Genomic DNA, 57190 nt, shown 5'->3' on the forward strand with positions numbered 1-57190 from the left:
TTTTCCAGCAGCGAGAAGCGGTTATTCTCGATATGGCTGATGATGCGCTTAGTAATGGTGCGATAGTTCAGGGCATCATTGATGTCTTCGCTGTCGCGAGCCTTATCGGCCGGATAGTGAATCACCACATTCACCAATACATCCTGACGGTTGGCGATCTCTTCCTCTTTGATTCCAATAAAAGTACGCAGGCGCAGGTTCTTAATACGAATAATGGCGTCTGGCTGAGACATTGCAGGCTTCCTCCGTGTAGTAATTTCCGCAATCATACATGAAAGCACGCCCTGCGAGCAGGGGATTAATACTGTTGTGTTTTGAGTAGCGCTTGTTGCGTTGCCGGGCGCTGGCGGATGCGTTCAAACCAGTTATGTACCGCCGGGAACTGGCTAAGATCGATGCGTTGGCGTGGGTGGGCATTAATCCATGGCCAGCAGGCGATATCGGCGATACTGTAGTGCTCGCCGCCCAACCATGGACTGGCTTCAAGACGCCGGTTCATTACGCCATAGAGCCGCTGGCTTTCGACCTGATAGCGTTCAATGGCGTAGGGGACAGCCTGAGGCGCGTGATGGTTGAAGTGATGGTTTTGCCCAAGCATTGGCCCCAGACCGCCAACCTGCCAGAACAGCCATTGCAGGGTGGTATGCCGTTCGCGCAGCTCGCCGCTTAGTAATTTTCCCGATTTCTCCGCCAGATAGAGCAGGATCTCTCCGGACTCAAACAGGCTTAACGGCGCGCCGCCGTCGACCGGAACGTGGTCAACGATCGCCGGGATCTTATTATTTGGCGAGATAGCCAGAAACTGCGGGCGAAACTGTTCACCTTTGCCGATATCGACGCGTATCAGGCGATAGGCCAGTTGCGCCTCTTCCAGAAAAAGAGTGATTTTGTGGCCGTTGGGGGTAGGTGCGTAGTAAAGATCGATCATGAGGTCTCCCGCCATCGAAGGTCGCAAACGTTTCGAGTATAGGCGACCTGCGTAATCGCGGGGCAAAGAATATAATTGCGAAATCCTCATACGGCTGCCAGTGACATCTTATAGCAGACCAGCTATGTTGATTTATCTCCCCCTGGCTTCATTGAGGATGTCATGAATCAGCCTGTTATTACCCTGTGGTCCGATGCCGATTTTTTCTCCCCCTATGTGATGTCCGTGTACGTGGCGCTGCAGGAAAAAAGCCTGCCGTTCACCCTTAAGACCGTCAATCTCGACAGCGGCGAGCATCTGCAGCCAGGCTGGAAGGGCTACTCCGCGACACGGCGCGTGCCGCTGCTGGAAGTGGATAATTTTTCGCTGAGCGAATCCTCTGCCATCACCGAATACCTTGACGAGCGCTTTGCGCCGCCGGAATGGGAGCGCTTGTATCCGCATGACCTGCAAAAACGCGCGCGGGCGCGGCAGGTGCAGGCCTGGCTGCGAAGCGATCTGATGCCCATACGCGAAGAACGTTCTACCGACGTGGTGTTTGGCGGCGCGAAGAAGCCTGCGCTTAGCGCTGCGGGGCAAACCAGCGCGGCTAAACTCTTCGCTACCGCCGGCGCGCTTTTGGCGCATGGCGGACAGAATCTGTTTGGCGAATGGTGTATCGCCGATGCCGATCTTGCGCTGATGCTAAACCGTCTGGTGCTGAACGGCGATGAGGTGCCGGAAGCGCTGGCGGACTATGCGACCTTCCAGTGGCAGCGGGCATCTGTTCAGCGTTATGCCGCACTGTCGGCTAAACGTAGCGGCTGATAAGCGCAGGCAGTTCCGTTATCATAGACAGACCGTATTGTCTGGTAAGGGGTTGATATGAAACTGATGTTCGCATCCGATATTCACGGCTCGCTGCCTGCGACCGAACGCGTTCTGGAACGCTTCGAGCAGAGCGGGGCGCAGTGGCTGGTTATCCTCGGCGATGTGCTCAATCACGGGCCGCGCAACGCGCTGCCGGAAGGGTATGCGCCGGCGCAGGTCGCCGAGCGGCTGAACAGCGTCGCGCAGCGGATTATCGCCGTCCGCGGTAACTGTGATAGCGAAGTCGATCAAATGCTGCTGCATTTCCCCATTACTGCCCCCTGGCAGCAGGTGCTTAGCGAACGCTACCGCCTGTTTTTGACCCACGGTCATCTCTATAGTCCGGATAATTTGCCGCCGCTCGCCGCTGGCGATGTACTGGCTTATGGTCATACTCATATTCCGGTTGCCGAGAAACGCGGCGATGTATTCCTCTTCAATCCTGGCTCTGTGAGCATCCCGAAAGGCGGCTTTGCCGCCAGCTATGGCATGCTGGAAGATGATCGGCTGCAGGTTTTCGCACTCAATGATAATCAGGTTATTGCAGAGGCCGCGATTTACCCGTAATTTACCCCTCAATCGTAAAAACGCGCCGCGAGAGCGCTTAAAAGTAAGGTTTCCTGATGGCGGAACAGAAGCATTTGGCAAGCACAGAATGGGTCGATATTGTTAATGAAAACAATGAAGTGATAGCACAGTCCAGCCGCGAGCAAATGCGCGCGCAGTGTCTGCGCCACCGTGCGACCTATATTGTGGTTCATGATGGGATGGGCAAGATTCTGGTACAGCGCCGTACCGAGAGCAAAGATTTCATGCCGGGCATGCTGGATGCGACAGCTGGCGGCGTGGTGCAGGCGGATGAACAGCTGCTGGACTCCGCGCGCCGCGAAGCGGAAGAAGAGCTGGGGATTGCGGGCGTGCCTTTTGCCGATCACGGCCAATTCTACTACGAAGATAAACACTGCCGCGTCTGGGGAAGCCTGTTTAGCTGTGTTTCTCATGGCCCGTTCGCTCTGCAGGAAGAAGAAGTCAGCGAGGTATGCTGGTTGACGCCGGAAGAGATCACCGCGCGCTGCGATGAGTTTACCGCCGATTCACTGAAAGCGCTGGCGCTGTGGATGACCCGTAACGCGGGCAATACCGGCCACGATCGCGACGAGCCGGAAGAAGACGAAGCGTAATTTCCTTTACGCGTTAGCGTCAAAAAAAAGGCAGCCATTTGGCTGCCTTTTTTGTCTCAGCGGGAGATTATTTCTGCTGCTGAGAAGACTGAATCGCCGTCAGTGCGATGGTGTAGACGATATCGTCTACCAGCGCGCCGCGGGACAGGTCGTTTACCGGCTTACGCATACCCTGCAGCATCGGCCCGATGGAGATCAGGTCAGCGGAACGCTGTACGGCTTTGTAAGTGGTGTTACCGGTGTTCAGATCCGGGAAGATGAACACGGTCGCGCGGCCAGCTACCGGAGAGTTTGGCGCTTTGGACTTCGCAACATCGGCCATTACCGCGGCATCATACTGCAGCGGACCGTCGATCATCAGGTCAGGACGTTTTTCCTGCGCCAGACGAGTCGCTTCGCGTACTTTTTCTACATCGCTACCTGCGCCGGAGGTGCCGGTGGAGTAGGAGAGCATCGCCACGCGCGGTTCGATACCGAAGGCAATCGCGGAATCAGCGGACTGAATCGCGATTTCCGCCAGCTGTTCTGCGGTCGGATCCGGGTTGATCGCGCAGTCGCCGTAAACGTAAACCTGTTCCGGCAGCAGCATGAAGAATACGGAAGAGACCAGCGAGCTGCCCGGCGCCGTTTTGATAAGCTGCAGCGGCGGACGGATGGTATTGGCGGTGGTGTGAACCGCGCCGGATACCAGGCCGTCGACTTCGTCTTGTTCCAGCATCAGGGTGCCGAGAACCACGTTATCTTCCAGCTGTTCGCGCGCAACCGCTTCGGTCATACCTTTGTTCTTACGCAGTTCGACCAGACGCGCCACGTAGCTTTCGCGAACCACTTCCGGATCGACGATTTCAATACCAGCGCCCAGCTCTACGCCCTGAGAGGCCGCAACGCGGTTGATCTCATCCGGGTTGCCCAGCAGCACGCAGGTTGCAATACCGCGCTCGGCACAGATGGCCGCCGCTTTAACGGTACGCGGTTCGTCGCCTTCCGGCAGAACGACGCGTTTGCCCGCTTTACGCGCCAGCTCGGTCAGCTGGTAGCGGAAGGCTGGCGGAGACAGACGACGGCTGCGCTCGGAGGTCGCGGTCAGCGATTCGATCCAGTCGGCGTTGATATAGTTGGCAACGTATTCCTGAACTTTCTCGATGCGCTCGTGATCGTCAACCGGTACTTCCAGGTTGAAGCTCTGCAGGCTCAGAGAGGTCTGCCAGGTGTTGGTGTTAACCATGAATACCGGCAGGCCGGTGGCGAAAGCGCGTTCGCACAGCTTGCTGATGCGCGCGTCCATTTCATAGCCGCCGGTCAGCAGGATAGCCCCGATTTCTACGCCGTTCATCGCCGCCAGGCAGGCAGCAACCAGTACGTCTGGACGGTCTGCGGAAGTCACCAGCAGAGAACCCGGACGGAAGTGTTCCAGCATGTGCGGAATGCTGCGCGCGCAGAAGGTTACAGACTTCACGCGGCGAGTATTGATGTCGCCTTCGTTGATCACGGTCGCATTCAGGTGATGCGCCATGTCGATAGCGCGTGTGGCGATCAGATCGAAGCTCCATGGCACCGCGCCCAGCACCGGCAGCGGGCTGCCATTCTGCAGTTGAGCCGGGTCGATCTTCACGACTTTCGCTTTAGACGAGTCGTCAAAGATTTCGGACAGGTCAGGGCGTGTACGGCCTTGTTCATCAACCGGAGCATTCAGTTTGTTAACGATAACGCCAGTGATGCTGGTGTTTTTCGCGCCGCCGAAGCTGTTGCGAGTCAGTTCAATACGCTCGTTCAGCTGTTCCGGGGTATCGGTGCCCTGAGACATCACGAAGACGATTTCCGCGTTAAGCGTTTTTGCGATTTCGTAGTTCAGAGACTGAGCGAACTGGTGTTTACGAGTCGGGACCAGGCCTTCAACCAGCACCACTTCAGCATCCTGAGTGTTGGCATGGTAGTTGGCGATGATCTCTTCCATCAGCACGTCTTTCTGGTTGCTGGACAGCAGCGACTCAACGTGGCTCATGTTCATCGGTTCAGCGGCAGTCGTCGTTGAAGAGCTGGCGCGAACGATGGTGGTAGTCTGGTCTGGAGTATCGCCACCGGAACGCGGCTGGGCGATAGGTTTAAAGACGCTCAGGCGAACGCCTTTGCGTTCCATAGCGCGGATAACACCGAGGCTGACGCTGGTCAGGCCTACGCTGGTTCCGGTAGGGATCAGCATGATAGTACGGGACACGATATATCCTCTTTCGTTACCGCCAGTTTTAGGCGGGATACAAAACAGCACCGCCAGCTTACCGTTCATACTTCAAGTGGCAACTCGAAGCAGTCAGGATTATCGCTGGCGGTGTGGAATTAAGCGGTCAGACGGTGTGCGTCTTGAGCGATCACCAGCTCTTCGTTGGTCGGGATAACCACGGCAGGGCGGGTGCCTTCTTTGTTGATGAAGCCAGACTTGCCGAAACGGGCAGCCAGGTTACGCTCGTGATCAACTTCGAAGCCCAGAACGCCCAGTTTACCCAGGGACAGTTCACGAACCATCGCGGCGTTTTCACCGATACCACCGGTGAAGACAACGGCGTCCAGACGGCCATCCATCAGCGCGGTGTAAGAACCGATGTATTTCGCCAGACGGTGGCAGTAAACGTCCATTGCGCGTTTAGCGTCAGCTTTATCCGCGTAGTTGTCTTCAACATAGCGGCAGTCGCTGGTGACTTCGGTCAGACCCAGCAGGCCGGACTCTTTGGTCAGCATTTTGTTGATAGCATCTACGCTCATACCCAGCGCGTCGTGCAGGTGGAAAATGATTGCCGGGTCGATATCGCCAGAGCGAGTACCCATCACCAGACCTTCCAGCGGGGTCAGACCCATGGAGGTATCAACGCATTTACCGTTACGGATAGCGGAAACGGAACCGCCGTTGCCGAGGTGGCAGGTGATGATGTTCAGTTCTTCAACCGGCTTGTTCAGAACCTTAGCGGCTTCCTGAGTCACATAGTAGTGGCTGGTGCCGTGCGCGCCGTAACGACGTACGCCGTGCTCTTTGTACAGGCTGTACGGCAGGGCGTACAGGTAGGACTCTTCCGGCATGGTCTGATGGAACGCGGTGTCGAACACGGCAACGTTCTTGTCTTTCAGGTGCGGGAAGGATTTCAGCGCTTCAGCGATACCGATCAGGTGCGCCGGGTTGTGCAGCGGTGCGAAGGAAGCGGAGTCTTTGATGCCCTGAATAACGGAATCGTCGATGACAACGGAACTGGTGTATTTTTCACCGCCGTGAACGATACGATGGCCAATTGCGGTCAGCTGTGCTGACAGTTCTGGTTTTTGTGCCAGAATAGTGTTAACGATAAAGTTCAGCGCTTCACTGTGAGCGGCGCCTGCGCCTAACTCAGCTTCGTGTTTGCCGCCGTCCATTTTCCATTTGATACGGGCTTCAGGAAGATGGAAACATTCGGCTAAACCGGAGAGATATTCGTCACCGTTAACGGCATCCAGGATAGCAAATTTCAGGGAAGAGCTACCGCAGTTCAGAACCAGTACTAACTTACTCGACATGGAAGTACCTTTTATGATACGTGGCTAAAAAAACATCAGTGTGTCACAAAGCGTAGCGCAGGATGACATCGACATTTATGATTAACATCATGCCTTGTTCTGTTTTCTGGCACGATGAGGGAAGTACATATGATTTTATGTCATTTTGCATAATTTTCCGCCAGCAGCAGAATATGCGATAATTTGACTAACCTGGTAAAAGGGTCTAACCGCCCTCTCAGGTGGGCACAGGATACCTGATTGCCGCACCCATTGCCAAAATCTTTTGAACGTTGTCATGCACAGTTGGTGTTTTGCACGAAAATTTTAAGTTTTATATGTAAAGTTGAGGTATAGCCATGTCGACCCCTGAGAATCGCCCCGTTAGCTTTTTTAGCTTGTTTCGTCGCGGGCAGCACTATGCGAAGACCTGGCCCCTCGATAAGCGGCTGGCGCCGGTGTTTATCGAAAACCGCATTATTCGCGCCACCCGCTACGCGATTCGCATCATGCCGCCGGTTGCGGTCTTCACCCTGTGCTGGCAGATAGCGCTCGGCGGCCAGCTCGGCCCGGCCGTCGCCACCGCGCTATTTGCCTTAAGCCTGCCGATGCAGGGGCTGTGGTGGTTGGGTAAGCGTTCCGTCACGCCATTACCGCCATCAATACTGAACTGGTTTTATGAAGTGCGCGGCAAATTACAAGAGGCCGGGCAGGCGTTAGCGCCGGTTGACGGCAAGCCGGATTACCAGGCGCTGGCTGACACGCTTAAGCGCGCCTTCAAACAACTGGATAAAACTTTCCTTGATGATTTGTAATTCCATACGGAAAACGCATATAAAAGAAGGCGCATGATTTATGCGCCTTCTTTATTTCACGCCGTAAGTGCTACAGGAGTCAAAAATGGAAATGACCAATGCGCAGCGTCTGATTTTGTCCAATCAGTACAAGATGATGACTATGCTCGACCCGGACAACGCTGAACGTTACCGCCGTCTACAGACCATCATCGAGCGTGGATATGGGCTGCAAATGCGCGAGCTGGACCGCGAATTTGGCCAACTGACGGAAGAAACCTGCCGGACGATTATCGATATCATGGAGATGTACCACGCGCTGCACGTCTCGTGGACCAACCTCAAAGATGCGTCCGGTATTGATGAACGCCGGGTCACCTTCCTTGGCTTTGATGTCGCCACCGAGGCCCGTTATCTCGGCTATGTGCGCTTTATGGTCAATGTAGAAGGGCGCTATAGCCACTTCGACGCAGGAACTCACGGCTTTAACTCGCAGACGCCGATGTGGGAAAAATACCAGCGTATGCTAGCCGCCTGGCACTCCTGTCCGCGCCAGTATCATTTGAGTAGTAACGAAATTAACCAAATTATTAATGCCTGATGGAGGTGCCCGTGCAGTGTAAAGGTTTCCTGTTCGATCTCGACGGGACGCTGGTGGATTCTTTACCGGTTGTTGAGCGTTCATGGTGTAAATGGGGCGATCGTTTCGGCATTCCGCATGATGAAATTCTCGGTTTCATTCACGGTAAACAGGCCATCACTTCGATTCGCCATTTTATGCCGGGGCGCAGCGAAGAGGATATTCAGGCCGAGTTCCGCTTCCTTGAGCAGATTGAAGCCACCGATATCGACGGCATTGTCGCACTGCCGGGCGCGTTAAACTTGTTGAATACGCTCAATGAAGCCGGTATCCCCTGGGCTATTGTGACCTCGGGGTCGATTCCGGTCGCTCACGCCCGCCACCGCGCGGCAGGCCTGCCGATGCCGAAAGTGTTTGTCACCGCCGAACAGGTGAAGAAGGGGAAACCGGCGCCGGATGCTTATCTGCTCGGCGCTGAACTGCTGGGGATACCGGCGCAACAGTGCGCGGTGGTTGAAGATGCGCCGGCGGGGCTGCTTTCCGGGCTGGCTGCCGGATGCCGCACCATCGCCGTCAACGTTCCGGCGGATGCGCCGCGTCTTGATGAAGCCGATCTGGTGCTGACGACTCTCGAAAGTTTGCGCATTGAACGGCAGGCGGACGGCAATGTTCAGGTGAATCTTAAAGCATAATCTCATGACTTAGCCCCGCGTCGCCGGGGCTTTTTTGTGCCACAATTTCGGCTCCCTCTTCAGACAAGGATAAGTTGTGAACGGTGAATTGATTTGGGTGTTATCGCTACTGGCCATCGCGGTTGTCTTGTTTGCAACCGGCAAGGTGCGCATGGATGCCATCGCGCTGATGATCATTGTGGCGTTTGTGCTTAGCGGTACGTTAACCCTCAGCGAAGCCTTCTCCGGCTTTAGCGATCCGAACGTCATTCTCATTGCTGCGTTATTTATCATTGGCGATGGCCTGGTGCGCACCGGCGTGGCGACTAAAATGGGCTCCTGGTTGGTCAAGGTTGCCGGTAATAGCGAAACCAAAATGCTGGTCTACCTGATGCTCACCGTTGCCGGGCTGGGCGCGTTTATGAGCTCAACCGGCGTCGTGGCGATATTTATTCCGGTGGTGCTCAGCGTTTCGCTGCGTATGAATACCTCGCCATCGCGGCTGATGATGCCGCTGAGCTTCGCCGGGCTGATTAGCGGCATGATGACCCTGGTGGCGACGCCGCCGAACCTGGTGGTCAACAGTGAACTGCTGCGCGAAGGGTTGCATGGATTCAGCTTCTTCAGCGTGACCCCGATTGGCCTGGTGGTGCTGGTGCTGGGTATCGTCTATATGCTGGTGATGCGCTTTATGCTGAAGAGCGAAGATGACAGCGCCGCTCGCGATGTGCGCAAGAAAAGCACCTTTCGTGATTTAATCAAAGAGTACCGCCTTACCGGCAGGGCGCGCCGGCTGGCGATTCGTCCGGGCTCGCCGATGATCGGCCAGCGGCTTGATGATTTAAAGCTGCGTGAACGCTACTGCGCCAACGTTATCGGCGTCGAACGCTGGCGGCGTTTTCGCCGGGTGATTGTCAACGTTAACGGGGTATCGGAGTTTCGCGCCCGTGACGTGTTGCTGATCGATATGTCAGCCTCCGACGTCGATTTGCGACAGTTTTGTGGCGAGCAGATGCTCGAACCGATGGTGCTGCGCGGTGAATACTTTGCCGATCAGGCGCTTGACGTCGGCATGGCTGAAGTCTCGTTAATCCCTGATTCAGAGCTTATTGGTAAAACGGTGCGCGAGATGGCCTTTCGTACCCGTTTTGGTCTGAATATCGTTGGTTTGAAGCGCGATGGTAAAGCGCTCGACGGCGCGGTAGTCGATGAACCTCTCCAGTTAGGCGATATTATGCTGGTGGTCGGCAACTGGCGGCAGATAGCCATGCTGGCGAAACGTGGCCGCGATTTTGTGGTGCTGAATATGCCGGTAGAGGTCAACGATGCTTCGCCAGCGCACAGTCAGGCGCCGCACGCCATATTCTGCCTGGTGTTGATGGTAGCGCTGATGCTTACCGATGAAATCCCCAACCCTATCGCTGCCATCATCGCCTGCCTGTTGATGGGCAAATTTCGCTGCATCAACGCCGAGAGCGCCTATAAGGCGATTCACTGGCCGAGCATCATTTTGATTGTGGGGATGATGCCGTTCGCCCTGGCATTGCAGAAAACCGGCGGCGTGGATTTGGTGGTGCAGGGGTTAATGGACGTCGCCGGGAGTAAAGGCCCCTATTTGATGCTGGGTTGCCTGTTTGTGATGTGCGCGGCGATTGGTCTGTTTATCTCTAACACCGCGACGGCGGTGCTGATGGCGCCGATTGCTCTGGCGGCGGCGAAATCGATGGGAGTCTCGCCATATCCTTTTGCCATGGTAGTGGCGATGGCGGCTTCGGCGGCTTTCATGACCCCGGTCTCTTCACCGGTTAACACGCTGGTGCTCGGACCCGGTAAATATTCGTTTAGTGATTTTGTCAAAATCGGTGTGCCCTTCACCGTACTGGTGATGGTGGTCTGCGTGCTGCTGATCCCGGTACTCTTTCCGTTTTAATTCATTCAGGCCGGGCAGGGGATGCCCGGCCTGAAAATTAAAGCGGTGAATCCTGGCTGATTTCATCGAGCGACAGCTGGAAGCTCGGGACAAATACCTGCATAAAGTAATCCATCTCCGGGCTACGGCGCGACTCCAGCGTTTTTTCCAGCCGACCTTTAGCCAGCAGGAATTCGTTATTGCCGGCGGAAAGCTCTTCAAGACATTTCAGATAGGCGCAAAGAGCGTCGGCCTGCTTCACAATCGACTGCTCTTCTTCACTGTAATGGTGCTCATCAATCAGGGGCTCAAAGATATCGCGCAGCTCATCGGGAACCATATCGACCAGTTTTTGCTGAGCGATTTTCTCAATCGCCTTATATTCCTGGGCAATCTGCGAATTGAAGTATTTCACCGGCGTGGGCAGATCGCCGGTGAGGACCTCGGAGGCATCGTGATACATCGCCAGCAGGGCAATACGTTCGGCGTTGACCTGGCCGCCAAACTTGCGGTTCTTAATTGCCGCCAGCGCATGGGCGACCATCGCCACCTGCAAACTGTGCTCGGAGACGTTTTCGGTACGCACGTTGCGCATCAAAGGCCAGCGGTTAATTAGTTTCAGGCGGGAGAGGTGGGCAAAGAAATGACTCTGACTCATAGGAACCCTTAAGCGGTGACAACATCAGGTTCCATTGTGCGCAGGGATCGCCGCCGGATGCAAATACCGGCGGCGGCGCGATTAAAGCTGATGATAGCCGGAGAGGAAACGGCCAAAGCGAGAAATCGCCATTTCCAGGTCATCTTCACGCGGCAGGGTGACGATACGCACATGATCCGGCCACGGCCAGTTAAAGGCGGTACCCTGAACCAACAGCACTTTCTCCTGCAGCAGGAAATCGAGCACCATTTTCTGGTCATCGTGGATATTAAAGCGTTTGGCGTCGATTTTCGGGAACATATACAGCGCGCCTTTCGGCTTGACGCAGGAAACGCCCGGGATCTCGTTGATTAACTCCCAGGCGCGGTTGCGCTGCTCATACAAACGCCCGCCCGGAATGATAAATTCGCTAATGCTCTGATAGCCGCCCAGCGCGGTTTGGATTGCGTGTTGCGCCGGGACGTTGGCGCACAGGCGCATCGAGGCCAGCATTTCCAGCCCTTCGATATAGCCTTTGGCGTGCTTTTTCGGCCCGTTAAGCACCATCCAGCCCTGGCGGAAACCGGCGACACGATAGGTCTTCGACAGTCCGTTAAAGGTGACGGTCAGCATATCCGGCGCCAGCGCGGCGATCGAATGGTGTTCGGCATCGTCGTACAGGATCTTGTCGTAGATTTCGTCGGCGAAAATAATCAGGTTGTGCTGACGGGCGATCTCGACGATCTCCTGCAACAGTTCTTTGGAATAAACGGCGCCCGTCGGGTTATTCGGGTTAATGATGACGATCCCGCGGGTGCGTGGCGTAATTTTGGCGCGGATATCGTCGAGATCCGGGAACCAGTCTGAGGATTCGTCGCACAGATAGTGCACCGCTTTGCCGCTGGAAAGGGAGACCGCAGCGGTCCACAGCGGGTAGTCCGGAGCCGGAACCAGCATTTCGTCGCCGCTGTTGAGCAGCGCCTGCATGGCCTGGACGATCAGCTCGGACACGCCGTTACCGATATAGATATCTTCCACGGTAACATCGCGCATCCCGCGCGCCTGGTAGTGCTGCATAATCGCTTTACGGGCGGAATAGAGACCTTTTGAGTCGCTGTAGCCCTGGGCGGTCGGCAGATTGCGGATAACGTCGACGAGGATTTCGTCAGGCGCATCGAAGCCGAACGGCGCCGGGTTGCCGATATTCAGCTTGAGTACTTTGTTGCCTTCTTCTTCAAGGCGTTTTGCTTCTTTGAGAACCGGACCGCGGATGTCGTAACAGACATTCTCTAACTTGCTGGATTTTTCGATAGGGGACATGAACCTTTGACCTTTTAGCTGTTATCGCCACTCCCTGCCGTGGAAGTCAGCACGGAACAATGTACTCCGCATCCCCGCTGTTTTGAAGGGTTAACAGGAGAAGATTTTGCTAATAGTAGTTTTTTAGAGTAATGAATTTATCTGTGTAATGGCGTTATTCTTTATATAATGTGCCTGGTATGGGTTTTTGAATGGTTTTATGTTGCGCGTATTAGGTGATTACATGGATGTTTATCCGGTTTGTTGCTGAAGGAAAAAGCGATTTGCCGGAATTTTAACCGCTAAAAGACACTATGCTAATAAAAAAGAGGGCGATGGCGACTGTAGCAACTATGTTAATTTTTTTTAATAAAACATGCCAATGAATGAATCAGGTATATTTGGTTGCATGGATTATTTCGGCTTTTGTTAATTTAATTATAGTGCTGCAAAAAAGTTTAAAATTACCTTAGATAATACTGATTAGCGCTTATAAATATTGTGGTTTTCGGTTAGGATAAGACAGTTAATATCGACGTGTAAACCTCTGTTTAACGGCGTGATTTTATTAATATATTGTTATTGCAGGCTTTTTTGTTTGTGTTCAGCAGGCGTTGTTATGCGTGTCGGGCTTCCTGGCGTAACGACATCTGTTATTGCAGACTTTGTTTGAGATTCATCACATAACCGAAGTCTCAGTAATTAAAAATGCGTAGAGCTACGAACAAAATATTACTCAAATTTTTCGCACATTTGTCGCGAACGAGTGCTTTCACATGCAATGACGTTCTTCCAGTTGTCCTCCGCGGAATTTGTCCGCTCGGCACGAGGCTCATGGAATAGCCGGAAACCTGGATACAGCATCAACAAGGCAGGCCAGCATTACGCCTGTAAGTGAAGAAATATGATAAATGCAAATCGTCCGATACTGAATCTCGATCTCGATCTGCTGCGGACCTTCGTCGCCGTCGCCGATCTGAGCACCTTCGCGGCGGCCGCTGCCGCGGTATGTCGTACCCAGTCCGCCGTCAGTCAGCAGATGCAGCGCCTGGAGCAACTGGTAGGCAAAGAGCTTTTCGCCCGTCATGGGCGCAATAAATTACTGACCGAGCAGGGGATCCAACTGCTCAGCTACGCGCGCAAAATACTGCGCTTTAATGATGAGGCCTGCATGTCGCTGATGTTTGGCAGCCTGCAGGGGACGCTGACTATCGGCGCTTCCGATGAAACGGCGGATACCATCCTGCCTTACCTGCTCAACCGAATCGGCAGCTTCTATCCCAAACTGACGCTGGAAATAAAGGTCCTGAGCTACGCCGATATCGTCGCGAAGTTGGGCAGCGGCGAGATCGACCTGGCATTAACGACGCATCAAACCGGCGAATTTGACGTCCTGACGCTGCGTACCTCGCCGACGCTGTGGTACTGCGCCGCGGATTACGTACTGGCGCAGGGTGAATCCGTTCCGCTGGTGCTGCTCGAAGAGTCCGGGCCGTTTCGCGAAGATATCATCTCCGCGCTGAATGCCGCGCAGGTTCCCTGGCATTTGGCGCATGCCGCCAGTTCTTTAGCCGGGGTGAAAGCGGCGGTGAAAGCGGGCCTTGGCGTCACCGCACGTCCGGTAGAAATGATGAGTCCGGAGTTACGGGTACCGGGTAAAAGCGATGGCCTACCGGGCTTGCCTGATACCCACTATGTGCTGAGCTGCAATCCGCAGCGGGAAAACGAACTGGCGCAGGCGATTTTTCAGTCGCTGAGCCAGGACCATAATCCGTGGAACACGGAAACGCTGTATACCCCGGAAGGGGGAGACAGTTCTCTGGTTTCATAAAGCCGAATTATCATATATCGATCACAATAATCCGGTAACAAAATGTAAGTGTAAAAAAGAGCCGCCGATCGACAAAATGAGGTCAGAGGCTCTTTTTTTTTATATTTTACAAGGATTTTAAGCAGTTTAATAATTTATTGATCTATGAATCAATCAGTTAGCTTGAAAGCGGCTATTGTTTCCCCGTTTTTAGCTGCAGTTTCAATACTTCCTGCTAATGTTAAAAAACCGGACGGATTGTTGCCGTTTTCCAGATGTAATTAACAAAAGCGTGTCACAGATCAAGAAAATACCCCTACTTGGGGGGAGGAATCGCGGCCAAATCCTGTCAAAATAGATTGGCGAAATTGATTTACATCTAAAACGGACACGATTCAACAACACTAAATCCGAATGATATGCAAGGTTATTACGCAACAAAGGGCATTTAATGTTAATGAAAATATTCCAATGTAAATTAATGTAGTTAAAACTTTTGTTAAAGTTGACAAAAGGTTAAAGAAAGGGGTAAAAAGCCACGGCATTTGGGCTTCCTCATCAACCAGGGACGCTTTTTTTGCAAGGTCATTTTTTTATTCCTCCCGTGAAACGCTGTGGCGTTCATCTGCCATCAAGAGCAGAGGGTTTTGGCGCTACACTTTTTTGGTTAAGCAATGCGTATGTCAACATCCACTGAAGTCATCGCTCATCATTGGGCATTCGCTATATTTCTCATCATCGCTATCGGTCTGTGCTGCCTGATGCTCGTCGGCGGCTGGTACCTCGGCGGTCGCGCGCGCGCGCGTAGCAAAAACACGCCGTTTGAATCGGGGATCGACTCCGTTGGTTCGGCCCGCTTACGTCTTTCTGCGAAGTTTTATCTGGTCGCCATGTTCTTCGTTATCTTCGACGTGGAAGCCCTGTATCTCTACGCATGGTCAACATCCATTCGCGAAAGCGGCTGGGTTGGCTTTGTGGAAGCCGCAATTTTCATTTTAGTGCTACTGGCTGGTCTGGTTTACCTCGTTCGCATCGGCGCACTGGACTGGACGCCTGCGCGTTCCCGTCGCACGCTGGTTAACCCGGAAACAGACAGTCCCACTAACCGTCATATGCAGTAAAAGCGAGGCAATAAGATGGATTATACGCTCACCCGCATAGATCCTAACGGTGAGAACGACCGTTACCCCCTGCAAAAACAGGAGATCGTAACTGACCCCCTGGAGCAAGAAGTCAATAAAAGCGTGTATATGGGGAAACTCGAACACGCGCTGCATGACATGGTGAACTGGGGCCGTAAGAACTCGATTTGGCCGTACAACTTCGGCCTGTCTTGCTGCTATGTAGAAATGGTGACGTCATTCACTGCGGTGCATGACGTTGCGCGTTTTGGCGCGGAAGTACTGCGTGCCTCTCCGCGTCAGGCCGACCTGATGGTGGTCGCCGGTACCTGCTTCACCAAAATGGCCCCGGTTATTCAGCGCCTGTACGATCAGATGCTGGAGCCGAAGTGGGTTATCTCTATGGGCGCATGCGCTAACTCCGGCGGGATGTACGATATCTACTCCGTCGTTCAGGGCGTGGACAAGTTTATTCCGGTGGATGTTTACATCCCGGGCTGTCCGCCGCGTCCGGAAGCTTATATGCAGGCGCTGATGCTGCTGCAGGAATCCATTGGTAAAGAGCGCCGTCCTCTCTCATGGGTGGTTGGCGATCAGGGCGTCTATCGCGCCAATATGCAATCCGAGCGCGAGCGTAAACGCGGCGAACGAATTGCGGTGACCAATCTGCGGACTCCGGACGAGATTTAACTTGCGCCTGCGGGCGGGAACCAGACTTCGCAAATCAATCTACAAAAGCAGCGAAGCCTCGCCCGGCAGTCACCACGGACCTTTTGCAATGGTGAACAATATGACTGATTTAACCGCGCATGACGCCGCACCAGCCTGGCAAACCCGCGATCACCTTGATGACCCGGTGATCGGCGAACTGCGCAACCGTTTTGGGCCGGATGCCTTTACCGTTCAGCCTACCCGTACCGGCGTTCCGGTGGTGTGGGTGAAGCGCGAACAGCTGCTCGAGGTGGGTGATTTCCTGAAGAGATTGCCAAAACCTTACGTGATGCTGTTTGACCTGCACGGCATGGACGAACGTTTACGTACGCACCGCGATGGCTTGCCAGCCGCGGATTTTTCCGTTTTCTACCACCTGATCTCAGTAGACCGCAACCGCGATATCATGCTCAAGGTGGCGTTGTCTGAAAACGATCTGCATCTGCCGACCTTCACCAAACTGTTCCCTAACGCCAACTGGTATGAGCGTGAAACCTGGGAAATGTTTGGCGTAACCTTCGACGGTCACCCTAATCTGCGCCGCATCATGATGCCGCCGACCTGGGAAGGCCACCCGCTGCGTAAAGATTATCCGGCGCGCGCCACCGAATTCGATCCGTTTGAGCTGACCAAAGCCAAGCAGGATCTGGAAATGGAAGCGTTAACCTTCAAGCCGGAAGAGTGGGGTATGAAGCGCGGCACCGAAAACGAGGACTTTATGTTCCTCAACCTCGGCCCGAACCACCCGTCCGCTCACGGCGCATTCCGTATTATTCTGCAGTTGGATGGCGAAGAGATCGTCGACTGCGTGCCGGACATCGGCTACCACCACCGCGGCGCGGAGAAGATGGGCGAACGCCAGTCCTGGCACAGCTACATCCCGTACACCGACCGTATCGAATACCTCGGCGGCTGCGTCAATGAGATGCCGTACGTGCTGGCGGTGGAAAAACTGGCCGGGATCACCGTGCCGGATCGCGTGAACGTGATCCGCGTGATGCTGTCCGAACTGTTCCGCATCAACAGCCACCTGCTGTATATCTCGACCTTTATTCAGGACGTCGGCGCGATGACCCCGGTCTTCTTCGCCTTTACCGACCGTCAGAAAATCTACGATCTGGTCGAAGCGATCACCGGTTTCCGTATGCACCCGGCATGGTTCCGCATCGGCGGCGTCGCCCACGACCTGCCGCGCGGCTGGGATCGCCTGCTGCGTGAATTCCTTGAGTGGATGCCGAAGCGCCTGGATTCTTATGAGAAAGCCGCGCTGCGCAACACCATTCTGATTGGCCGTTCCAAAGGCGTTGCCGCCTACACCGCAAAAGAAGCGCTGGAGTGGGGCACCACTGGCGCAGGTCTGCGCGCGACCGGTATTGGCTTCGACGTGCGTAAATGGCGTCCTTATTCTGGCTACGAAAACTTCGACTTTGAAATCCCGACCGGCGGCGGCGTTTCCGACTGCTACACCCGCGTGATGCTGAAAGTGGAAGAGCTGCGCCAGAGCCTGCGCATTCTCCAGCAGTGCCTCGATAATATGCCGGAAGGCCCGTTCAAAGCGGATCACCCGCTGACTACGCCGCCGCCGAAAGAGCGCACGCTGCAGCACATTGAGACCCTGATTACGCACTTCCTGCAGGTTTCCTGGGGCCCGGTGATGCCGGCCAACGAATCCTTCCAGATGGTTGAAGCGACTAAGGGGATTAACAGTTACTACCTGACCAGCGACGGCAGCACCATGAGCTACCGTACCCGTATTCGTACCCCGAGCTATGCGCACCTGCAGCAGATCCCGGCGGCGATCCGCGGCAGCCTGGTATCCGACCTTATCGTCTATCTGGGTAGTATCGATTTTGTTATGTCAGACGTGGACCGCTAATTATGCACGAGAATCAACAACCACAAACCGAGGCTTTTGAGCTGAGTGCGGCAGAGCGTGAGGCTATTGAGCACGAAAAGCACCACTACGAAGACCCGCGTGCGGCGTCCATCGAAGCGCTGAAAATTGTTCAAAAACAGCGCGGCTGGGTGCCGGATGGCGCGATCTACGCGATCGCCGATGTGCTGGGGATCCCGGCAAGCGATGTCGAAGGTGTGGCGACATTCTACAGCCAGATCTTCCGCCAGCCGGTTGGCCGTCACGTGATCCGCTACTGCGACAGCGTGGTGTGCCATATCACCGGTTTCCAGGGGATCCAGTCGGCTATCGAGAAAAAGCTGGACATCAAACCGGGTCAAACCACCTTTGATGGCCGCTTCACGCTGCTGCCGACCTGTTGCCTTGGCAACTGCGACAAGGGGCCGACCATGATGATTGATGACGACACGCACAGTTATCTGACGCCGGAAGCGATTCCTGACCTCCTGGAGCGGTATAAATGAAAACCATTATTCGTACTGCCGAAACGCATCCATTAACCTGGCGTCTGCGCGATGACAAGCAGCCGGTGTGGCTGGACGAGTATCGCAGCAAAAACGGTTATGAAGGGGCGCGCAAGGCCTTAAGCGGCATGGCGCCTGATGAAATCGTCAATGCGGTAAAAGACGCCGGCCTGAAAGGGCGCGGCGGCGCGGGCTTTTCCACCGGTCTGAAGTGGAGCCTGATGCCGAAAGACGAGTCCATGAACATCCGTTACCTGCTGTGTAATGCCGATGAAATGGAACCGGGTACCTATAAAGACCGTCTGCTGATGGAACAGCTGCCGCACCTGCTGGTGGAAGGCATGCTGATCTCCGCCTTTGCGCTGAAGGCCTACCGTGGTTACATCTTCCTGCGCGGCGAATATATCGAAGCGGCGCAGCATCTGCGTCGTGCGATTGCCGAAGCTACCGAAGCGGGCCTGTTGGGGAAAAACATCCTCGGTACCGGTTTTGACTTCGAGCTGTTCGTGCACACCGGGGCAGGGCGCTATATCTGCGGTGAAGAGACGGCGCTTATCAACTCGCTGGAAGGCCGTCGCGCTAACCCGCGCTCCAAGCCGCCGTTCCCGGCGAGCTCCGGCGTATGGGGCAAACCGACCTGCGTCAACAACGTTGAAACCCTGTGCAACGTCCCTGCCATCCTCGCCAACGGCGTGGAGTGGTACCAGAATATTTCAACCAGCAAAGATGCCGGCACCAAGCTGATGGGCTTCTCCGGGCGCGTGAAGAATCCGGGCGTCTGGGAACTGCCGTTCGGCACCACCGCGCGCGAGATCCTCGAAGATTACGCCGGCGGCATGCGCGATGGCCTGAAGTTTAAAGCCTGGCAGCCGGGCGGCGCCGGTACCGACTTCCTGACCGAAGCGCACCTCGATTTGCCGATGGAGTTTGAAAGCATTGGTAAAGCAGGTAGCCGTCTGGGCACCGCGCTGGCGATGGCCGTCGACCACGAGATCGGCATGGTTCCGCTGGTGCGCAACCTCGAAGAATTTTTTGCCCGCGAATCCTGCGGCTGGTGTACGCCTTGCCGCGACGGCCTGCCGTGGAGCGTGAAGATCCTGCGCGCCCTGGAGCGCGGCGAAGGCCAGCCTGGCGATATCGAAACTCTTGAGCAACTGTGTCGATTCCTCGGGCCGGGTAAAACCTTCTGCGCGCACGCGCCGGGCGCGGTTGAACCGCTGCAGAGCGCTATCAAATATTTCCGCGAAGAATTCGAGGCTGGCATTAAGCAGCAGTTCAGCAATACCCATGCAATTAACGGTATTCAGCCGAACCTGCTTAAGACGCGCTGGTAATCTAAAGGTTTTTTATTTTTGGAAGCACGCAAATGGCTACGATTCATGTAGACGGCAAAGAATACGAGGTCAACGGAGCGGACAACCTGCTAGAGGCTTGTCTCTCTCTTGGTCTTGATATTCCATACTTTTGCTGGCACCCGGCGCTAGGGAGCGTCGGTGCTTGCCGCCAGTGTGCGGTGAAGCAATATCAGAACGCGGAAGACACGCGTGGTCGCCTGGTGATGTCCTGTATGACTCCGGCATCTGACGGTACCTTTATTTCTATTGACGACGGCGAAGCGAAGCAGTTCCGCGAAAGCGTGGTGGAGTGGCTGATGACCAACCACCCGCACGACTGCCCGGTCTGCGAGGAGGGGGGCAACTGCCACCTGCAGGATATGACGGTCATGACCGGTCATAGCTTCCGCCGCTATCGTTTCACCAAGCGTACCCACCGCAACCAGGATTTGGGGCCATTTATTTCTCACGAAATGAACCGCTGCATCGCCTGCTACCGCTGCGTTCGCTACTATAAAGATTATGCCGACGGCACCGATCTGGGCGTTTATGGCGCTCATGACAACGTCTACTTCGGCCGCCCGGAAGATGGCACGCTGGAAAGCGAATTCTCCGGTAACCTGGTTGAAGTCTGCCCGACCGGCGTCTTCACCGATAAAACGCACTCCGAGCGTTACAACCGTAAGTGGGACATGCAGTTTGCGCCGAGCATCTGCCAGCAGTGTTCCATTGGCTGTAACATCAGCCCTGGCGAACGCTATGGCGAGCTGCGTCGTATCGAAAACCGTTATAACGGCACCGTTAACCGCTACTTCCTCTGCGACCGCGGTCGTTTCGGCTATGGCTACGTAAACCTCAAAGATCGTCCGCGTCAGCCGGTTCAGCGCCGCGGCGACGATCTGATCGCCCTCAACGCCGAACAGGCGATGCAGGGGGCGGCGGATATCCTGCGTCAGTCGAAGAAAGTCATTGGTATCGGTTCTCCGCGCGCCAGCATTGAAAGCAACTTCGCGCTGCGTGAGCTGGTCGGTAGCGAAAACTTCTATACAGGCATCGCTAAAGGCGAACAAGCGCGCCTGCAGATGATGCTCAAAGTGCTGCGTGAAGGCGGGATCCATACCCCGACGCTGCGCGATATCGAATCCTACGATGCGGTGCTGGTGCTGGGCGAAGATATTACCCAGACCGGTGCGCGCGTTGCCCTGGCGGTACGCCAGGCGGTGAAAGGGAAAGCACGCGAAATGGCGGCGGCGCAGAAAGTGGCCGACTGGCAGATTGCGGCGATTCTCAACATCGGACAGCGCGCCAAGCATCCGTTATTCGTCACTAATATCGACGACACTCGCCTCGATGACATCGCGGCGTGGACCTATCGCGCGCCGGTGGAAGATCAGGCGCGTCTGGGCTTTGCTATCGCCCATGCGCTGGATGACAGCGCGCCGGCGGTTGATGGCCTGAGCCATGACCTGCAGGGTAAAGTTGATGTGATCGTTCAGGCGCTGGCTGGGGCGAAAAAACCGCTGATTATCTCCGGCACTAACGCCGGCAGCATGGAAATCATTCAGGCTGCCGCCAACGTGGCGAAAGCGTTGAAAGGCCGCGGCGCCGATGTTGGCGTGACTATGGTCGCCCGCGCGGTGAACAGCGTTGGCCTGGGCATGATCGGCGGCGGCTCACTTGAAGAGGCGCTGGACGAACTGGAAAGCGGTGCCGCAGATGCGGTTATCGTGCTGGAAAACGACCTGCACCGTCATGCTTCCGCCGCGCGCGTCGACGCTGCGCTTGCGAAAGCGCCGTTGGTGATGGTGGTTGACCATCAGCGCACCGCGATTATGGACAAAGCGCACCTGGTGCTCTCCGCGGCAAGCTTTGCGGAAAGCGACGGTACCGTGGTGAACAACGAAGGCCGCGCCCAGCGCTTCTTCCAGGTTTACGACCCGGCTTACTACGACGCGAAAACCGTGATGCTGGAAAGCTGGCGCTGGCTGCATTCGCTGCACAGCACCGTCAACAACCGTCAGGTTGACTGGACGCAGCTGGACCACGTCATTGATGCGGCGATTGCCGCCCTGCCGCAGCTGGCGGGCATTAAAGATGCCGCGCCGGATGCGACCTTCCGCATTCGCGGCCAGAAGCTGGCGCGTGAACCGCACCGCTACAGCGGCCGCACGGCGATGCGCGCCAATATCAGCGTGCACGAACCGCGTCAGCCGCAGGATAAAGACACCATGTTCGCCTTCTCAATGGAAGGGAACAACCAGCCGTCCGCGCCGCGTTCGCAGATCCCGTTCGCCTGGGCGCCGGGCTGGAACTCCCCGCAGGCATGGAACAAATTCCAGGATGAAGTGGGCGGTAAACTGCGCCACGGCGATCCGGGCGTGCGTCTGATTGAAGCTTCCGCCAGCGGGCTGGAGTACTTCACGGCGGTTCCGGCCAGCTTCCACGCGGAAGAGGGCAAATGGCGTATCGCGCCTTACTACCACCTGTTTGGCAGCGATGAGCTGTCTCAGCGCTCTCCGGTGTTCCAGAACCGGATGCCTGAGCCGTACATCAAGCTGAACCCGGCGGATGCCGCAAAGCTTGGCGTCAACGCCGGGGCGATGGTTTCCTTCAGCGTAGAAGGCCAGACGCTGAGTCTGCCGCTGGTTATTTCTGAAGGGCTGGCCGCGGGACAGGTTGGCTTACCGATGGGCATGCCGGGCATCGCGCCGGTACTGGCCGGGGCGCGTATTGATTCACTGCAGGAGGCGCAAGCATGAGTTGGTTAACGCCGGATCTTATCGACATTCTGTTAAGCATCCTGAAGGCCGTGGTCATTCTGCTGGTGGTCGTCACCTGCGGCGCGTTCATGAGCTTCGGCGAGCGTCGTCTGCTCGGCCTGTTCCAGAACCGCTACGGACCTAACCGCGTGGGCTGGGGCGGTTCGCTGCAGCTGGTCGCCGACATGATCAAGATGTTCTTCAAAGAGGACTGGATCCCGCGCTTCTCCGATCGCGTGATCTTTACTCTGGCGCCGGTTATCGCCTTTACCTCGCTGCTGCTGGCCTTTGCTATCGTGCCGGTTAGCCCGTCGTGGGTGGTCGCCGACCTGAACATCGGTATTCTGTTCTTCCTGATGATGGCAGGCCTGGCGGTTTACGCGGTCCTGTTCGCTGGTTGGTCGAGCAACAACAAATACTCGCTGCTGGGGGCGATGCGTGCTTCCGCACAAACGTTGAGCTACGAAGTGTTCCTTGGTCTCTCCCTGATGGGCGTGGTGGCGCAGGCGGGGTCATTCAACATGACCGATATCGTCAACAACCAGGCGCATCTGTGGAACGTCATCCCGCAGTTCTTCGGCTTCGTGACTTTCGCCATCGCCGGCGTGGCGGTGTGTCACCGTCACCCGTTTGACCAGCCGGAAGCGGAGCAGGAACTGGCCGATGGTTACCACATTGAATATTCCGGTATGAAATTCGGTCTGTTCTTCGTCGGTGAATACATCGGGATTGTCACCGTTTCAGCGCTGATCGTTACGCTGTTCTTCGGCGGCTGGAATGGCCCGTGGTTACCGCCTTTCATCTGGTTCGCGCTGAAAACCGCGTTCTTCATGATGATGTTCATTTTGATCCGCGCATCATTACCGCGTCCGCGTTATGACCAGGTAATGTCCTTTGGCTGGAAGGTATGCCTGCCGTTAACGCTGGTCAACTTGTTGGTAACGGCGGCTGTCATTCTCTGGCAGGCGCAATAAGGGGTGAATTGAACATGACCTTAAAAGAATTATTGGTAGGGTTCGGCACCCAGGTCCGCAGTATTTGCATGATCGGGATGCACGCCTTCGCCAAACGTGAAACTCAGATGTACCCGGAAGAGCCGGTATATCTGCCGCCGCGCTATCGTGGCCGTATCGTGCTGACGCGCGATCCGGACGGTGAAGAGCGCTGCGTTGCCTGTAACCTGTGTGCGGTAGCCTGCCCGGTTGGCTGTATTTCTCTGCAGAAAGCAGAGACCAAAGACGGCCGCTGGTACCCGGAGTTCTTCCGCATCAACTTCTCACGCTGCATTTTCTGCGGCCTGTGCGAAGAAGCGTGCCCGACCACGGCGATTCAGTTGACCCCGGACTTCGAACTGGGCGAATACAAACGTCAGGATCTGGTGTACGAAAAAGAGGATCTGCTGATTTCCGGTCCGGGCAAATACCCGGAATATAACTTCTACCGGATGGCGGGTATGGCAATCGACGGCAAAGATAAGGGCGAAGCGGAAAACGAAGCTAAGCCAATCGACGTCAAGAGCCTGTTACCGTAAGGAGAGGGGCAATGGAATTCGCTTTTTATATCTGTGGCCTGATAGCCATCCTCGCAACCTTGCGGGTCGTCACCCACACCAATCCGGTGCACGCGTTGTTGTACCTGATCATTTCGCTGTTAGCGATTGCCGGGGTGTTTTTCTCGCTGGGCGCTTACTTCGCCGGTGCGCTGGAAATCATCGTTTACGCCGGGGCCATTATGGTGCTGTTCGTGTTCGTGGTGATGATGCTCAACCTGGGCGGCACCGAGATCGAACAGGAACGCAAATGGCTGCAGCCGGGGATCTGGATTGGCCCGGCCATCCTTTCCGCGGTGCTGCTGGTAGTTATCGTTTACGCCATCCTGGGCATTAATGACCAGGGTATCGACGGCGCGGCGATCAACGCCAAAGAAGTGGGTATTGCGCTGTTTGGGCCGTACGTCCTGGCGGTGGAGCTGGCCTCCATGCTGCTGCTGGCGGGCCTGGTTGTCGCCTTCCACATTGGCCGCGAAGAGCGCGCCGGTGAGGTGCTGAGCAACCGCGTGAATGACAGCGACAAAAGAAAAACGGAGGAACACGCATGATCCCCTTAACACATGGACTGATCCTCGCCGCCATCCTGTTTGTGCTCGGCCTGACTGGTCTTGTGATCCGCCGCAATCTGCTATTTATGCTGATTAGCCTGGAAATCATGATTAACGCCGCCGCGCTGGCATTCGTGGTCGCGGGAAGCTACTGGGGCCAGACTGATGGTCAGATTATGTATATCCTCGCCATCAGCCTCGCGGCTGCGGAAGCGAGTATCGGTCTGGCGCTGCTGCTGCAGCTCCATCGTCGCCGCCAGAACCTGAACATCGATTCAGTAAGTGAGTTGCGTGGATGAACATGCTTGCCTTAACCATTCTTCTGCCATTGATTGGCTTTGTGCTGCTGGCCTTCTCCCGCGGACGCTGGTCGGAAAATCTTTCCGCCACCGTTGGGATGGGGTCGGTAGGCCTGGCGGCGCTGGTGACGGCGTACGTCGGCGTCGACTTTTTCGCTAACGGCAAACAGGCGGTCAGCGTACCACTGTGGAACTGGATGTCGGTCGGTGATTTCAACATCGGCTTCAACCTGGTGCTGGATGGCCTGTCTCTGACTATGCTCTCCGTGGTAACCGGCGTCGGCTTCCTGATCCACATGTTTGCCTCCTGGTACATGCGCGGCGAAGAGGGCTACTCTCGCTTCTTCGCTTACACCAACCTGTTTATCGCCAGCATGGTCGTTCTGGTGCTGGCCGATAACCTGCTGTTGATGTACCTGGGTTGGGAAGGCGTGGGTCTCTGTTCGTACCTGCTGATCGGCTTCTATTACACCGATCCGAAGAACAACGCCGCGGCGATGAAAGCGTTCGTGGTCACCCGCGTCGGCGACGTGTTCCTCGCCTTCGCGCTGTTCATTCTTTATAACGAATTGGGCACCCTGAACTTCCGTGAAATGGTTGAGCTGGCGCCGCAGCACTTCGCAAACGGCAGCACCACGCTGCAGTGGGCGACGCTGATGCTGCTCGGCGGCGCGGTCGGTAAATCCGCTCAGTTGCCGCTGCAAACGTGGCTTGCCGATGCGATGGCGGGCCCAACGCCGGTCTCTGCGCTGATCCACGCGGCTACCATGGTGACCGCGGGCGTGTACCTGATTGCCCGTACCCACGGCCTGTTCCTGATGACGCCGGAAGTGCTGCATCTGGTCGGTATCGTTGGCGCAATCACGCTGGTGCTGGCGGGCTTCGCCGCGCTGGTGCAGACCGACATCAAACGTGTGCTGGCTTACTCGACCATGAGCCAGATTGGCTACATGTTCCTCGCGCTGGGCGTGCAGGCATGGGACGCAGCGATCTTCCACCTGATGACGCACGCGTTCTTTAAAGCGCTGCTGTTCCTGTCGTCCGGTTCGGTGATCCTCGCCTGCCATCATGAACAGAACATCTTCAAGATGGGCGGCCTGCGCAAATCCATTCCGCTGGTTTATGTCTGCTTCCTGGTGGGGGGCGCGGCGCTGTCCGCTCTGCCGCTTATCACCGCAGGCTTCTTCAGTAAGGATGAGATTCTGGCTGGCGCGATGGCCAACGGTCATATCAATCTGATGGTAGCGGGCCTGGTCGGCGCCTTTATGACCTCGCTGTATACCTTCCGTATGATTTTCATCGTGTTCCACGGTAAAGAGCAAATTCACGCGCATGCAGGGAAGGGGATTACCCACCATCTGCCGCTGATTGTGCTGCTGATTCTGTCCACCTTCGTTGGCGCGCTGATTGTGCCGCCGCTGGAAGGCGTACTGCCACAGACCACTGAGCTCGCTCACGGTAGCGTGATGACGCTGGAAATGACCTCCGGGATTATCGCTATCGCCGGCATCCTGATCGCCGCATGGCTGTGGCTGGGCAAACGTACGCTGGTGACTTCCATCGCCAACAGCGCGCCTGGCCGCTTCTTCGGCACCTGGTGGTTCCATGCCTGGGGCTTCGACTGGTTATACGACAAAGTGTTCGTCAAACCATTCCTCGGCATTGCCTGGCTGCTGAAGAGCGATCCGCTGAACTCGTTGATGAATATCCCGGCGATTCTGTCCCGCTTCGCAGGCAAAGGTCTGCTGGTGAGCGAGAACGGCTATCTGCGCTGGTATGTGGCTTCAATGAGCATTGGCGCGGTGGTGGTGCTGGCTCTGCTGATGGTACTGCGTTGATTTGAGCGCGCGGTTTTGCCCGGTGGCGCTTTGCTTACCGGGCCTACGAAACCGTAGGTCGGGTAAGCGAATCGCCACCCGACACAACAAATCGCCCTCAAACGTGAATGTAGTCGAATTCGTTGAAAATCGGTCCTGAACGGGACTTTAACAAGGAATAAAAATCGCCATGTTATTACCCTGGCTAATATTAATCCCCTTTATTGGCGGCTTCCTGTGCTGGCAGACTGAACGCTTTGGCGTGAAACTGCCGCGCTGGATCGCGCTGATTACCATGGGACTGACGCTGGTGCTTGGCCTGCAGCTGTGGATGCAGGGCGGCTATTCTCTGACGCAATCCGCGGGGATTCCGCAGTGGCAGTCGGAATTCGTGCTGCCGTGGATCCCACGTTTCGGCATTAGCATCCATCTGGCGATTGACGGTCTGTCGCTGCTGATGGTGGTGCTGACCGGCCTGCTCGGCGTGTTGGCGGTGCTCTGTTCCTGGCGCGAAATCGAAAAGTACCAGGGCTTCTTCCACCTCAACCTGATGTGGATCCTGGGCGGCGTCATCGGGGTATTCCTCGCCATCGACATGTTCCTGTTCTTCTTCTTCTGGGAAATGATGTTGGTGCCGATGTACTTCCTGATCGCGCTGTGGGGGCACAAAGCCTCTGACGGTAAAACGCGTATCACGGCGGCCACCAAGTTCTTCATCTATACCCAGGCGAGCGGTCTGGTGATGCTGATCGCCATTCTGGCGCTGGCATTCGTCCACTTCAACGCCACCGGCGTGTGGACCTTCAACTATGAAGAGCTGCTGAAAACTCCGATGTCTCACGGCGTGGAATACATGCTGATGCTCGGCTTCTTCATCGCCTTCGCGGTGAAAATGCCGGTAGTACCGCTGCACGGCTGGCTACCGGACGCCCACTCCCAGGCGCCGACGGCCGGTTCCGTCGACCTCGCGGGCATCTTGCTGAAAACCGCGGCCTACGGTCTGCTGCGCTTTGCGCTGCCGCTGTTCCCGAACGCCTCCGCCGAGTTTGCGCCAATCGCCATGTGGCTGGGCGTGATCGGTATCTTCTACGGCGCGTGGATGGCCTTCGCCCAGACCGATATCAAACGTCTGATTGCTTACACCTCCGTTTCCCACATGGGCTTCGTGCTGATTGCTATCTACACCGGTAGCCAGCTGGCTTATCAAGGGGCGGTGATTCAGATGATTGCCCACGGTCTGTCCGCGGCGGGTCTGTTCATTCTGTGCGGCCAGCTGTACGAACGTCTGCACACCCGCGATATGCGCCAGATGGGCGGCTTGTGGAGCAAAATTAAATGGCTGCCGGCGATGTCGATGTTCTTCGCTGTCGCCACCCTGGGGATGCCGGGCACCGGTAACTTTGTCGGCGAATTTATGATTCTGTTCGGCAGCTATAAAGTGGTGCCGGTGATTACCGTTATCTCGACCTTTGGTCTGGTATTCGCTTCCGTTTACTCGCTGTCGATGCTGCATCGCGCCTACTTCGGTAAGGCGAAAAGCGAAATCGCGACGAAAGAGCTGCCGGGGATGTCCCTGCGTGAACTGTCTATCATCCTGCTGCTGGTGGTGCTGCTGGTGCTGTTGGGCTTCTTCCCGCAGCCGATTCTCGACACCTCGCATGCTGCGATGAGCAACATTCAGCAGTGGTTTGTTAATTCTGTTTCTACTACAAGGCCGTAATTCGCCATGACAATAACTCCACAACAACTGATCGCACTGCTACCGCTGCTGATCGTCGGCTTGACGGTGGTGGTTGTGATGCTCTCCATTGCGTGGCGACGCAATCATTTTCTCAATGCCACGTTGTCGGTTCTCGGACTAAACGCCGCGCTGGTCTCGCTCTGGTTTGTTGGTCAGAACGGGGCGATGGACGTCACCCCGCTGATCCGCGTTGACGGTTACTCGATGCTCTATACCGGGCTGGTGCTGTTGGCGAGCCTCGCGACCTGTACTTTCGCCTACCCATGGCTTGAGGGTTACAAGGACAATAAAGAAGAGTTCTACCTGCTGGTGCTGATCGCCGCGCTGGGTGGCATTCTGCTGGCCGGCGCCAATCACCTGGCCTCGTTGTTCCTCGGTATCGAATTGATTTCGCTGCCGTTGTTCGGCCTGGTCGGTTACGCCTTCCGCCAGAAACGTTCGCTGGAAGCGAGCATCAAATACACCATCCTCTCCGCGGCAGCCTCGTCTTTCCTGCTGTTCGGTATGGCGCTGGTGTATGCGAATTCCGGTAACCTGTCCTTCCTCGCGCTGGGCAAGAGCCTGGCTGACAACGCGCTGCACGAGCCGCTTCTGCTGGCGGGCCTCGGTCTGATGATCGTCGGTCTTGGCTTTAAACTGTCGCTGGTGCCGTTCCACCTGTGGACGCCGGATGTATACCAGGGCGCGCCTGCGCCGGTATCCACCTTCCTGGCGACCGCCAGCAAGATTGCCATCTTCGGCGTGGTGATGCGTCTGTTCCTGTACATGCCGGTGGGCGACAGCGAAGCGGTACGTGTGGTGCTGGGCCTGATCGCCTTCGCCTCTATCATCTTCGGTAACCTGATGGCGCTGAGCCAGACCAACATTAAGCGTCTGCTCGGTTACTCTTCCATCTCACACCTCGGCTATCTGCTGGTGGCGTTAATCGCCCTGCAGAGCGGCGAAATGTCGATGGAAGCCGTTGGCGTCTATCTGGCCGGTTATCTGTTCAGCAGCCTCGGCGCGTTCGGCGTGGTCAGCCTGATGTCCAGCCCGTACCGCGGTCCGGATGCTGACTCGCTGTTCTCCTACCGCGGTCTGTTCTGGCACCGTCCGATCCTGTCGGCGGTAATGACGGTGATGATGCTGTCGCTGGCCGGTATCCCGATGACCCTCGGCTTTATCGGTAAGTTCTACGTGCTGGCCGTCGGTGTGCATGCGCACCTGTGGTGGCTGGTTGCCGCGGTGGTGATTGGTTCGGCGATTGGTCTCTACTACTATCTGCGCGTTGCCGTCAGCTTGTACCTGAGCGCCCCGGAGCAACTGAACCGCGATGCGCCGTCAAACTGGCAGTACAGCGCCGGTGGTATCGTAGTGCTGATCTCCGCGCTGCTGGTGCTGGTGCTCGGCGTGTGGCCGCAGCCGCTGATTAGTATCGTGCAGCTGGCGACGCCGCTGATGTAATCTGCGCTATAAATAAAAAAACCGCCGACTTGTCGGCGGTTTTTTTATGCCTGCGGTTTACGCCAGCCGATAGACCATAAAATCCTCCGCCAGTAGCGTATTGGCGAAAATCTCCCGGCATTCCGCCAGCATACGCAGGCAGCCTTCGGCATCGTAGCGCGAGCTAAAGTGGGTGGCGATTAGCGTGCCAACCCCCGCTTCTTTGGCAAGCGCCGCGGTTTGCTGACTGGAAGAGTGGCCACGGCTATTGGCTTTCTCCGCCATCGCCTGCTCAAGGGTGGTTTCGTGGACCATCACATCCGCGCCGCGCGCCATCTCCAGCGCCTGCCGGCAGGGGGCGGTATCGCCAAAAATGGCCAGCGTTTTACCCGGCGTCGATGGTCCCAGATAGCGGCTACCGTCGATGACCCGGCCATCTTCCAGTTCAACACGCTGGCCGAGCTTGAGCTTATGGAACAGCGGCCCCGGACGCACGCCATCGGCAATCAGTTGGGCGGCATCGAGCGTTCCGGGCTTGTCATGCTGTTCGATGCGGTAGCCGTAGCACTCCACCGGATGACTGAGCGGGTACGCGCTGACCCGATAGCCATCTTCGTCGAAGACCAGGCCGGGGCCGACTTCGATGATAGTGAGCGGATAATCGGTCCACGAGCCGCTCAGGCGCAGTGCGGTTTCGATAAATTCTTTAATCCCTTTTGGCCCGAAAACCGTCAGCGGCAGCGAATTTCCCTGCATCGAGCGGCTGCACAACAGGCCGGGCAGGCCGAACAGATGATCGCCGTGCAGGTGAGTGATGAAAATTTTATTCAGTTTGCCTGGGTGGTAAGGGGTATGGAGAAACTGATGCTGGGTGCCTTCGCCGCAGTCAAACAACCACATTTCAGCGCTGGTGGGTTGTTGCAAATTCAGTATTATCGACGTCATATTACGCGTACGGGTCGGCACGCCGGCGGATGTCCCCAAAAATGTTAATTCCATCGTCCAGTGTCCTCAGGCGAGTGGTAAAGCATCAGTATATCAATAAGGAGTCATAAATGATGACCTGGCAGGATTTACATCACAGCGAGCTCACCGTTGCTCAACTGTACGCCTTGCTGAAGCTGCGCAGCGCGGTGTTTGTCGTCGAACAACGCTGCGTCTATCAGGATATCGACGGCGATGATTTAGTCGGTGAGAACCGTCATCTGCTCGGCTGGCGCGACGGAGAGCTGGTGGCCTACGCGCGGATCCTCAAAAGCGAAGAGGAGTTCGAACCGGTGGTGATCGGTCGGGTTATCGTTAGCCCGTCCGTGCGCGGCGAGAAGCTGGGCTACCAGCTGATAGAGCAGGCGCTGGCCAGCTGCCGGCAGAACTGGCCGCAGAAGGCGATTTATCTTGGGGCGCAGGCGCATCTGCAGAAATTTTATGCCAGCTTTGGTTTTGTGCCGGTGACGGAGGTATACGATGAGGACGGTATTGCCCATATCGGTATGGCGCGTGACATCACAACTCATTAAGAAGCTAAATAGTAATAGCGTATCGCTATCAATTATCTATACTTTTCCTCCTGTAGCGAATCCAGTGGCTGGCGTTCGCCGGGCCTGTTAAGGTTCGCTCCCTCATGATGGGTACTGCTATTTATCGCAGCTACCCTTTATAATGTGGGGTTTTTAATTTCGTGGAGGTTCGCGTGCTGTCTGTTTCCACCGCGCTGGAAAGCCTGCTGGGCTGCCTGGCTGAAGATTTCCCTCCGTCACCCGGCACGCGAATTTTTGATATCCCATTCCCGTTAAACGACGCCTTCGACCCGTTACTGTGGTGCGCGCATCAGCCGTGCTGGCCGCAATTCTACTGGCAGCAGCGTAACGGCGATGAAGAGCTGGCGGCGCTGGGGGCAGTAACCACCTTTGCCTCTTTGTCCGCGGCACATGATTTTTTATGCGCGCAGGGGCGGGAAGATCTGCGCATCAGCGGGCTGAATGCGTTCGATCCGCTGCAGGGTCATCTGTTTCTGCCGCGGCTGGAGTGGCGCCGCCTGGGCGGCAAAGCGACTTTACGGCTGGTGGTACACAGTGTGACCTCGCTGCAAGACGACGCGGCCGCCGCGCGGGCGTTTCTCCAATCATTAAATAGCGAGCAGGCGACGGCGGCATCGATGCCGCCGCTGCAAAGCGAGCAGCATGCGCCGGAATACCCGCAGTGGCGCGAGCTGATTACGCAGGCGACGCAGGTAATCGGCGCCGGCGAAATGGATAAGGTTGTGCTGGCGCGGGTCACGGATTTACGCTTTAGCGCGCCGCTGCAGGCGTTTGCCATTATGGCGGCCAGTCGGCGCAGCAATCTTAACTGTTTTCACTTCCTGATGGCCTTTAGCCCACAGCAGGCGTTTCTCGGCTCCACGCCGGAACGGCTGTGGCGGCGACGCGGCGCGCTGCTGCGCACCGAAGCGCTGGCGGGCACCGTCGCTAATCATCACGATGACGCCCGGGCGCAGCAGTTGGCCGATTGGCTAATGAAAGACGATAAAAACCAGCGGGAAAATATGCTGGTGGTGGAGGATATCTGCCAGCGTTTGCAGGGCGAGTCGCCGACGCTTGACGTTCTGCCGCCGCAGGTCGTACGCCTGCGTAAGGTGCAGCATCTCCGGCGCTGTATCTGGTGCGAACTGGCTGAGCCTGACGACAGCCGCTGTCTGCTGCAGCTGCAGCCTACCGCCGCGGTGGCGGGGCTGCCGCGCCAGGCGGCGCTGGCGTTCATCCGCCGCCATGAGCCTTTCACCCGCGAATGGTATGCCGGCTCCGCAGGTTATCTTTCACTGGCGCAAAGCGAGTTTTGCGTGGCGCTGCGTTCGGCAAAAGTCGAAAACGACACTCTGAGGCTGTATGCCGGGGCCGGTATTGTCAGCGGATCTGACCCGCAGCAGGAGTGGCAAGAAATAGAAAATAAAGCGGCGGGATTACGAACGTTATTACTTTCAGAAACGTAGAGAGACGACGTATATCAAAACGGCGCAACTCTGCCTTATCTATACTTAGCATCAATATTTGATACCGGACAATTTCATGTCAGTAAGCGCATTTAACCGACGCTGGGCGGCGGTGATCCTTGAAGCTTTAACCCGCCACGGCGTGCAGCACATTTGCATTGCCCCAGGCTCGCGCTCGACGCCCTTAACCCTGGCGGCGGCGGAAAACCGCGCTTTTATTCATCATACTCATTTTGACGAACGTGGTCTTGGCCACCTGGCGCTGGGACTGGCGAAGGCCAGCCGCCAGCCGGTGGCGGTGATTGTGACCTCCGGAACCGCAACTGCGAATCTCTATCCGGCGCTGATTGAAGCGGGCCTGACGGGTGAAAAACTGATCCTGCTGACCGCCGACCGCCCGCCGGAGCTTATCGACTGCGGCGCCAATCAGGCCATCCGCCAACCGGGAATGTTTGCTTCTCATCCTGCGCAGACCGTTTCTTTACCGCGTCCTTCGCAGGATATTTCCGCCCGCTGGTTGGTCTCGACCATCGATCAGTCGCTGGGCGAGCTGCATGCCGGCGGGGTACATATCAACTGCCCGTTCGCTGAGCCCCTGTATGGCGATATGGACGATACCGGGCTAGAGTGGCAACAGCAGCTCGGCGACTGGTGGCAGAGCGATAAGCCCTGGCTGCGTCAGGCGCTGCAGATGGAGAGTGAGAAACAGCGCGACTGGTTCTTCTGGCGGCAAAAACGCGGCGTAGTGGTCGCGGGCAGGATGAGCGCCGCGGAAGGTAAAAAAGTGGCTGAATGGGCGCAGACACTCGGCTGGCCGCTGATTGGCGATGTCCTGTCGCAGACCGGGCAGCCGTTGCCGTGCGCCGACCTGTGGCTGGGCAACGGTAAAGCGGTCAGCGAACTTGCGCAGGCGCAAATCGTCGTGCAACTCGGTAGCAGTCTGACCGGCAAACGCGTGCTCCAGTGGCAGGCGACCTGCGAGCCGGATGAATACTGGCTGGTGGATAATCTGCGCGGTCGCCTCGATCCGGCGCAGCACCGCGGTCGCCGTCTGCTCTCAAGCGTTGAACGTTGGCTCGAACTGCATCCGGCGGAGAAACGTCAGCCGTGGGCGACGGTGATCCCGCAGCTTGCCGGGCAGGCGTGGCAGGCCGCGGTCGCCAGCAACGAGCCTTTTGGCGAAGCGCAGCTGGCGCAGCGCATTCGGCGCTATTTGCCGGATCAGGGACAGCTGTTTGTTGGCAACAGTTTAGTGGTACGCCTGATAGACGCGCTGGGGCAACTGCCGGCGGGTTATCCGGTCTACAGTAATCGCGGCGCCAGCGGCATCGATGGCCTATTGGCGACCGCCGCCGGCGTGCAGCGGGCGAGCGCCCGGCCTACGCTTGCGATCGTCGGCGATCTTTCGGCGTTATACGATCTCAACTCGCTGGCCCTGCTGCGCCAGGCGTCGGCGCCGCTGGTGCTGATCGTGGTCAATAATAACGGCGGGCAGATTTTCTCTATGCTGCCGACGCCGCAGGACGAGCGCCGCCAGTTCTATTTAATGCCGCAGGACGTGGATTTCAGCCACGCGGCGGCGATGTTCGGTCTGGCTTATCACCGCCCTGATGACTGGCAGTCGCTGGATGAGGCGCTGGCAGGCGCGTGGCGCCGCGCCGGGGCGACGGTGATTGAGCTGGCGGTTAACGAGACCGACGGTACGCAGACCCTTCAGCAACTGCTGGCGCAGGTAAGCCGCCTGTGACGCTCAACGCGGCGGTTGAAAGCGGCCAGCCGGGTTATCCCTGGCTGGTATTCCTGCACGGCTTTTCCGGAGACCGCGACGAGTGGCGTACGGTTGGCGAAGCGTTTCCGGCCTGGCCGCGGCTGTATCTCGATCTGCCGGGGCACGGTGGATCGGCGGATATCGCGGTTGATGGCTTTGCCGGGGTTAGCGAATTACTGCAGGCTACGCTAAATAGTTACAACATCCTTGATTATTGGCTGGTAGGCTACTCCCTGGGCGGCCGGGTGGCGATGAACTTCGCTTGCCAGCCGCGCGCGGGCCTGCGCGGCCTGATCGTTGAGGGCGGACATCCGGGCCTACAGGACGAAGTGTCGCGGCAGGCGCGGCGCGGCAACGATAGCGCCTGGGCGGAACGTTTTCGCCGCGAGCCGTTAGTGCAGGTCTTCGCCGACTGGTATCAGCAGCCGGTTTTCGCTTCGCTGAATGCGGCGCAGCGCGCGTCACTGGTCGCCCTACGTCGCCGCAATAACGGCGCTACGCTGGCGGCGATGCTGGAGGCGACCTCCCTTGCCCGGCAGGGCGATTTGCGCCCGTCTCTGCAGGCTCGCGATTTTCCTTTTCACTACCTGTGCGGCGAACGCGACGCCAAGTTTCGCGCTATCGCGCAAGCGCTCGCCGCCGATACCCATATTATTCACCATGCCGGACACAACGCGCACCGGGACAACCCCGAGGCGGTGATTGCCTGTCTGGCGCAGATTCTGGCAAGTTAACTGAAGGACATTCTATGATCTCTCTTGATGAAGCAATGCTCTACGCCCCCGTTGAATGGCACGATTGCTCAGAAGGCTATACCGATATTCGTTATCAAAAATCGACTGACGGGATTGCTAAAATCACTATCAATCGTCCGCAGGTGCGCAACGCCTTCCGTCCGCTGACCGTCAAAGAGATGATTCAGGCGCTGGCGGATGCCCGCTATGACGACAATATCGGCGTTATCGTACTGACTGGTGAAGGCGATAAAGCTTTCTGCGCCGGCGGCGACCAGAAAGTTCGCGGCGATTACGGCGGCTATCAGGACGACTCCGGCGTTCACCATCTCAACGTGCTCGACTTCCAGCGCCAGATCCGCACCTGCCCGAAACCGGTAGTAGCGATGGTCGCCGGTTACTCTATCGGCGGCGGCCACGTACTGCACATGATGTGCGACCTGACCATCGCGGCGGACAATGCCATCTTTGGCCAGACCGGGCCAAAAGTCGGCTCCTTTGATGGCGGCTGGGGCGCTTCCTATATGGCGCGTATCGTCGGGCAGAAAAAAGCGCGCGAAATCTGGTTCCTGTGCCGTCAGTACGACGCCCAGCAGGCGCTGGATATGGGGCTGGTGAATACCGTGGTCCCGTTGGCGGATCTGGAAAAAGAGACCGTGCGCTGGTGTCGTGAAATGCTGCAAAACAGCCCGATGGCGCTGCGCTGCCTGAAAGCGGCGTTGAACGCCGACTGCGATGGCCAGGCCGGGCTGCAGGAGCTGGCGGGTAACGCCACCATGCTGTTCTACATGACGGAAGAAGGGCAGGAAGGACGTAACGCTTTTAACCAGAAACGTCAGCCGGACTTCAGCAAATTTAAACGGAATCCATAATGCGCGTTTCGCAGGTTTACCGCTGGCAGATACCGATGGACGCGGGCGTGGTTCTGCGCGAACGGCGGTTAAAAACCCGCGACGGGCTGTTCATCCGTCTGCAGGAGGGTGAACGCGAAGGCTGGGGGGAAATTTCTCCCCTGCCGGGATTCAGTGACGAAACGCTGGAAGAGGCGCAAATGGCGCTGCTGGCGTGGGCGCGGGCCTGGCGCGACGGCACCGAGCCGCCGCTTCCTATGCAGCCCTCCGTCGCTTTTGGTATTAGCTGCGCGCAGGCGGAGCTTGGCGGCGAGCTACCACAGGCGGCGGATTATCGCGCGGCGCCGCTCTGTTCCGGCGACCCGGATGAACTGTTCGCCAAACTGGCGGCGATGCCCGGCGAGAAAGTCGCTAAGGTGAAAGTGGGGTTGTGGGAGGCGGTACGCGACGGCATGGTGGTGAATCTGCTGCTGGAAGCGATCCCCGATCTGCAGCTGCGGCTGGATGCCAACCGGGCGTGGACGCCGATCAAAGCGCAGCAGTTCGCCAAATATGTTAATCCGGCCTATCGCCAGCGCATTGCCTTTCTCGAAGAACCGTGCAAAAGCCGCGACGATTCGCGTGAATTCAGCCAGCAGACCGGTATTGCTATCGCCTGGGATGAAAGCCTGCGCGAGGCGGATTTCCGTTTTGTCGCCGAGCCCGGCGTGCGCGCGGTGGTGATCAAACCGACGCTGACCGGCAGCTTGCAAAAGGTTCAGCAACAGGTCGCCGCGGCGCATGCGCTGGGGCTGAGCGCGGTGATTAGCTCGTCGATCGAGTCCAGCCTGGGGTTAACGCAGCTGGCGAGGATCGCCGCCTGGCTGACCCCGCAGACTATCCCCGGACTCGATACGCTGGCGCTGATGGGCGCGCAGCTGGTGCGGGCGTGGCCGGAGAGTACGCTGCCAATTTTCAATGCTGATGAGCTGGAGCAACTGCTGTGATGTTTTCCGATTGGCCGTGGCGCCACTGGCGTCAGTTACGCGGCGAGTCGCAGGCGCTACGCCTGAATGACCAGGTGTTGACCTGGCGTGAGCTATGCGCGCGGATTGACGCGCTGGCGGCTGGTTTTGCCGCGCAGGGCGTAATGGAAGGTCAGGGCGTGGCGCTACGGGCCTACAACCAGCCGGAGACGCTACTTGCCTGGCTGGCGCTGCTGCAGTGCGGGGCGCGGGTGCTGCCGCTTAATCCGCAGCTGCCTACGGTATTGCTGCAGGAACTGCTGCCTGCGTTAACCGTACAGCATCAACTGGTGCTTAACGGTGATTCGCTGCCGGGGAATTTACCGGCGTTAACTCTGCAGGCGGCAGAAGGCGCCTGTGCCGTTTGCTGGCATGGCGAACGGCTGGTGTCGATGACGTTAACCTCCGGCTCAACCGGCCTGCCGAAGGCGGCGGTACATAGCGCCAGCGCCCATCTGGCCAGTGCCGCTGGCGTGCTGGCGCTGATGCCGTTTGCCGCGGAAGACGACTGGCTGCTGTCGCTGCCGTTGTTCCATGTCTCCGGGCAGGGGATCATCTGGCGCTGGCTGCTGGCTGGCGCGCGGCTGACGGTGCGCGATAGACAACCGCTGGAGCAGGCGCTGCTGGGCTGTACCCATGCTTCGCTGGTACCGACTCAGCTATGGCGCCTGCTGAATGGCGATGTCGATGTTTCACTCAAGGCGGTGCTGCTTGGCGGCGCGGCGATCCCCGTCGAGCTGACCGAAAGGGCGCGAGCGCAGGGAATACGCAGCTTCTGCGGCTATGGCCTCACCGAATTCGCCTCCACGGTCTGCGCTAAAGAGGCCGACGGAGCGGCGGATGTGGGCGAAGCGCTGCCGGGAAGGGAGGTGAAAATTGTCGCCGGCGAGATCTGGCTGCGGGCGGCGAGCATGGCCGCAGGCTACTGGCGCGATGGTCAACTGCTGCCATTAACCAACGATGAAGGCTGGTTTGCGACGCGCGATCGCGGAGTGTTACGTGCCGGTCGGCTGTCGGTTATTGGGCGGCTGGATAATCTCTTTTTTAGCGGCGGCGAAGGCATTCAGCCGGAGGAGGTTGAGCGCGTGATACTCGCCCATCCGCAGGTTCAGCAGGTGTTTATTGTGCCGCAGGATGATATCGAATACGGCCAACGCCCGGTGGCGGTGGTTGAATGCGAGGATGGCTGCGAAATGGCCACGCTGGCGGCATGGAGCGCTGAACGGTTAGCGCGTTTCCAGCAGCCGGTACAGTGGCTACGGCTGCCGGAAACGTTAAAGAACGGCGGGATTAAGATTTCGCGCCGGGCGCTGCGCGAATGGGTCAATTCGCCGGTTTAGCCGATATTGGCCTCGGCGCGGCGCTGGCGTTGTTTACGTCTCAGACGCAGCAGCGGCGGCACCACCAGGACGGCGACAGCCAGCATCAGCAATGTTTTGGTTACGCCGCTTTCCCAGAGGATAGCCAGATTACCGTTGCTGATCGACAGCGCGCGGCGCAGGTTCTGCTCCAGCATCTCGCCCAATACAAAACCGAGGATCAGCGGCGACATCGGGAAGTGCATTTTACGCATGATATAGCCGAGCACGCCGAGGCCAACCATCAGCAACAGGTCAAAGGTGGTGCTGTGCACCGCATAGACGCCGACGGCGGAAACGGCGGCGATGGCCGGTACCAGGAACCATAGCGGGATCGTCAGCATGCGGGTGAACAGGCCAATCAGCGGAATGTTCATAATAAGCAGCATCACGTTGGCGATAAGCAGCGCGGCGATGAGCCCCCAGACGATATCCGGCTGTTCGGTGAACATCGCCGGGCCGGGCGTAATGTTATACAGCGTCAGCGCGCCCATCATGACCGCGGTGGTGCCGGAACCAGGCACGCCGAGCGTCAGCATTGGAATAAACGAACCGCAGGCGGAGGCGTTATTCGCGGCTTCCGGCGCCGCTACGCCGCGAATATCCCCCTTGCCGAAGTTATCGCTATTACCACTGATTTTTTTCTCCGTCATATAGGTGATGGCGCTGGCGATGGTCGCCCCGGCGCCAGGCAGAATACCGACGAAGAAACCCACCACGGAAGAACGCAGGGTCGCGCCGACGCACTGCGCGGCCTCTTTGGTGTTAAATAGCATGCGCCCGGTTTTACGCACCAGCGTTTGCCCGCCGCTGGTGCTCTCCAGCATCAACAGGATCTCGGAAACGGAGAACAGGCCGATAACCACCACTATAAACTGAACGCCATCGGAGAGATGGACGCTGTCGAAGGTAAAGCGGTAAACCCCGGTGTTGGCATCGACGCCCACCGTCGCCAGGCCCAAACCGATTAACGCCGCGAGGAACGATTTCAGCGGGTTTTGCGCCATCATGCTGCCGAGGCAGGCGATGGCAAACACCATCAGCGCGAAATATTCCGCCGGGCCGAACGCCAGTGACCACTGGGCGAGAAGCGGCGCGAACAGAATAATGCCGCCGATCGCGATAAGCGAACCGAAGAAAGAGCTGACGGCGGAAATCGACAGCGCGACGCCGCCGCGCCCTTGCTGCGCCATGGGATAGCCATCAAGCGCCGTCATGATGGCGGCGGCATCGCCGGGTACGTTCAGCAGGATAGATGAAATACGCCCGCCATATTCGCAACCGATATAGACCGTCGCCAACAGGATCAGCGCCGATTCCGCGGGCAGGTGCAGGGCAAAGGCCAGCGGCAGCAGAATGGCGACGCCGTTAATCGGCCCGAGGCCGGGCAGCAGCCCGACGATGGTTCCGACAAAGCAGCCGATGAGGGCGATAAGCAGATTTTCCGGCGTCATGGCGACGGCGAAACCCTGCGACAGATAGATCCAGGTATCCATAAGCTTCTCCGTTAATTTAACCAGACGCCAAGCGGCAGAGTCACATCAAGTAAGGTATCGAAGGCGTACCATAACGAGACGCCCATCACCACGCCGGCAATGCCTGCCGCCGGTAGCGTGGCGCCGAATAGCAGGCCGATCACCGCCGTCAGCAGCGCGGTCGCCAGCGGAAAGCCCAGCCATTCAAATCCCCAGGCATAGACCACCAGCACCACGACCATGGTTAACAGCCGTTGCAGGACATGTCGTCCCGGCCACTCGATGGCGTCCGGGCGACGCAGCAGCATCAGCGCTGAACACAGTAGCATCAGGCCGATAATGCCCAACGGGAAAGGACGCGGGCCGACGGGTTCATACGAGTATTCGCTGTGGATCTGCCAGGCGATAAACAGGCCGCCAATGCATAACAACAGCCAGACTCCGGCAAAGATACGATCGCTCATTAGCGCCTCCGCGGATTATTTAGCCAGGCCAAAGGCTTTCGCCTGTTCGCGATAATCGCTGACCTGCTGTTTTACATAGGTATCGAGTTCCTTGCCGTTCATGTTGAATTCAAACAGGCCGCGCAGTTCACGTTGCTTTTTGAACTCATCGGTTTGCTGCAGTTTAGTGAATTCATCAACCCACCACTGGTAGTCGGCATCGCTTACTTTCGGGCCCATAAAGAAGCCACGAATAATCGGCCAGACCAGGTCATAGCCCTGCTCTTTAGCGGTAGGAACATCAGCCAGCGCGCCCGGCAGACGTTCGTTGGAGAAGACCGCCAGGACGCGGATCTTATTTCCCTGCAGGTAAGGCACCATTTCACTCAGATCGCCGGAGACCGCCTGCACATGGTTGCCGAGCAGGGCGGTTACCGGCTCGCCGCCGCCCTCAAAGGCGACGTAGCGCATCTTGTGCGGGTCAACGTTGGCTTTTTGCGCCAGCAGCGCCGCTTTCATCCAGTCCTGGCTGCCGATGGAGGCCCCGGCGCCAATGACGATAGTGGCGGGATTTTTCTCCATTGCGCTCATGAATGACTTCAGGTCTTTCCATGGCGAATCGGCGCGCACGGCAATCATGCCGTAGTCGGTACCGACGCTGGCCAGCCAGCGTACGTCATCAACGCCGTAGCGGCCGAATTTCCCCTGCGACAAATTCAGCAGCGAGCCGCCGGAAAAGGCGACCACGGTTCCGGCTTCCGCCGGGCGCTGGGCGACGATGGCGTTATAGGCCACCGCGCCGACGCCGCCGGGCATATAGGTGACGCGCATCGGTTTTTCGATCGCACCGGTTTCCATCAGGCTCACCTGAATTAGCTTACAGGTAAGGTCGAAGCCGCCGCCGGGTTTGGCGGGGGCGATACATTCGGTGCGGGACGGGGCTTGCGCCGCGAAAGCGGTGGTTGTACAGAGGCACAGCGCGATGGCGCTAAGATGGCGGAAAAATGGCGTTTTCATAGGCTTCCTCAGTAGGTACAGGGAATGTTTTTCTGATTATGTGAACCGACATGTGGCGATTCGGTTGCGTGATTGTTAAAACAGTTACCTTTCATTTCCCTTTCAATGCGGCAGCAACTTTACAGGATGTGATATGCGTCTCTTATTAGCCGAGGATAACCGTGAGCTGGCTCACTGGCTGGAAAAAGCGCTGGTGCAGGGCGGTTTTGCCGTGGATTGCGTTTTTGATGGCCGGGCGGCGGATCACCTGCTGCAAAGCGAAAAATATGCGCTGGCGGTGCTGGATATCGGTATGCCGGGCTTAGATGGCCTCGAGGTGGTACAGCGGTTGCGTAAGCGTGGACAAACGCTGCCGGTGCTGCTGTTGACCGCGCGCAGCGCGGTAGCGGATCGGGTGAAAGGGCTGAACGTCGGCGCCGACGATTACCTACCCAAACCTTTTGAGCTGGAGGAGCTCGACGCCCGGCTGCGGGCGCTGCTGCGACGCAGCGAAGGGCAGGTGCATGAGGTGCAGCAGCTTGGCGATCTGGAATATCGCGATGAAGGCTATTTTCTGCTGCGTGGTGAGATGTTGTCCCTGACGCCGCGCGAGCTGGCGCTGTTGAAAGTGCTGATGTTTCGCCGTACCCGTCCGGTTTCCCGCCAGCAGCTATTTGAACAGGTGTTTAGCCTCAGCGACGACGTCAGCCCGGAAAGCATCGAACTTTATATTCACCGCCTGCGCAAGAAACTCCAACAGAGTAACGTGCGTATCACTACGCTACGCGGGCTGGGTTATCTGCTGGAGTGTGAGCCGCATGAAATGGGGTAAACCGCAGTCGCTGTATGCCCAACTGCTGCTGTTCCTCGGCCTGCCGCTGGCGCTGTTGTGGGGGCTATCGGCATTCAATAGCTACGTGAGCGCGCTGCAGGCGGCGACGCAGGCCTACGATCGTACGCTGCTCTCCTCGGCGCGCACTGTGGCGGAGCGGCTGGTAGTGCGCGGCGGCCATCTGGAGGTCAATGTGCCCTGGGTGGTGCTGGACAGCTTTGAACTCAACATGAACGACCGGTTGTATTACAAGGTGGTCGACCCGCAGGGGAAAGTGATCTCCGGTTTTGACGATCTGCCGGCGATGCCGCCGGCCACGTCACGAACCCAGCTCTATCCGGCGCTGGCATGGTTTTATCATACCGAATATCGCGGCCAGGCCATCCGCGTGGCGCGCCTGATGCAGCCGGTCAACGAAGGCGGCATCGTCGGAATGGCGGAGATTTATATTGCCGAAACGCTGCAGTCGCGGCGCTGGCTGGCCGGACAACTGCTGTTTTCATCCTGGGTGTCACAGGGCTTATTAGTGCTGTTGACGTTGGTACTGGCGGGGTGGCTACTGCGCCGCGTTCTGCGCCCAATGCGTCAGCTCTCGGCGCTGATGGTGCGCCGCGAACCCGGCCTGCTGACGCCGCTACCGGAATTGCTGCCGTGGTCGGAAACACGGCTGCTGATCGTGGCTTTTAACCGCTATATTGACCGCCTGCGGGTGATGATCTCCCGGCAAGAGCGCTTTAGCGCCGATGCCTCCCATCAGTTAAAAACGCCGCTGGCGGTTCTGAAAACCCAGGCCTCGGTGGCGCTGGCCAGCGAGGATCCGCAGCTGTGGCGCGAGAGTTTGCAGGCCATGCGCGCGACGCTGGATGATACGATTTTACTCACCGAACGTTTGTTACAACTGGCGACGGTGAAACGCCGGGAGCAGGGCGAGCAGGCGTTTGTCGCGGTCGATCTGCAGGAGGTCGTGCACCATAGCTGTTTTTCGCGTATTGTCCAGGCGCGCAGTAAAAACATCGATCTGGGTTATGAGGGCGAACAGTCGCCGGTGAACGTTTTGGGGGATGGCGTTTTGCTGGGGGAACTGTGCGCCAACCTGCTCGACAATGCGATTCGCTACACTCCGGCACGCGGGACGGTGACGCTGAGCCTGCATCGCGATGGCGAAGCCGTCACGCTGAGCGTGGAGGATAGCGGCCCGGGCATTGATGAAAACCTGATTAACCAGGCGCTGACGCCGTTTCGTCGGCTCGATAACGTCGGCGGCATACCCGGCGCCGGGCTGGGCCTGGCGCTGGTAAACGATATCGCGCGTCTACATCGTAGCCGCCCGCAGCTGTCGCGCAGCGAAAGCCTGGGGGGATTGAAGGTGACGCTGCGTCTGTTGACCGTGGTTTAAAGCAGCCCTTTCTGGCTGAGGGTGAGGCGGGTCGCGGCATTAAGATCGTAATGTTGCAGGTCTTCGCCCTTCACCCAGGCGTAATCGTCGAATTCCTCGTTGATCGTGACCTCGCGGTTGGCGCTTATGCAATCGAAAATCAAATAGATCATGTAGATCTCTTCCTGGCGACCATCGGCATAGGTTTTCACGCGGGTATCATCGCGGAAGCTCCATGGCGTGATGCGGGTCAACTGCAATTTTTCGCCAAGCTCCTCGCGGACTTCACGTCTCAGCGCCTCTTCAATAGTTTCCCCCGGCTCCACGCCGCCGCCGGACAGCGCCCACTGTCCGGGAAAAACCCCGCGGTCGGCAGCCATCTTGCACAACAGGTAATGGCCATCATTTTGGATTAGCGGGCAAACAATCGTCCTTTGACGCATGATTTTTCTCCTTCGCAGTGAGTCGGGCCGGGTATCGAGGAAACAGTTTGCGAGGCGCCTCGGCAAACCGCAAGGGAAATACGGCGCTGGCGCTACAGAGTGCTAAGTTAAGCGAAAATTATCGTATGGAGAGCTACCATGGAAAGGACCCCCCATTCCCCACATGACGCCGTGTTTAAACACCTGCTGTCGCATCGGGCGACGGCGCGGGATTTTCTGGAGATTCACCTTCCTGAACATTTGCGAGAATTATGCAATCTGCAAACGCTGCAGTTGGAGTCCGGAAGTTTTATCGATGAAGACCTGCGCGCCAGCCATTCCGATATTCTTTACTCGCTGCAAACCCAGGCGGGGGACGGATATATCTATCTGCTTATCGAACATCAAAGCTCTGTGGACCGTCATATGGCATTTCGCCTGATGCGTTATGCGATAGCAGCGATGCAGCGGCATCTGGATAAAGGACATACGCAACTGCCATTGGTGATCCCGCTGCTTTTTTATCATGGGCAAGTCTCGCCCTGGCCGTATCCCATGTGCTGGCTGGAAGGATTTGCTCATCCGCAAACCGCGCGGCAAGTATACAATCAGGATTTTCACTTAATCGATATCACGGTGCTTCCTGACGATACAATAATGCAGCACCGACGGGTCGCGATGCTTGAGTTGCTGCAAAAGCATATCCGGCAACGCGATATGATGGAACTGCAGGAGCAACTAGCCAGCCTGTTGGCGCTGGGATACACTAGCCGCAGACAGCTCAGGACGCTGCTTCACTATTTATTGCAGGCAGGAAATGCCGCCGATCCGGTCGCCTTTTTACGTAATCTTGCGCAAAATGTACCCAAGCGGCCGCATAAGGAGACGCTAATGAACATTGCCCAGTTTCTGGAACAACGCGGCCATCAGCAGGGCCTTGAGCAGGGCCTGCAGCAAGGTCTTGAACAGGGAGAACAATTGGCTGCGCAACGTATTGCCCTGGCGATGCTGGAAAACGGGCTTGATCTGGCGCTGGTGGCGAAGCTGACGGGGCTTGCGCCGGAGCGTCTGGCGCTGCTCGCCCATTAATTTTTCTGCATCCTTCAAACGACCTGCGCGACGCCGTTTGCGCAGGTTAATATAGATTTATTTAATCAATGCAACTTAATTAAATATAATTCCGCTGAATTTGAATTCGGTGGAATTTACTTTCTTTCGCAAATGCGCGGCGGTATTGCTGTAAAAAGACGCAACTGGTTACACTCTTGTGAAAAATCATTTCGCCAGGTCATTGATTCCTGACAGGTGCGCAGTAGAATTTTCTGGTTTTTTCGGGACTTCTTTGATTCTTCTTTTCTGGATAGAGTAAATAATGAAAAAGAGCATTTTTATGGCCCTGGCCGGGGTAATGATGGTTTCCTCGGCGGCCCATGCTATTAGCGTTACCGGCGAAGCCGGCGAGCACTATACCAACCTCGGCGTTGGTTTCGGTACCGAATCTACCGGCCTGGCTATTTCCGGCAACTGGTTGCATAGCGATAACGACGGCGACGCCGCGGGCTTAGGCCTGGGTCTGAATATTCCGCTGGGGCCATTCCTGGCGACCGTGGGCGGCAAAGGCATCTACACCAATCCGAAGCAGGGCGATGAAGGTTACGCGGCAGCGGTCGGCGGCGGCCTGCAGTGGAAAATCGGCGATAGCTTCCGTCTGTACGGCGACTATTACTACTCGCCTGATTCACTCTCCAGCGGCATCGATAGCTATGAAGAAGCGAACGTTGGCGCCAGCTGGACCATCATGCGTCCGCTTAGCATCCAGGCAGGTTATCGCTACCTGAACCTGGCGGGCAAAGACGGCAACCGTGATAACACCATCGCCGACGGTCCGTACATCGGCGCCAGCGCCAGCTTCTAATCCTCCGGCGCGGCCTTCCGCCGCGCCAAATTTCTTCGTCGCCAGCCCGCGCCTTTGCGCTATAGTAATTCGACTTATCAGGCTGGAGTTCATAATGCTACAAGTGGAAATGCTGTCCACCGGCGATGAAGTGCTGCATGGGCAGATTGTCGATACCAATGCCGCCTGGCTGGCGGATTACTTTTTTAATCAGGGTTTACCGTTAACGCGCCGCAATACCGTCGGCGATGACCTCGACGCGCTGGTGGCTATTTTGCGCGAACGCAGCGAACAGGCGGATGTGCTGATCGTGAATGGCGGCCTGGGGCCGACCAGCGACGATCTTAGCGCGCTGGCGGCGGCGACGGCGAAAGGCGAAGGGTTGGTCCTCAACGCTGAATGGCTGGAGACGATGACGCGATTCTTTGCCGAGCGCGGTCGGCCGATGGCGGAAAGCAATCGCAAGCAGGCGGAAATCCCCGCCACCGCCGAAATGATCAATAACCCGGTGGGCACTGCCTGCGGGTTCGCCGTACAGCTCAACCGCTGCCTGATGTTTTTCACCCCCGGCGTGCCGTCTGAATTTAAAGTTATGGTCGAGCAGGAGATTGTACCGCGTTTACGTGCGCGCTTCACGCTTCCGTCGCCGCCTGTCTGTCTGCGTTTAACTACCTTCGGACGTTCGGAAAGCGAGCTGGCTCAGAGCCTTAATCACCTGCAGCTCCCCCCTGGTGTGGTGATGGGCTATCGCTCGTCAATGCCGATTATCGAGCTAAAACTAACCGGTCCTGCCGAACAGCGCGATGCAATGCTGGCGCTGTGGCCAGAAGTGCGTAAGGTAGCCGGAGAGAGCCTTATCTTTGAGGGTACGGAAGGTTTACCGGCGCAGATCGCGCGTTGCCTGCAGGAGCGTCAGCTTAGCCTGACCTTGAGCGAACAGTTTACCAGTGGCCTGCTGGCGCTGCAGCTGAGGCGGGCTAACGCGCCGCTTCTCGCCAGCGAAGTGGTGCCGGCGCAGGAGGAGACCTTAGCGCAATCGGCGCGCTGGGCCGCCGAGCGGCGCGTTAACCATTTTGCCGGGCTGGCGTTGTCGGTCAGCGGTCAGGAGGCCGATTACCTGAACTTTGTGCTGGCGACACCGGAAGGTACGCACGCGCTGCGGGTCAAGTTCAGCGCTAATCGTCACGGGCTGTCGGTGCGGCAAGAAGTCTGTGCCATGATGGCGCTGAATATGCTGCGCCGCTGGCTCGACGGTAAGCCGGTCAGCGGCGAGCATGGTTGGATCAACGTCGTCGAGACGCTGTTTATCGACTGATTCAGGCAGGCGCGCTCAGCGCCTGCGCCAGCAGAGTAATGGGATGTTCGCAGCGCTTGCTGGTGGACATCTCAATCTGCCATTTGCAGGTTTCGCAATCGGTAATCACTACGTCCGCGCCGCTTTCCTCAATCTGGCGAAATAATGGCGCGCCAATCGCCTGCGCCGACGAATAGTTTTCCGACTTAAAGCCGAAGGTGCCGGCGATACCGCAGCACTGCGAATCCAGTACTTCCAGCTGTAGGCCCGGGATTTGGCGCAGAAGCTCAAGGGTGTATAGCGACCAGCCCATTTTTTCCATATGACATGGGGTGTGATAGACCACCTTCAGCGGCAGCGGGCGCAATGGAAGGGTTTTGCCGGCATCGAGCTGTTTCCAAATCCAGCGGGTCGCTAACTCCACCCGATCCCGCAGATCGCTGTTATCGATATCCAGGAGATGGGGATATTCATCGCGCAGGGTAAAAGTACAGGTTGAAGAGGTGGCGATGATCGGCAAGCTGTTTTCGCGCATGGCGGCGACGTTGCTGTGCGCTTGCTTGCGCGCTTTGTCAAAAAAGCCGTTGGCGATAAGCGGGACGCCGCAGCATTTTTCTTTTGATAAGAGCTGCACGCCGGTACCCAGCGCGTTGACGACGCGAATCAGATCCTTACCCAATTGCGGGTGGTTATAGTTGACGTAGCAGCCATGGAAGAAAGCCACCTGCTCGCTGTACTGCGCCTGTGCGGCGGCGAGCTGGCGGTAAGCGCGGCGAAAGGTGCCGAAGCCATATTTCGGCAGCGTGCGGCGATGGTCGATTTTCAGCGCCGCGTCGAGCAGGCGGCGCACCGGTTTTAACCCCGTTGTGGCGTTGACCAGCGGCGCAAAAGGCGTGGAAAGGGTGCCCATCAGATCGGTATGGCTGAGGATGGCATCGCGCAGGGCTGGTGTTTGCTGGCTGTACTGCGCACGCGCGCGTTGAATAATATCGCCGATTTTCACATCAGATGGACAGGCCACCTCGCAGCGTTTGCAATTAATACAATATTTCAGCGCGTCGTCGTACAGCGCGCCATCTTTCAGACGCAGACGTTCACCGTCCGGCCCCGCCTGTTTCGGGCCGGGATAGCGCGGATTTACCCGGCTCACCGGGCAGGCGGTGGTACAAACCGTGCATTTTATGCAGCTTTCAAAGCGGGTATCGTTCATGACCGGCCTCCTGCAAGGGCGTGGATCTGTCTGGCGGCATGCAGCGCGGTGACGGCGCAAACGCCGCCGCCGCAGCCGAGTTGAATGGCATCGAAACCGCCGAGCAGCGAGCCGATAGCGAAAAGATTCGTTAGCGGCTGGCCGAGTAGGTGTGGGCGCAGCATGGGGTCAGTCTTCAAACCAAAGCGCTGCCACGGTTGTGATGCGAAGAAATCACGCTGATACCAGCTATCGCGCGCCAGCGTTTGCTGCAGATCGAGGCCGAGAATCGGTTCGCGCACGCTATCACGGGTGGCGACGAGACCGTTACTGAAAAAGCTACCGCTCGCCAGCACGGTAAAGCGCGGGCGCAGTGCGATATCGCCGTGATTTCGCGTCCAGACGGCCTCGACGGCGCCCTGCTGATGGCTGATTTTCACCACCTCGTCGCCGGCAAGCCAGGTGCCGCCGGTGCGGATGAACTGGCGCTGAAGCTGGCTATGCAGGCGCATCCCCGGCACCGAAGGCGGCAGCGTCGGCAGCAGGCGCAGCGGGCAGGGCAGATGTTCTTGTAGCCAATGCCAGAGGCGATTATCCGCGAGCCCAAAACAGGCAGGCATCATCAGCAGCTCGTACTCTTGCGCCAGCGGCAGCAGCGCGGACTGCAGGGCAGGCCACAGGTTTTCATCATCAAGCACGCGGGCGATGTTGGCGGCACGGAACTCCGTAGGGTTATCGCGCAGCACATCAAGCAGCGGTAAATCAATCTCCGCCGCGGCGGCATCCACTCCGCTCTGTCCGAGGGCGGCGGCGGCCAGATGCGGCTGAAAATCGGCAAAACCGCTAATCCCCACCATGCATACGCGTTGCTGCGCGATGGGCGCCAGCGGAACCTCTTCCGGCGACAGCCACGCCGGGCGCAACGTCCCCAGCGGCGTTACCCGCAGGTGCTGTCGGCGCGCTTCGCCTTGCATATTCGCGCCGCAGGCAGCCAGCAGCGCTTCGGTCTGTCTGGCGTATTCGAGCACCGCGTCGGCGCCGAGGCGGGAGTAGGGGTGTTCAGGAAGCTGAACGGCCAGTTGCTGAAGACCTTGTGCGACATCAGTGACGGTATCGCCGTTCGGCAGCGCCGAGAGCAGGTCTAATGAAGCGGAGGAAAAGTGCAGCGCGCTTTGCCCACGGCTGATTATCACGCAGCGTAGGCCGTGTTGATTCAGCGCCAGCCCGCACAACAGCCCGGCCAGTCCGCCGCCGACGATGGCGCAATCAAATTTCATCCTGATGCTCCTTTTGCAGTCCGCATAAGCCGAGGTAGACCCAGCGGGTAAATTCACTTTCGCGCAGCGCGTCGCCCCAAGCGATGGGCTGAACACCCTTCCAGCGCTCATTGAGAAATTCCGACAGCTGAGTTAACGACTGCGCCGGGGTGGCGACGTTAAAGCGCTGTAACAGCCCGGCGGCGCGGCAGGCGCACAGTTCACCCTGGCAGGTGCCCATGCCGACCCGGGTACGGCGGCGCAGGTCGAGCAGATTCTTCACCGCCAGATTCTCTACCGCGTACTGCACTTCCCCGGCGGTGACCGCTTCACATTCGCAGACCAGGCTACGGTGCTGGCGGCTGTCGCCGAGCCATGCTGGGGTGCGGTCGCCGTGGCGATACACCGCCGACCCGCGCAGCGGCGTCGGTAGCGAGATAATCTTTTTCAGCGTGGTTTCTGTGGCTTCCTGCGAACCCGGTAGCGGGCGCTCCGCGGTGCGGCACGGCTCAGCATTGCCGAGTTTGCGGCAGACGGCGTCGCTGGCCCATTCCGCCATCAGACGGTAGGTCATCAACTTACCGCCGGTGATGGTGATAAAGCCCTCCATGCCGTCGCGCTGGGCGTGGTCGAGCAACACAATACCGCGGCTAACGCTGCGCCCGCTGGGATCGTCATCGCTGGCGACCAGCGGACGGACGCCGGAGTAGGCGCGCAGCACCCGGGTGCGCCCCATGATCGGCGCCAGTTTTTCACCTTCGCGCAGCAGCGTATCGACCTCTTCCGTCGTCACCCGGTTATCATCGATCTCGTCATAAGGAATATGCGTCGAGGTGGTGCCTATCAGCGAGATGGTATCGCCGGGCACCAGAATATCGGCATCCGCCGGCTTGCGGCAGCGGTTAATCACCTGGTTATTAATGCGGTGATCGAGGATCAGCAGCGAGCCTTTTGCCGGAAACATGGAGATGCGCAGATCGGCGTATTCCGCGATGCGTTGGCCCCAGATCCCGGCGGCGTTGACGACGACCTGCGCGTGAATGCTACGCGCTTCACGGCGTTGATGATCGTAGATCTGTACTCCGTACACACGATCGCCCTGGCGCAGCAGAGCGGTGACCTCGCAGCCGGTAAGGATCTGCGCGCCGTGTTCGCGGGCGTCGAGCATGTTGGCGGCCGTCAGGCGGAACGGATCGACGGTGCCGTCCGGTACCTGTACGGCGCCAAGCAGCGTAGGGTTCACCGCAGGCTCCAGGCGCAATGCTTCAGCGGGGGTAAGCGGTTTAGCATCAATACCGGCCTGCTGACAAGCGTGGATGAAGGTTTGCTGCCAGGCCATGTCATCTTCAGGCAGGGTGATAAACAGCCCGTCAGTGGGTTCAATGCAGTGGCGGGCGATGCGACGCAAAATACGATTTTCGTTGATACATTCGCGCGCGGATTCGCCATCGGTGACGGCATAGCGCGCGCCGCTGTGCAACAGGCCGTGGTTGCGGCCGGTGGCGCCGGTGGCGATATCGTGCCGCTCAATCAACGCCACGCGTAACCCGCGCAGGGCGCAGTCGCGGGCGATTCCCGCGCCGGTGGCGCCGCCGCCAATAATCAGCGCATCAAATTCTTGCGTCTCGGCCATCTTCCGGTCCTCTACTTTCGTTTTACACCATTTAGCCATATCAATAGTGTGGAATGTTTGATTTCGAGCATATTTGCGCGCAATTCGAGCGTTTGCTGTGATTTTGTGCTCACATTGGAAAATTTTGTCATATATCTGTAACAAAATGTGCGATATTTCACAGTATTAGTTCTACGCTTTGCCTACCATCGCGACCTAATTAGAAGTACGTGAATAAATTAGATTTTTTGCGTCGATGTCAGTGAAACAGCAATGGCCACGGAGGCTGATATGTTAAGTATTTTTAAACCCGCAGCGCATAAAGCGCGTTTGCCGGCGGCGGAAATCGACCCGTTGTATCGTCGATTACGGTGGCAGATCTTTATTGGCATCTTCTTCGGTTATGCCGCTTACTATCTGGTTCGTAAGAACTTTGCGCTGGCGATGCCTTATCTGATTGAGCAGGGCTTCTCTCGTGGCGACCTCGGCTTCGCGCTTTCGGGTATCTCCATCGCCTACGGATTTTCGAAATTCATCATGGGATCGGTCTCCGACCGCTCGAATCCGCGCATTTTCCTGCCGGCAGGGTTAATTCTGGCGGCGCTGGTGATGCTGGTGATGGGCTTCGTGCCGTGGGCGACTTCCAGCATCATGATCATGTTCGTATTACTGTTCCTGTGCGGATGGTTCCAGGGGATGGGCTGGCCGCCGTGTGGTCGTACCATGGTGCACTGGTGGTCGCAGAAAGAGCGCGGCGGGATTGTCTCAGTGTGGAACTGCGCGCATAACGTCGGCGGCGGTATTCCGCCGCTGCTGTTCCTGCTGGGGATGGCGTGGTTTAACGACTGGCACGCGGCGCTATATATGCCGGCTTTCGGCGCGATTCTGCTGGCCATTTTTGCCTTCGCGATGATGCGCGATACCCCGCAGTCCTGCGGTCTGCCGCCGATCGAAGAGTATAAAAACGACTATCCGGATGACTATAGCGAAAAGCACGAAGAAGAGCTGACGGCGAAGCAGATCTTTATGCAGTACATTCTGCCGAACAAACTGCTGTGGTACATCGCGATCGCTAACGTCTTCGTTTATCTGCTGCGCTACGGCATTCTGGACTGGTCGCCGACCTACCTGAAAGAGGTCAAACACTTCGCGCTGGATAAATCCTCCTGGGCCTACTTCCTGTATGAGTACGCGGGTATTCCGGGCACCCTGTTGTGCGGCTGGATGTCGGACAAAGTGTTTAAAGGCAACCGCGGCGCGACCGGCGTGTTCTTTATGACCCTGGTGACGATTGCCACCGTCGTTTACTGGCTGAACCCGCCGGGTAATCCGGGGGTCGATATGGCCTGTATGATCGTCATTGGCTTCCTGATTTACGGCCCGGTGATGCTGATCGGTCTGCATGCGCTGGAACTGGCGCCGAAAAAAGCTGCCGGCACCGCCGCGGGCTTCACCGGTCTGTTCGGTTATCTCGGCGGTTCCGTAGCCGCGAGCGCCATTGTTGGCTATACCGTCGATTTCTTCGGCTGGGACGGCGGCTTCATGGTCATGATTGGCGGTAGCGTACTGGCGGTACTGCTGCTGATTATCGTCATGCTTGGCGAGCGTCGTCATCATCAACAACTGAAACAAGCCTAAGGAGCGGCGATGAAAATGAAACTTACCGCGCTAATGAGCGGAATGATTTTGGCCAGTTCGGCGCTGTGCTTCAGCGCCGTCGCGGCAGAGAAAATTGTCATCGCCCACCGCGGCGCCAGCGGGTATCTGCCGGAACATACCCTGCCGGCGAAAGCGATGGCTTACGCTCAGGGGGCGGATTACCTTGAGCAAGACCTGGTGATGACCAAAGACGACCGGCTGGTGGTGTTGCATGACCACTATCTCGATCGGGTGACTGACGTAGCGCAGCGTTTCCCGCAGCGGGCGCGTAAAGATGGCCGTTTTTACGCCATCGACTTTACCCTGGCCGAGATTAAGTCGCTGAAGTTCACCGAAGGTTTTGAGCCGAAAGATGGCAAAAACGTGCAAACCTATCCCGGGCGTTTCCCGATGGGCAAATCCGATTTCCGCATTCATACCTTCGAAGAGGAGATTGAGTTTGTACAGGGGCTGAACCATTCGACGGGTAAAAATATCGGTATCTACCCGGAAATCAAAGCGCCGTGGTTCCACCATCAGGAAGGCAAAGATATTGCCGCCAGCACGCTGAAAGTGCTGAAGGAATATGGCTACACCAGCAAGCAGGATAAGGTTTATCTGCAATGTTTTGACGCCAACGAGCTCAAACGCATTAAGAATGAGCTGGAGCCGAAGATGGGGATGGATCTCAATCTGGTGCAGCTCATCGCCTATACCGACTGGAATGAAACGCAGCAGAAACAGGCCGATGGTAAATGGGTGAACTACAACTATGACTGGATGTTCAAGCCGGGGGCGATGGCGCAGATTGCGCAGTACGCTGACGGTATCGGCCCGGATTACCATATGCTGGTAGCGGAAGGCTCGAAGCCGGGCGCGGTGAAGCTGACGACGATGGTAAAAGAGGCGCACGCCAGCCATCTACAGGTGCATCCGTACACCGTGCGCGCGGATCAGTTGCCGGAGTACGCCACTAACGTTAATCAGCTCTATGACGTGCTGTATAACCAGGCGGGCGTCGACGGCTTGTTTACCGATTTCCCGGATAAAGCGGTGCAGTTCCTGGACGCGAAATAAAACAAAAGGGCCGTAAGGCCCTTTTATGTTTTCCCCCTCTCCCTGTGGGAGAGGGCCGGGGTGAGGGCATCAGGCCGCACACATCGACAACACTTACATCTCGATCTCAATATCGCCTTTCGCCCGGCAGCAGCAGGGCAAAATCTCTCCCGGCTGGATAAACGCCAGCGGTTCGGTCAGCCAGTCAACCTGGCCTGACACCAGACGCGTGCGGCAGGAACCGCAATAGCCTTCGCGGCACTGATACTCCACGTCGATGTTATGCGATTCAAGCGCGGCCAACAGGGAAGGATGTTCATCCTGACACTCAAGGCGAGTGTCAGAAATCCTCAAGAAAATCCGCTTCATTACAGCTGGAAGTTGCTCAGATCGTCGGCGTCGACTTCAGAATCGATCTGGCCGACGAGATAAGAGCTGACCTCCACTTCCTGCGGCGCGACCTGAACGTTATCGGAAACCAGCCAGGTATTGATCCATGGGATCGGGTTGGAGCGGGTCTGGAACGGTAGATCGAGGCCCACCGCCTGCATGCGAATATTGGTGATGTACTCGACGTACTGGCAGAGAATATCTTTGTTCAGGCCGATCATCGAGCCGTCGCGGAACAGATAGTCCGCCCACTCTTTTTCCTGCTGCGCCGCCAGTACGAACAGATCATAGCACTCTTGTTTGCACTCTTCGGCGATTTCCGCCATTTCCGGATCGTCGCTGCCGGAGCGCAGTAGGTTCAGCATATGCTGAGTGCCGGTCAGGTGCAGCGCTTCATCGCGGGCGATCAGGCGAATAATTTTGGCGTTGCCTTCCATCAGCTTGCGTTCGGCAAAGGCGAAAGAGCAGGCGAAGCTAACGTAGAAGCGGATTGCTTCCAGCGCGTTGACGCTCATCAGGCAGAGATACAGTTTCTTTTTCAGCTCGCGCAGATTCACGGTCACGGTTTTGCCGTTGACGGTGTGGGTGCCTTCGCCCAGCAGATGCCAGTAGCTGGTCATTTCGATTAAAGAATCGTAATAGTGAGAGATGCCTTCCGCGCGTTTCTGGATCTGCTCATTGGTCACGATATCGTCGAACACCGTCGCCGGATCGTTGACGATGTTGCGGATAATATGGGTGTAGGAGCGCGAGTGGATCGTCTCGGAAAAGGCCCAGGTTTCTACCCAGGTTTCCAGTTCGGGGATGGAAATCAGCGGCAGCAGCGCGACGTTCGGGCTACGGCCCTGAATGGAATCAAGCAGCGTCTGATATTTCAGGTTGCTGATAAAAATATGCTTTTCATGTTCCGGCAGCGCCTGATAGTCGATGCGATCGCGCGAAACGTCGACTTCTTCCGGGCGCCAGAAGAAGGAGAGCTGCTTTTCAATCAGCTTTTCAAAGATGTCATATTTTTGCTGATCGTAGCGGGCCACGTTAACCGGCTGGCCAAAAAACATTGGCTCAAGCAGTTGATTGTTTTTCGTCTGTGAAAAAGTGGTGTATGCCATGAGTGGGTCCTGTTGAGATTGTATCGCCCGGCGACACTGCGTTTGCCGGGCCTACAAAACCGTAGGCCGGGTAGGCATCGCGCCACCCGGCAAAAATACTTTAGATCTTACATGCGCCGCTTTCGCAGCCGTCGTCCTGAATTGACGGGGCCAGGTCATCCTGGGCGTCTTCCGCGCCATCACGGGTGTTGTGATAGTACAGCGTTTTCACGCCGAATTTATAGGCGTTGAGCAGATCTTTCAGCAACTGCTGCATCGGCACTTTTCCGGACGGGAAACGCGTCGGGTCATAGTTGGTGTTGGCGGAAATCGACTGATCGATAAACTTCTGCATGATGCCGACCAGCTGCAGATAGCCGTCGTTATTCGGCATTTCCCACAACAGTTCGTAGGCGTTCTGCAGATTTTCGTAATCCGGAACGACCTGGCGCAAAATCCCATCTTTCGACGCTTTGATGCTCACGTGGCCGCGCGGCGGTTCGATGCCGTTGGTGGCGTTGGAGATCTGCGAAGAGGTCTCAGACGGCATCAGCGCGGAGAGCGTGGAGTTACGCAGGCCGTGAGTTTTAATGGATTCGCGCAGCTGCTCCCAGTCGAAATGCAGAGATTCGCTCACGATCGCATCCAGGTCTTTCTTATAAGTATCGATCGGCAGAATACCCTGCGCGTAGGTGGTTTCATTGAACCACGGGCAGGCGCCTTGTTCGATAGCCAGTTCGTTGGAGGCCTTCAGCAGATAGTACTGAATAGCTTCGAACGTTTTGTGCGTCAGATTGTTGGCGCTGCCGTCGGAGTAGCGCTTGCCATGTTTCGCCAGATAGTAAGCGAAGTTGATAACGCCGATACCCAGCGTACGACGACCCATCGCGCCACGTTTAGCCGCCGGGATTGGGTAATCCTGATAGTCCAGCAACGCATCCAGCGCGCGCACCGCCAGTACCGCCAGATCCTCCAGCTCATCGAGGCTATCGATGGCGCCAAGGTTGAATGCCGACAGCGTGCACAGCGCGATTTCGCCATTTTCGTCGTTCACATCGTCCAGCGGTTTGGTCGGCAGGGCGATTTCCAGGCACAGGTTAGACTGGCGCACCGGCGCGACAACCGGGTCGAACGGGCTGTGGGTGTTGCAGTGGTCAACGTTCTGGATATAGATACGGCCGGTAGAGGCGCGTTCCTGCATCATCAGCGAGAACAGCTCAACGGCTTTAATACGCTGTTTGCGGATACTGTCGTCTTTTTCGTATTTAGTGTACAGACGTTCGAACTCGTCCTGATCGGCGAAGAACGCATCGTACAGGCCAGGAACGTCGGACGGGCTGAACAGGGTGATGTCCTCGCCCTTCAGCAGGCGGGTGTACATCAGCTTGTTGATCTGCACGCCGTAGTCCATGTGGCGAACGCGGTTGGCGTCGGTGCCGCGGTTGTTTTTCAACACCAGCAGGCTTTCGACTTCCAGATGCCACATCGGATAGAAGAGGGTGGCCGCGCCGCCGCGAACGCCGCCCTGCGAGCAGGATTTCACCGCGGTCTGGAAGTGCTTATAGAACGGGATGCAGCCGGTGTGGAAGGCTTCGCCGCCGCGGATCGGGCTACCCAGCGCACGAATGCGGCCGGCGTTGATACCGATACCGGCGCGCTGGGAAACGTATTTCAC

At 57.4% G+C, this 57190-nt stretch carries 52 protein-coding genes (2 of these 52 cut by a window edge); 35 read left to right on the forward strand and 17 right to left on the reverse strand.

The features are described 5' to 3' along the window. Both folX and yfcG read right to left on the reverse strand, forming a co-directional pair. Positions 1-233, reverse strand: the 5' portion of a protein-coding gene (gene folX / locus ABLV08_RS13575) for a dihydroneopterin triphosphate 2'-epimerase (protein ID WP_015365570.1). Its footprint begins 130 nt before the window's first position; only the first 233 of its 363 coding nucleotides appear in the window; it begins with the start codon at positions 231-233; its stop codon lies off the left edge, out of view. Positions 234-298: 65 nt separating this feature from the next. After that, positions 299-928, reverse strand: a complete 630-nt coding sequence (yfcG, locus tag ABLV08_RS13580) for a GSH-dependent disulfide bond oxidoreductase (RefSeq protein WP_064736792.1) — start codon at positions 926-928, stop codon at positions 299-301. A gap of 162 nt (positions 929-1090) precedes the next feature. On the opposite strand from yfcG, the gene yfcF reads away from it, so the two are divergent. From yfcF to yfcD, 3 genes are read left to right on the forward strand one after another with little or no spacing between them, the layout of a single operon-like run. Beyond that, positions 1091-1735 carry a glutathione transferase gene (gene yfcF, locus ABLV08_RS13585; RefSeq protein ID WP_015365572.1) on the forward strand — a complete coding sequence of 215 codons (645 nt, stop codon included), beginning with the start codon at positions 1091-1093 and terminating at the stop codon, positions 1733-1735. A gap of 57 nt (positions 1736-1792) precedes the next feature. After that, positions 1793-2344 (forward strand): phosphodiesterase, encoded by a 552-nt coding sequence (yfcE, locus tag ABLV08_RS13590; protein WP_045386192.1) that lies wholly within the window; start codon positions 1793-1795, stop codon positions 2342-2344. Between the two features lie 56 nt (positions 2345-2400). After that, complete coding sequence (gene yfcD / locus ABLV08_RS13595) at positions 2401-2958, forward strand: NUDIX hydrolase YfcD (protein WP_015365574.1); 558 nt, start codon at positions 2401-2403, stop codon at positions 2956-2958. A gap of 67 nt (positions 2959-3025) precedes the next feature. Here the strand turns inward: yfcD and pta are convergent, their stop codons facing one another. Further along, positions 3026-5173: a phosphate acetyltransferase gene (pta, locus tag ABLV08_RS13600; protein ID WP_026612251.1), complete on the reverse strand. Its 2148-nt coding sequence runs from the start codon at positions 5171-5173 to the stop codon at positions 3026-3028. Between the two features lie 119 nt (positions 5174-5292). Further along, on the reverse strand, positions 5293-6495 hold the full coding sequence (gene ackA / locus ABLV08_RS13605; protein ID WP_015365576.1) for an acetate kinase: 1203 nt from the start codon (positions 6493-6495) through the stop codon (positions 5293-5295). A 338-nt stretch (positions 6496-6833) separates the two neighbouring features. On the opposite strand from ackA, the gene yfbV reads away from it, so the two are divergent. The 4 genes from yfbV (at position 6834) to ABLV08_RS13625 (ending at position 10449) form a co-directional block, all read left to right on the forward strand. Beyond that, the gene (gene yfbV, locus ABLV08_RS13610) at positions 6834-7289 is read left to right on the forward strand and encodes a terminus macrodomain insulation protein YfbV (RefSeq protein ID WP_015365578.1); all 456 of its coding nucleotides are present in this window, start codon (positions 6834-6836) and stop codon (positions 7287-7289) included. A gap of 85 nt (positions 7290-7374) precedes the next feature. Further along, entirely contained in the window at positions 7375-7869 is a 495-nt protein-coding gene (locus tag ABLV08_RS13615) for a YfbU family protein (protein WP_015365579.1), read from the forward strand. An 11-nt stretch (positions 7870-7880) separates the two neighbouring features. Continuing rightward, the gene (locus ABLV08_RS13620) at positions 7881-8540 is read left to right on the forward strand and encodes a sugar phosphatase (RefSeq protein WP_015706163.1); all 660 of its coding nucleotides are present in this window, start codon (positions 7881-7883) and stop codon (positions 8538-8540) included. Between the two features lie 76 nt (positions 8541-8616). Beyond that, the gene (locus ABLV08_RS13625) at positions 8617-10449 is read left to right on the forward strand and encodes an SLC13 family permease (RefSeq protein WP_015365581.1); all 1833 of its coding nucleotides are present in this window, start codon (positions 8617-8619) and stop codon (positions 10447-10449) included. Positions 10450-10486: 37 nt separating this feature from the next. Here the strand turns inward: ABLV08_RS13625 and yfbR are convergent, their stop codons facing one another. Together yfbR and alaA are read right to left on the reverse strand one after the other, a co-directional pair. Next, positions 10487-11086, reverse strand: a complete 600-nt coding sequence (yfbR, locus tag ABLV08_RS13630) for a 5'-deoxynucleotidase (protein ID WP_032712094.1) — start codon at positions 11084-11086, stop codon at positions 10487-10489. 81 nt (positions 11087-11167) lie between these two features. Beyond that, positions 11168-12385 carry an alanine transaminase AlaA gene (gene alaA, locus ABLV08_RS13635; RefSeq protein ID WP_015365583.1) on the reverse strand — a complete coding sequence of 406 codons (1218 nt, stop codon included), beginning with the start codon at positions 12383-12385 and terminating at the stop codon, positions 11168-11170. Between the two features lie 883 nt (positions 12386-13268). Here alaA and ABLV08_RS13640 point away from each other — a divergent pair. The 14 genes from ABLV08_RS13640 to nuoN all read left to right on the forward strand — a co-directional run bounded on the left by ABLV08_RS13640 (position 13269) and on the right by nuoN (position 29875). Then, complete coding sequence (locus ABLV08_RS13640; protein WP_032715037.1) at positions 13269-14195, forward strand: LysR family transcriptional regulator; 927 nt, start codon at positions 13269-13271, stop codon at positions 14193-14195. A 653-nt stretch (positions 14196-14848) separates the two neighbouring features. Next, complete coding sequence (gene nuoA / locus ABLV08_RS13645; protein ID WP_002913181.1) at positions 14849-15295, forward strand: NADH-quinone oxidoreductase subunit NuoA; 447 nt, start codon at positions 14849-14851, stop codon at positions 15293-15295. Positions 15296-15310: 15 nt separating this feature from the next. Continuing rightward, complete coding sequence (nuoB, locus tag ABLV08_RS13650) at positions 15311-15985, forward strand: NADH-quinone oxidoreductase subunit NuoB (RefSeq protein ID WP_002913178.1); 675 nt, start codon at positions 15311-15313, stop codon at positions 15983-15985. Positions 15986-16073: 88 nt separating this feature from the next. Beyond that, the gene (nuoC, locus tag ABLV08_RS13655) at positions 16074-17882 is read left to right on the forward strand and encodes an NADH-quinone oxidoreductase subunit C/D (protein ID WP_015365585.1); all 1809 of its coding nucleotides are present in this window, start codon (positions 16074-16076) and stop codon (positions 17880-17882) included. Positions 17883-17884: 2 nt separating this feature from the next. Next, positions 17885-18385 carry an NADH-quinone oxidoreductase subunit NuoE gene (gene nuoE / locus ABLV08_RS13660; protein ID WP_015365586.1) on the forward strand — a complete coding sequence of 167 codons (501 nt, stop codon included), beginning with the start codon at positions 17885-17887 and terminating at the stop codon, positions 18383-18385. Then, positions 18382-19719, forward strand: a complete 1338-nt coding sequence (nuoF, locus tag ABLV08_RS13665) for an NADH-quinone oxidoreductase subunit NuoF (RefSeq protein ID WP_015365587.1) — start codon at positions 18382-18384, stop codon at positions 19717-19719. The genes nuoE and nuoF overlap by 4 nt, the downstream gene beginning before the upstream one ends. Positions 19720-19751: 32 nt before the next feature. Next, positions 19752-22478, forward strand: coding sequence for an NADH-quinone oxidoreductase subunit NuoG (gene nuoG, locus ABLV08_RS13670; RefSeq protein ID WP_047056540.1), 2727 nt, complete (start codon positions 19752-19754; stop codon positions 22476-22478). Beyond that, on the forward strand, positions 22475-23452 hold the full coding sequence (gene nuoH, locus ABLV08_RS13675) for an NADH-quinone oxidoreductase subunit NuoH (protein ID WP_015365589.1): 978 nt from the start codon (positions 22475-22477) through the stop codon (positions 23450-23452). Before nuoG ends, nuoH begins: the two co-directional genes overlap by 4 nt. Before the next feature lie 14 nt (positions 23453-23466). Continuing rightward, positions 23467-24009, forward strand: coding sequence for an NADH-quinone oxidoreductase subunit NuoI (gene nuoI / locus ABLV08_RS13680; RefSeq protein ID WP_015365590.1), 543 nt, complete (start codon positions 23467-23469; stop codon positions 24007-24009). A gap of 11 nt (positions 24010-24020) precedes the next feature. Further along, the gene (gene nuoJ / locus ABLV08_RS13685) at positions 24021-24575 is read left to right on the forward strand and encodes an NADH-quinone oxidoreductase subunit J (protein ID WP_015365591.1); all 555 of its coding nucleotides are present in this window, start codon (positions 24021-24023) and stop codon (positions 24573-24575) included. Then, positions 24572-24874: an NADH-quinone oxidoreductase subunit NuoK gene (gene nuoK / locus ABLV08_RS13690; RefSeq protein ID WP_004865088.1), complete on the forward strand. Its 303-nt coding sequence runs from the start codon at positions 24572-24574 to the stop codon at positions 24872-24874. The genes nuoJ and nuoK overlap by 4 nt, the downstream gene beginning before the upstream one ends. Then, complete coding sequence (gene nuoL / locus ABLV08_RS13695) at positions 24871-26712, forward strand: NADH-quinone oxidoreductase subunit L (protein ID WP_015706160.1); 1842 nt, start codon at positions 24871-24873, stop codon at positions 26710-26712. Before nuoK ends, nuoL begins: the two co-directional genes overlap by 4 nt. Positions 26713-26881: 169 nt before the next feature. Continuing rightward, a complete protein-coding gene (nuoM, locus tag ABLV08_RS13700) occupies positions 26882-28411 on the forward strand; it encodes an NADH-quinone oxidoreductase subunit M (protein ID WP_015365593.1) in 1530 nt (509 codons plus the stop codon). 6 nt (positions 28412-28417) lie between these two features. After that, entirely contained in the window at positions 28418-29875 is a 1458-nt protein-coding gene (gene nuoN / locus ABLV08_RS13705) for an NADH-quinone oxidoreductase subunit NuoN (protein ID WP_015365594.1), read from the forward strand. Between the two features lie 57 nt (positions 29876-29932). On the opposite strand, the gene rnz is transcribed toward nuoN, so the two are convergent. After that, entirely contained in the window at positions 29933-30853 is a 921-nt protein-coding gene (gene rnz / locus ABLV08_RS13710) for a ribonuclease Z (protein WP_116299834.1), read from the reverse strand. Between the two features lie 56 nt (positions 30854-30909). On the opposite strand from rnz, the gene ABLV08_RS13715 reads away from it, so the two are divergent. The 7 genes from ABLV08_RS13715 (at position 30910) to menE (ending at position 38537) form a co-directional block, all read left to right on the forward strand. Then, a complete protein-coding gene (locus ABLV08_RS13715; RefSeq protein ID WP_116299835.1) occupies positions 30910-31371 on the forward strand; it encodes a GNAT family N-acetyltransferase in 462 nt (153 codons plus the stop codon). A 173-nt stretch (positions 31372-31544) separates the two neighbouring features. Continuing rightward, positions 31545-32840 carry an isochorismate synthase MenF gene (gene menF / locus ABLV08_RS13720; protein ID WP_032715033.1) on the forward strand — a complete coding sequence of 432 codons (1296 nt, stop codon included), beginning with the start codon at positions 31545-31547 and terminating at the stop codon, positions 32838-32840. 76 nt (positions 32841-32916) lie between these two features. Continuing rightward, on the forward strand, positions 32917-34587 hold the full coding sequence (gene menD / locus ABLV08_RS13725) for a 2-succinyl-5-enolpyruvyl-6-hydroxy-3-cyclohexene-1-carboxylic-acid synthase (protein ID WP_015706156.1): 1671 nt from the start codon (positions 32917-32919) through the stop codon (positions 34585-34587). After that, positions 34584-35342 (forward strand): 2-succinyl-6-hydroxy-2,4-cyclohexadiene-1-carboxylate synthase, encoded by a 759-nt coding sequence (gene menH, locus ABLV08_RS13730; protein WP_348855951.1) that lies wholly within the window; start codon positions 34584-34586, stop codon positions 35340-35342. The genes menD and menH overlap by 4 nt, the downstream gene beginning before the upstream one ends. Positions 35343-35356: 14 nt before the next feature. Continuing rightward, a complete protein-coding gene (gene menB, locus ABLV08_RS13735) occupies positions 35357-36214 on the forward strand; it encodes a 1,4-dihydroxy-2-naphthoyl-CoA synthase (RefSeq protein ID WP_015365600.1) in 858 nt (285 codons plus the stop codon). Then, entirely contained in the window at positions 36214-37179 is a 966-nt protein-coding gene (gene menC / locus ABLV08_RS13740) for an o-succinylbenzoate synthase (protein ID WP_045386170.1), read from the forward strand. The genes menB and menC overlap by 1 nt, the downstream gene beginning before the upstream one ends. Then, positions 37176-38537, forward strand: a complete 1362-nt coding sequence (gene menE, locus ABLV08_RS13745; RefSeq protein WP_047054175.1) for an o-succinylbenzoate--CoA ligase — start codon at positions 37176-37178, stop codon at positions 38535-38537. Before menC ends, menE begins: the two co-directional genes overlap by 4 nt. Here menE and ABLV08_RS13750 read toward each other — a convergent pair. From ABLV08_RS13750 to ABLV08_RS13760, 3 genes are read right to left on the reverse strand one after another with little or no spacing between them, the layout of a single operon-like run. After that, positions 38534-40051 (reverse strand): tripartite tricarboxylate transporter permease, encoded by a 1518-nt coding sequence (locus ABLV08_RS13750; protein ID WP_015365603.1) that lies wholly within the window; start codon positions 40049-40051, stop codon positions 38534-38536. The genes menE and ABLV08_RS13750 overlap by 4 nt on opposite strands. Before the next feature lie 11 nt (positions 40052-40062). Continuing rightward, positions 40063-40494, reverse strand: a complete 432-nt coding sequence (locus ABLV08_RS13755; RefSeq protein WP_015365604.1) for a tripartite tricarboxylate transporter TctB family protein — start codon at positions 40492-40494, stop codon at positions 40063-40065. Positions 40495-40509: 15 nt separating this feature from the next. After that, a complete protein-coding gene (locus ABLV08_RS13760) occupies positions 40510-41490 on the reverse strand; it encodes a tripartite tricarboxylate transporter substrate binding protein (protein WP_015365605.1) in 981 nt (326 codons plus the stop codon). Positions 41491-41623: 133 nt separating this feature from the next. Here ABLV08_RS13760 and tctD point away from each other — a divergent pair, with 133 nt between their 5' ends. Next, positions 41624-42301, forward strand: coding sequence for a transcriptional regulator TctD (gene tctD, locus ABLV08_RS13765; protein ID WP_015365606.1), 678 nt, complete (start codon positions 41624-41626; stop codon positions 42299-42301). Then, positions 42288-43697 carry a sensor histidine kinase gene (locus tag ABLV08_RS13770; protein ID WP_045386166.1) on the forward strand — a complete coding sequence of 470 codons (1410 nt, stop codon included), beginning with the start codon at positions 42288-42290 and terminating at the stop codon, positions 43695-43697. Before tctD ends, ABLV08_RS13770 begins: the two co-directional genes overlap by 14 nt. Here the strand turns inward: ABLV08_RS13770 and nudI are convergent. Beyond that, positions 43694-44119: a nucleoside triphosphatase NudI gene (gene nudI / locus ABLV08_RS13775; protein WP_015365608.1), complete on the reverse strand. Its 426-nt coding sequence runs from the start codon at positions 44117-44119 to the stop codon at positions 43694-43696. The two genes, ABLV08_RS13770 and nudI, sit on opposite strands and share 4 nt — an antisense overlap. 138 nt (positions 44120-44257) lie before the next feature. Between nudI and ABLV08_RS13780 the strand changes: the two genes are divergently transcribed. The 3 genes from ABLV08_RS13780 (at position 44258) to ABLV08_RS13790 (ending at position 47307) form a co-directional block, all read left to right on the forward strand. Then, the gene (locus ABLV08_RS13780) at positions 44258-45187 is read left to right on the forward strand and encodes an Rpn family recombination-promoting nuclease/putative transposase (protein ID WP_348855952.1); all 930 of its coding nucleotides are present in this window, start codon (positions 44258-44260) and stop codon (positions 45185-45187) included. A gap of 283 nt (positions 45188-45470) precedes the next feature. Then, complete coding sequence (locus tag ABLV08_RS13785) at positions 45471-46013, forward strand: YfaZ family outer membrane protein (RefSeq protein ID WP_015365610.1); 543 nt, start codon at positions 45471-45473, stop codon at positions 46011-46013. A 94-nt stretch (positions 46014-46107) separates the two neighbouring features. Beyond that, complete coding sequence (locus ABLV08_RS13790; protein WP_348855953.1) at positions 46108-47307, forward strand: nicotinamide mononucleotide deamidase-related protein YfaY; 1200 nt, start codon at positions 46108-46110, stop codon at positions 47305-47307. A 1-nt stretch (position 47308) separates the two neighbouring features. Here the strand turns inward: ABLV08_RS13790 and glpC are convergent, their stop codons facing one another. The 3 genes from glpC to glpA are packed head-to-tail and all read right to left on the reverse strand — an operon-like array spanning position 47309 to position 51364. Next, positions 47309-48496: an anaerobic glycerol-3-phosphate dehydrogenase subunit GlpC gene (gene glpC, locus ABLV08_RS13795; protein ID WP_348855954.1), complete on the reverse strand. Its 1188-nt coding sequence runs from the start codon at positions 48494-48496 to the stop codon at positions 47309-47311. Next, the gene (glpB, locus tag ABLV08_RS13800; RefSeq protein ID WP_348855955.1) at positions 48493-49752 is read right to left on the reverse strand and encodes a glycerol-3-phosphate dehydrogenase subunit GlpB; all 1260 of its coding nucleotides are present in this window, start codon (positions 49750-49752) and stop codon (positions 48493-48495) included. Before glpB ends, glpC begins: the two co-directional genes overlap by 4 nt. Beyond that, positions 49742-51364 (reverse strand): anaerobic glycerol-3-phosphate dehydrogenase subunit A, encoded by a 1623-nt coding sequence (gene glpA / locus ABLV08_RS13805; RefSeq protein WP_101739527.1) that lies wholly within the window; start codon positions 51362-51364, stop codon positions 49742-49744. Before glpA ends, glpB begins: the two co-directional genes overlap by 11 nt. Positions 51365-51634: 270 nt before the next feature. Between glpA and glpT the strand changes: the two genes are divergently transcribed. Next, positions 51635-52981: a glycerol-3-phosphate transporter gene (gene glpT, locus ABLV08_RS13810; RefSeq protein ID WP_047066187.1), complete on the forward strand. Its 1347-nt coding sequence runs from the start codon at positions 51635-51637 to the stop codon at positions 52979-52981. A 9-nt stretch (positions 52982-52990) separates the two neighbouring features. Continuing rightward, positions 52991-54058, forward strand: a complete 1068-nt coding sequence (gene glpQ / locus ABLV08_RS13815) for a glycerophosphodiester phosphodiesterase (protein WP_348855957.1) — start codon at positions 52991-52993, stop codon at positions 54056-54058. A 93-nt stretch (positions 54059-54151) separates the two neighbouring features. Here glpQ and yfaE read toward each other — a convergent pair whose 3' ends face one another. The 3 genes from yfaE to nrdA all read right to left on the reverse strand — a co-directional run. Further along, positions 54152-54406, reverse strand: coding sequence for a class I ribonucleotide reductase maintenance protein YfaE (yfaE, locus tag ABLV08_RS13820; protein ID WP_015365617.1), 255 nt, complete (start codon positions 54404-54406; stop codon positions 54152-54154). After that, the gene (nrdB, locus tag ABLV08_RS13825) at positions 54406-55536 is read right to left on the reverse strand and encodes a class Ia ribonucleoside-diphosphate reductase subunit beta (RefSeq protein ID WP_015365618.1); all 1131 of its coding nucleotides are present in this window, start codon (positions 55534-55536) and stop codon (positions 54406-54408) included. The genes yfaE and nrdB overlap by 1 nt, the downstream gene beginning before the upstream one ends. A 100-nt stretch (positions 55537-55636) precedes the next feature. Then, positions 55637-57190, reverse strand: partial view of a class 1a ribonucleoside-diphosphate reductase subunit alpha gene (gene nrdA / locus ABLV08_RS13830; RefSeq protein ID WP_015365619.1) — the 3' portion only. It continues 732 nt past the right edge of the window; only the last 1554 of its 2286 coding nucleotides appear in the window; its start codon lies off the right edge, out of view; the stop codon is at positions 55637-55639.

The sequence above is a fragment of the Klebsiella sp. CN_Kp088 genome (assembly GCF_040064335.1).
Classification (GTDB): Bacteria; Pseudomonadota; Gammaproteobacteria; order Enterobacterales; family Enterobacteriaceae; genus Klebsiella; species Klebsiella aerogenes.

Bases quoted from the DNA above. Each gene is read 5' to 3' on its own strand.
- nuoN (WP_015365594.1), top strand. From the start codon at position 28,418: ATGACAATAACTCCACAACAACTGATCGCACTGCTACCGCTGCTGATC.
- alaA (WP_015365583.1), bottom strand. From the start codon at position 12,385: ATGTCCCCTATCGAAAAATCCAGCAAGTTAGAGAATGTCTGTTACGAC.
- nuoM (WP_015365593.1), top strand. From the start codon at position 26,882: ATGTTATTACCCTGGCTAATATTAATCCCCTTTATTGGCGGCTTCCTG.
- glpT (WP_047066187.1), top strand. From the start codon at position 51,635: ATGTTAAGTATTTTTAAACCCGCAGCGCATAAAGCGCGTTTGCCGGCG.
- menD (WP_015706156.1), top strand. From the start codon at position 32,917: ATGTCAGTAAGCGCATTTAACCGACGCTGGGCGGCGGTGATCCTTGAA.
- glpQ (WP_348855957.1), top strand. From the start codon at position 52,991: ATGAAAATGAAACTTACCGCGCTAATGAGCGGAATGATTTTGGCCAGT.
- ABLV08_RS13615 (WP_015365579.1), top strand. From the start codon at position 7,375: ATGGAAATGACCAATGCGCAGCGTCTGATTTTGTCCAATCAGTACAAG.
- yfcD (WP_015365574.1), top strand. From the start codon at position 2,401: ATGGCGGAACAGAAGCATTTGGCAAGCACAGAATGGGTCGATATTGTT.
- ABLV08_RS13755 (WP_015365604.1), bottom strand. From the start codon at position 40,494: ATGAGCGATCGTATCTTTGCCGGAGTCTGGCTGTTGTTATGCATTGGC.
- nudI (WP_015365608.1), bottom strand. From the start codon at position 44,119: ATGCGTCAAAGGACGATTGTTTGCCCGCTAATCCAAAATGATGGCCAT.
- glpC (WP_348855954.1), bottom strand. From the start codon at position 48,496: ATGAACGATACCCGCTTTGAAAGCTGCATAAAATGCACGGTTTGTACC.
- nrdB (WP_015365618.1), bottom strand. From the start codon at position 55,536: ATGGCATACACCACTTTTTCACAGACGAAAAACAATCAACTGCTTGAG.
- menC (WP_045386170.1), top strand. From the start codon at position 36,214: ATGCGCGTTTCGCAGGTTTACCGCTGGCAGATACCGATGGACGCGGGC.
- nuoG (WP_047056540.1), top strand. From the start codon at position 19,752: ATGGCTACGATTCATGTAGACGGCAAAGAATACGAGGTCAACGGAGCG.
- ABLV08_RS13785 (WP_015365610.1), top strand. From the start codon at position 45,471: ATGAAAAAGAGCATTTTTATGGCCCTGGCCGGGGTAATGATGGTTTCC.
- nuoL (WP_015706160.1), top strand. From the start codon at position 24,871: ATGAACATGCTTGCCTTAACCATTCTTCTGCCATTGATTGGCTTTGTG.
- tctD (WP_015365606.1), top strand. From the start codon at position 41,624: ATGCGTCTCTTATTAGCCGAGGATAACCGTGAGCTGGCTCACTGGCTG.
- nuoE (WP_015365586.1), top strand. From the start codon at position 17,885: ATGCACGAGAATCAACAACCACAAACCGAGGCTTTTGAGCTGAGTGCG.
- nuoA (WP_002913181.1), top strand. From the start codon at position 14,849: ATGCGTATGTCAACATCCACTGAAGTCATCGCTCATCATTGGGCATTC.
- yfbR (WP_032712094.1), bottom strand. From the start codon at position 11,086: ATGAGTCAGAGTCATTTCTTTGCCCACCTCTCCCGCCTGAAACTAATT.
- nuoB (WP_002913178.1), top strand. From the start codon at position 15,311: ATGGATTATACGCTCACCCGCATAGATCCTAACGGTGAGAACGACCGT.
- ackA (WP_015365576.1), bottom strand. From the start codon at position 6,495: ATGTCGAGTAAGTTAGTACTGGTTCTGAACTGCGGTAGCTCTTCCCTG.
- ABLV08_RS13640 (WP_032715037.1), top strand. From the start codon at position 13,269: ATGATAAATGCAAATCGTCCGATACTGAATCTCGATCTCGATCTGCTG.
- ABLV08_RS13770 (WP_045386166.1), top strand. From the start codon at position 42,288: ATGAAATGGGGTAAACCGCAGTCGCTGTATGCCCAACTGCTGCTGTTC.
- ABLV08_RS13790 (WP_348855953.1), top strand. From the start codon at position 46,108: ATGCTACAAGTGGAAATGCTGTCCACCGGCGATGAAGTGCTGCATGGG.
- menB (WP_015365600.1), top strand. From the start codon at position 35,357: ATGATCTCTCTTGATGAAGCAATGCTCTACGCCCCCGTTGAATGGCAC.
- rnz (WP_116299834.1), bottom strand. From the start codon at position 30,853: ATGGAATTAACATTTTTGGGGACATCCGCCGGCGTGCCGACCCGTACG.
- yfcF (WP_015365572.1), top strand. From the start codon at position 1,091: ATGAATCAGCCTGTTATTACCCTGTGGTCCGATGCCGATTTTTTCTCC.
- nuoC (WP_015365585.1), top strand. From the start codon at position 16,074: ATGGTGAACAATATGACTGATTTAACCGCGCATGACGCCGCACCAGCC.
- ABLV08_RS13760 (WP_015365605.1), bottom strand. From the start codon at position 41,490: ATGAAAACGCCATTTTTCCGCCATCTTAGCGCCATCGCGCTGTGCCTC.
- yfcG (WP_064736792.1), bottom strand. From the start codon at position 928: ATGATCGATCTTTACTACGCACCTACCCCCAACGGCCACAAAATCACT.
- nuoH (WP_015365589.1), top strand. From the start codon at position 22,475: ATGAGTTGGTTAACGCCGGATCTTATCGACATTCTGTTAAGCATCCTG.
- yfbV (WP_015365578.1), top strand. From the start codon at position 6,834: ATGTCGACCCCTGAGAATCGCCCCGTTAGCTTTTTTAGCTTGTTTCGT.
- yfcE (WP_045386192.1), top strand. From the start codon at position 1,793: ATGAAACTGATGTTCGCATCCGATATTCACGGCTCGCTGCCTGCGACC.
- glpB (WP_348855955.1), bottom strand. From the start codon at position 49,752: ATGAAATTTGATTGCGCCATCGTCGGCGGCGGACTGGCCGGGCTGTTG.
- ABLV08_RS13780 (WP_348855952.1), top strand. From the start codon at position 44,258: ATGGAAAGGACCCCCCATTCCCCACATGACGCCGTGTTTAAACACCTG.
- ABLV08_RS13715 (WP_116299835.1), top strand. From the start codon at position 30,910: ATGATGACCTGGCAGGATTTACATCACAGCGAGCTCACCGTTGCTCAA.
- nuoK (WP_004865088.1), top strand. From the start codon at position 24,572: ATGATCCCCTTAACACATGGACTGATCCTCGCCGCCATCCTGTTTGTG.
- glpA (WP_101739527.1), bottom strand. From the start codon at position 51,364: ATGGCCGAGACGCAAGAATTTGATGCGCTGATTATTGGCGGCGGCGCC.
- nuoF (WP_015365587.1), top strand. From the start codon at position 18,382: ATGAAAACCATTATTCGTACTGCCGAAACGCATCCATTAACCTGGCGT.
- ABLV08_RS13750 (WP_015365603.1), bottom strand. From the start codon at position 40,051: ATGGATACCTGGATCTATCTGTCGCAGGGTTTCGCCGTCGCCATGACG.
- nuoJ (WP_015365591.1), top strand. From the start codon at position 24,021: ATGGAATTCGCTTTTTATATCTGTGGCCTGATAGCCATCCTCGCAACC.
- nuoI (WP_015365590.1), top strand. From the start codon at position 23,467: ATGACCTTAAAAGAATTATTGGTAGGGTTCGGCACCCAGGTCCGCAGT.
- yfaE (WP_015365617.1), bottom strand. From the start codon at position 54,406: ATGAAGCGGATTTTCTTGAGGATTTCTGACACTCGCCTTGAGTGTCAG.